This is a genomic window from Symbioplanes lichenis, assembly GCF_030709675.1.
Lineage (GTDB): Bacteria > Actinomycetota > Actinomycetes > Mycobacteriales > Micromonosporaceae > Actinoplanes > Actinoplanes lichenis.
On sequence record NZ_JAUZQD010000004.1, the window covers coordinates 113,430 to 169,080 of the forward strand.

52 protein-coding genes (2 of these 52 only partly in view) are annotated in these 55,651 nt (G+C 74.0%); 23 read left to right on the forward strand and 29 right to left on the reverse strand.

The window, feature by feature from the left end:
* The 4 genes from RAN62_RS10735 to RAN62_RS10750 all read right to left on the reverse strand — a co-directional run.
* Positions 1–69 carry the 5' portion of a hypothetical protein gene (locus tag RAN62_RS10735; RefSeq protein WP_305784403.1) on the reverse strand. The gene continues 444 nt to the left of window position 1, outside the view, so the window shows 69 of its 513 coding nt (coding positions 1–69); the start codon lies at positions 67–69; its stop codon lies beyond the left edge, outside the window.
* Between the two features lie 289 nt (positions 70–358).
* Complete coding sequence (locus RAN62_RS10740; protein WP_305784404.1) at positions 359–1,219, reverse strand: peptidase; 861 nt, start codon at positions 1,217–1,219, stop codon at positions 359–361.
* Positions 1,219–2,553: a VWA domain-containing protein gene (locus RAN62_RS10745; protein WP_438874483.1), complete on the reverse strand. Its 1,335-nt coding sequence runs from the start codon at positions 2,551–2,553 to the stop codon at positions 1,219–1,221. Before RAN62_RS10745 ends, RAN62_RS10740 begins: the two co-directional genes overlap by 1 nt.
* Before the next feature lie 46 nt (positions 2,554–2,599).
* A complete protein-coding gene (locus RAN62_RS10750; RefSeq protein WP_305784405.1) occupies positions 2,600–3,709 on the reverse strand; it encodes an erythromycin esterase family protein in 1,110 nt (369 codons plus the stop codon).
* 39 nt (positions 3,710–3,748) lie between these two features.
* Here RAN62_RS10750 and RAN62_RS10755 point away from each other — a divergent pair, with 39 nt between their 5' ends.
* Complete coding sequence (locus RAN62_RS10755; RefSeq protein WP_305784406.1) at positions 3,749–4,471, forward strand: Type 1 glutamine amidotransferase-like domain-containing protein; 723 nt, start codon at positions 3,749–3,751, stop codon at positions 4,469–4,471.
* A gap of 382 nt (positions 4,472–4,853) precedes the next feature.
* Here RAN62_RS10755 and RAN62_RS10760 read toward each other — a convergent pair whose 3' ends face one another.
* Positions 4,854–5,039, reverse strand: a complete 186-nt coding sequence (locus RAN62_RS10760) for a hypothetical protein (protein ID WP_305784407.1) — start codon at positions 5,037–5,039, stop codon at positions 4,854–4,856.
* A gap of 190 nt (positions 5,040–5,229) precedes the next feature.
* On the opposite strand from RAN62_RS10760, the gene add reads away from it, so the two are divergent.
* Both add and RAN62_RS10770 read left to right on the forward strand, forming a co-directional pair.
* Positions 5,230–6,207, forward strand: coding sequence for an adenosine deaminase (gene add, locus RAN62_RS10765; protein ID WP_305784408.1), 978 nt, complete (start codon positions 5,230–5,232; stop codon positions 6,205–6,207).
* Between the two features lie 91 nt (positions 6,208–6,298).
* On the forward strand, positions 6,299–7,543 hold the full coding sequence (locus RAN62_RS10770) for an MFS transporter (protein WP_305784409.1): 1,245 nt from the start codon (positions 6,299–6,301) through the stop codon (positions 7,541–7,543).
* Positions 7,544–7,663: 120 nt separating this feature from the next.
* Here the strand turns inward: RAN62_RS10770 and RAN62_RS10775 are convergent, their stop codons facing one another.
* The 10 genes from RAN62_RS10775 to RAN62_RS10820 form a co-directional block, all read right to left on the reverse strand.
* Entirely contained in the window at positions 7,664–8,281 is a 618-nt protein-coding gene (locus RAN62_RS10775; RefSeq protein WP_305784410.1) for a flavodoxin family protein, read from the reverse strand.
* Entirely contained in the window at positions 8,274–9,161 is an 888-nt protein-coding gene (locus RAN62_RS10780) for a glycosyltransferase family 9 protein (RefSeq protein WP_305784411.1), read from the reverse strand. Before RAN62_RS10780 ends, RAN62_RS10775 begins: the two co-directional genes overlap by 8 nt.
* Positions 9,158–9,841, reverse strand: a complete 684-nt coding sequence (locus tag RAN62_RS10785) for an SDR family oxidoreductase (protein ID WP_305784412.1) — start codon at positions 9,839–9,841, stop codon at positions 9,158–9,160. The genes RAN62_RS10780 and RAN62_RS10785 overlap by 4 nt, the downstream gene beginning before the upstream one ends.
* Before the next feature lie 5 nt (positions 9,842–9,846).
* Positions 9,847–11,229 (reverse strand): PfkB family carbohydrate kinase, encoded by a 1,383-nt coding sequence (locus RAN62_RS10790; RefSeq protein ID WP_305784413.1) that lies wholly within the window; start codon positions 11,227–11,229, stop codon positions 9,847–9,849.
* Positions 11,226–11,837 (reverse strand): D-sedoheptulose-7-phosphate isomerase, encoded by a 612-nt coding sequence (locus RAN62_RS10795; RefSeq protein ID WP_305784414.1) that lies wholly within the window; start codon positions 11,835–11,837, stop codon positions 11,226–11,228. Before RAN62_RS10795 ends, RAN62_RS10790 begins: the two co-directional genes overlap by 4 nt.
* Positions 11,837–13,069: a glycosyltransferase gene (locus tag RAN62_RS10800; protein WP_305784415.1), complete on the reverse strand. Its 1,233-nt coding sequence runs from the start codon at positions 13,067–13,069 to the stop codon at positions 11,837–11,839. The genes RAN62_RS10795 and RAN62_RS10800 overlap by 1 nt, the downstream gene beginning before the upstream one ends.
* Positions 13,054–13,989, reverse strand: coding sequence for a glycosyltransferase (locus RAN62_RS10805; protein WP_305784416.1), 936 nt, complete (start codon positions 13,987–13,989; stop codon positions 13,054–13,056). Before RAN62_RS10805 ends, RAN62_RS10800 begins: the two co-directional genes overlap by 16 nt.
* 85 nt (positions 13,990–14,074) lie before the next feature.
* Positions 14,075–15,643 carry an HAD-IIIA family hydrolase gene (locus tag RAN62_RS10810; RefSeq protein ID WP_305784417.1) on the reverse strand — a complete coding sequence of 523 codons (1,569 nt, stop codon included), beginning with the start codon at positions 15,641–15,643 and terminating at the stop codon, positions 14,075–14,077.
* Positions 15,640–16,617, reverse strand: a complete 978-nt coding sequence (locus RAN62_RS10815; RefSeq protein WP_305784418.1) for a glycosyltransferase — start codon at positions 16,615–16,617, stop codon at positions 15,640–15,642. The genes RAN62_RS10810 and RAN62_RS10815 overlap by 4 nt, the downstream gene beginning before the upstream one ends.
* Entirely contained in the window at positions 16,614–18,257 is a 1,644-nt protein-coding gene (locus tag RAN62_RS10820; protein ID WP_305784419.1) for a carbamoyltransferase family protein, read from the reverse strand. Before RAN62_RS10820 ends, RAN62_RS10815 begins: the two co-directional genes overlap by 4 nt.
* Before the next feature lie 139 nt (positions 18,258–18,396).
* On the opposite strand from RAN62_RS10820, the gene RAN62_RS10825 reads away from it, so the two are divergent.
* Positions 18,397–19,803, forward strand: a complete 1,407-nt coding sequence (locus RAN62_RS10825; protein ID WP_305784420.1) for an aldehyde dehydrogenase family protein — start codon at positions 18,397–18,399, stop codon at positions 19,801–19,803.
* A 65-nt stretch (positions 19,804–19,868) separates the two neighbouring features.
* Here RAN62_RS10825 and RAN62_RS10830 read toward each other — a convergent pair whose 3' ends face one another.
* A complete protein-coding gene (locus tag RAN62_RS10830) occupies positions 19,869–20,726 on the reverse strand; it encodes a glycosyltransferase family 2 protein (RefSeq protein ID WP_305784421.1) in 858 nt (285 codons plus the stop codon).
* Positions 20,727–20,849: 123 nt separating this feature from the next.
* On the opposite strand from RAN62_RS10830, the gene RAN62_RS10835 reads away from it, so the two are divergent.
* Positions 20,850–21,581, forward strand: coding sequence for an STAS domain-containing protein (locus RAN62_RS10835; protein ID WP_305784422.1), 732 nt, complete (start codon positions 20,850–20,852; stop codon positions 21,579–21,581).
* Between the two features lie 6 nt (positions 21,582–21,587).
* Here the strand turns inward: RAN62_RS10835 and RAN62_RS10840 are convergent, their stop codons facing one another.
* A complete protein-coding gene (locus RAN62_RS10840) occupies positions 21,588–23,429 on the reverse strand; it encodes a CheR family methyltransferase (RefSeq protein WP_305784423.1) in 1,842 nt (613 codons plus the stop codon).
* 54 nt (positions 23,430–23,483) lie between these two features.
* Between RAN62_RS10840 and RAN62_RS10845 the strand changes: the two genes are divergently transcribed.
* A complete protein-coding gene (locus tag RAN62_RS10845; protein ID WP_305784424.1) occupies positions 23,484–24,500 on the forward strand; it encodes a chemotaxis protein CheB in 1,017 nt (338 codons plus the stop codon).
* 9 nt (positions 24,501–24,509) lie between these two features.
* Here RAN62_RS10845 and RAN62_RS10850 read toward each other — a convergent pair whose 3' ends face one another.
* Positions 24,510–24,896 carry a hypothetical protein gene (locus RAN62_RS10850; protein WP_305784425.1) on the reverse strand — a complete coding sequence of 129 codons (387 nt, stop codon included), beginning with the start codon at positions 24,894–24,896 and terminating at the stop codon, positions 24,510–24,512.
* Positions 24,897–25,004: 108 nt separating this feature from the next.
* On the opposite strand from RAN62_RS10850, the gene RAN62_RS10855 reads away from it, so the two are divergent.
* Complete coding sequence (locus RAN62_RS10855) at positions 25,005–26,837, forward strand: CheR family methyltransferase (RefSeq protein WP_305784426.1); 1,833 nt, start codon at positions 25,005–25,007, stop codon at positions 26,835–26,837.
* Positions 26,834–27,556, forward strand: a complete 723-nt coding sequence (locus tag RAN62_RS10860; RefSeq protein WP_305784427.1) for an ATPase — start codon at positions 26,834–26,836, stop codon at positions 27,554–27,556. Before RAN62_RS10855 ends, RAN62_RS10860 begins: the two co-directional genes overlap by 4 nt.
* On the opposite strand, the gene RAN62_RS10865 is transcribed toward RAN62_RS10860, so the two are convergent.
* Positions 27,553–28,674: a SigB/SigF/SigG family RNA polymerase sigma factor gene (locus RAN62_RS10865; protein ID WP_305784428.1), complete on the reverse strand. Its 1,122-nt coding sequence runs from the start codon at positions 28,672–28,674 to the stop codon at positions 27,553–27,555. The genes RAN62_RS10860 and RAN62_RS10865 overlap by 4 nt on opposite strands.
* Positions 28,675–28,812: 138 nt before the next feature.
* Positions 28,813–30,192, reverse strand: coding sequence for a hypothetical protein (locus tag RAN62_RS10870; RefSeq protein ID WP_305784429.1), 1,380 nt, complete (start codon positions 30,190–30,192; stop codon positions 28,813–28,815).
* A 126-nt stretch (positions 30,193–30,318) separates the two neighbouring features.
* Here RAN62_RS10870 and RAN62_RS10875 point away from each other — a divergent pair, with 126 nt between their 5' ends.
* Positions 30,319–31,122, forward strand: coding sequence for an MBL fold metallo-hydrolase (locus RAN62_RS10875; RefSeq protein ID WP_305784430.1), 804 nt, complete (start codon positions 30,319–30,321; stop codon positions 31,120–31,122).
* Here the strand turns inward: RAN62_RS10875 and RAN62_RS10880 are convergent.
* On the reverse strand, positions 31,073–31,267 hold the full coding sequence (locus RAN62_RS10880) for a hypothetical protein (RefSeq protein WP_305784431.1): 195 nt from the start codon (positions 31,265–31,267) through the stop codon (positions 31,073–31,075). The genes RAN62_RS10875 and RAN62_RS10880 overlap by 50 nt on opposite strands.
* Positions 31,268–31,373: 106 nt before the next feature.
* Between RAN62_RS10880 and RAN62_RS10885 the strand changes: the two genes are divergently transcribed.
* A complete protein-coding gene (locus RAN62_RS10885; protein ID WP_305784432.1) occupies positions 31,374–32,012 on the forward strand; it encodes a response regulator in 639 nt (212 codons plus the stop codon).
* Positions 32,013–32,046: 34 nt separating this feature from the next.
* On the opposite strand, the gene RAN62_RS10890 is transcribed toward RAN62_RS10885, so the two are convergent.
* Positions 32,047–33,288 carry an Nramp family divalent metal transporter gene (locus RAN62_RS10890; RefSeq protein ID WP_305784433.1) on the reverse strand — a complete coding sequence of 414 codons (1,242 nt, stop codon included), beginning with the start codon at positions 33,286–33,288 and terminating at the stop codon, positions 32,047–32,049.
* 112 nt (positions 33,289–33,400) lie between these two features.
* Here RAN62_RS10890 and RAN62_RS10895 point away from each other — a divergent pair, with 112 nt between their 5' ends.
* From RAN62_RS10895 to RAN62_RS10905, 3 genes are read left to right on the forward strand one after another with little or no spacing between them, the layout of a single operon-like run.
* Complete coding sequence (locus tag RAN62_RS10895) at positions 33,401–34,318, forward strand: manganese catalase (protein WP_305784434.1); 918 nt, start codon at positions 33,401–33,403, stop codon at positions 34,316–34,318.
* A 33-nt stretch (positions 34,319–34,351) separates the two neighbouring features.
* On the forward strand, positions 34,352–34,666 hold the full coding sequence (locus RAN62_RS10900; RefSeq protein ID WP_305784435.1) for a hypothetical protein: 315 nt from the start codon (positions 34,352–34,354) through the stop codon (positions 34,664–34,666).
* Positions 34,667–34,668: 2 nt separating this feature from the next.
* Complete coding sequence (locus tag RAN62_RS10905; protein ID WP_305784436.1) at positions 34,669–35,730, forward strand: zinc-dependent alcohol dehydrogenase; 1,062 nt, start codon at positions 34,669–34,671, stop codon at positions 35,728–35,730.
* On the opposite strand, the gene RAN62_RS10910 is transcribed toward RAN62_RS10905, so the two are convergent.
* Together RAN62_RS10910 and RAN62_RS10915 are read right to left on the reverse strand one after the other, a co-directional pair.
* Positions 35,661–36,818 (reverse strand): glycosyltransferase, encoded by a 1,158-nt coding sequence (locus tag RAN62_RS10910; protein ID WP_305784437.1) that lies wholly within the window; start codon positions 36,816–36,818, stop codon positions 35,661–35,663. The two genes, RAN62_RS10905 and RAN62_RS10910, sit on opposite strands and share 70 nt — an antisense overlap.
* Complete coding sequence (locus RAN62_RS10915) at positions 36,818–37,819, reverse strand: glucosyl-3-phosphoglycerate synthase (protein WP_305784438.1); 1,002 nt, start codon at positions 37,817–37,819, stop codon at positions 36,818–36,820. Before RAN62_RS10915 ends, RAN62_RS10910 begins: the two co-directional genes overlap by 1 nt.
* A gap of 155 nt (positions 37,820–37,974) precedes the next feature.
* Between RAN62_RS10915 and RAN62_RS10920 the strand changes: the two genes are divergently transcribed.
* Together RAN62_RS10920 and RAN62_RS10925 are read left to right on the forward strand one after the other, a co-directional pair.
* Positions 37,975–38,922, forward strand: coding sequence for a Gfo/Idh/MocA family protein (locus RAN62_RS10920; RefSeq protein WP_305784439.1), 948 nt, complete (start codon positions 37,975–37,977; stop codon positions 38,920–38,922).
* Complete coding sequence (locus RAN62_RS10925; protein ID WP_305784440.1) at positions 38,915–39,982, forward strand: zinc-dependent alcohol dehydrogenase; 1,068 nt, start codon at positions 38,915–38,917, stop codon at positions 39,980–39,982. Before RAN62_RS10920 ends, RAN62_RS10925 begins: the two co-directional genes overlap by 8 nt.
* Here the strand turns inward: RAN62_RS10925 and RAN62_RS10930 are convergent.
* Complete coding sequence (locus RAN62_RS10930; RefSeq protein ID WP_305784441.1) at positions 39,961–40,851, reverse strand: helix-turn-helix domain-containing protein; 891 nt, start codon at positions 40,849–40,851, stop codon at positions 39,961–39,963. The two genes, RAN62_RS10925 and RAN62_RS10930, sit on opposite strands and share 22 nt — an antisense overlap.
* Positions 40,852–40,938: 87 nt before the next feature.
* On the opposite strand from RAN62_RS10930, the gene RAN62_RS10935 reads away from it, so the two are divergent.
* The 7 genes from RAN62_RS10935 (at position 40,939) to RAN62_RS10965 (ending at position 49,969) form a co-directional block, all read left to right on the forward strand.
* The gene (locus RAN62_RS10935) at positions 40,939–41,751 is read left to right on the forward strand and encodes an SDR family oxidoreductase (protein ID WP_305784442.1); all 813 of its coding nucleotides are present in this window, start codon (positions 40,939–40,941) and stop codon (positions 41,749–41,751) included.
* Positions 41,752–42,018: 267 nt separating this feature from the next.
* On the forward strand, positions 42,019–44,667 hold the full coding sequence (locus RAN62_RS10940; protein ID WP_305784443.1) for a helix-turn-helix transcriptional regulator: 2,649 nt from the start codon (positions 42,019–42,021) through the stop codon (positions 44,665–44,667).
* A gap of 151 nt (positions 44,668–44,818) precedes the next feature.
* Positions 44,819–47,389 carry a helix-turn-helix transcriptional regulator gene (locus tag RAN62_RS10945; protein WP_305784444.1) on the forward strand — a complete coding sequence of 857 codons (2,571 nt, stop codon included), beginning with the start codon at positions 44,819–44,821 and terminating at the stop codon, positions 47,387–47,389.
* Positions 47,390–47,433: 44 nt separating this feature from the next.
* A complete protein-coding gene (locus tag RAN62_RS10950; RefSeq protein ID WP_305784445.1) occupies positions 47,434–48,114 on the forward strand; it encodes a Crp/Fnr family transcriptional regulator in 681 nt (226 codons plus the stop codon).
* A gap of 14 nt (positions 48,115–48,128) precedes the next feature.
* Positions 48,129–48,458, forward strand: coding sequence for a hypothetical protein (locus RAN62_RS10955; RefSeq protein WP_305784446.1), 330 nt, complete (start codon positions 48,129–48,131; stop codon positions 48,456–48,458).
* Between the two features lie 32 nt (positions 48,459–48,490).
* Positions 48,491–48,928: a hypothetical protein gene (locus tag RAN62_RS10960; protein WP_305784447.1), complete on the forward strand. Its 438-nt coding sequence runs from the start codon at positions 48,491–48,493 to the stop codon at positions 48,926–48,928.
* Positions 48,929–49,012: 84 nt separating this feature from the next.
* Positions 49,013–49,969: an Acg family FMN-binding oxidoreductase gene (locus tag RAN62_RS10965; protein ID WP_305784448.1), complete on the forward strand. Its 957-nt coding sequence runs from the start codon at positions 49,013–49,015 to the stop codon at positions 49,967–49,969.
* A 115-nt stretch (positions 49,970–50,084) separates the two neighbouring features.
* Here the strand turns inward: RAN62_RS10965 and RAN62_RS10970 are convergent, their stop codons facing one another.
* Complete coding sequence (locus RAN62_RS10970) at positions 50,085–50,978, reverse strand: phosphotransferase family protein (protein ID WP_305784449.1); 894 nt, start codon at positions 50,976–50,978, stop codon at positions 50,085–50,087.
* 34 nt (positions 50,979–51,012) lie between these two features.
* On the reverse strand, positions 51,013–52,785 hold the full coding sequence (locus tag RAN62_RS10975) for a rhamnogalacturonan lyase (RefSeq protein WP_305784450.1): 1,773 nt from the start codon (positions 52,783–52,785) through the stop codon (positions 51,013–51,015).
* 167 nt (positions 52,786–52,952) lie between these two features.
* Between RAN62_RS10975 and RAN62_RS10980 the strand changes: the two genes are divergently transcribed.
* Positions 52,953–53,987, forward strand: coding sequence for a cellulose binding domain-containing protein (locus RAN62_RS10980; RefSeq protein WP_305784451.1), 1,035 nt, complete (start codon positions 52,953–52,955; stop codon positions 53,985–53,987).
* A gap of 106 nt (positions 53,988–54,093) precedes the next feature.
* On the opposite strand, the gene RAN62_RS10985 is transcribed toward RAN62_RS10980, so the two are convergent.
* Together RAN62_RS10985 and RAN62_RS10990 are read right to left on the reverse strand one after the other, a co-directional pair.
* Positions 54,094–55,023 carry a diacylglycerol/lipid kinase family protein gene (locus RAN62_RS10985; protein WP_305784452.1) on the reverse strand — a complete coding sequence of 310 codons (930 nt, stop codon included), beginning with the start codon at positions 55,021–55,023 and terminating at the stop codon, positions 54,094–54,096.
* Between the two features lie 84 nt (positions 55,024–55,107).
* Positions 55,108–55,651, reverse strand: partial view of a PQQ-binding-like beta-propeller repeat protein gene (locus RAN62_RS10990; RefSeq protein ID WP_305784453.1) — the 3' end only. Its footprint extends 584 nt past the window's final position; 544 of the gene's 1,128 nt are visible here — the last part of the coding sequence; its start codon lies beyond the right edge, outside the window; its stop codon occupies positions 55,108–55,110.

Sequence of the window (55,651 nt, forward strand, 5' to 3'; positions counted from 1 at the left end):
CAGCATGGCGCGGATGCCGGGGCCGGCGGGCGACCGGGCGATGATGACGCTGTCGTATCCGGTGACCATGTGGCTGCCTTCGGACGGGTGTCGACCTTCGAGGGAACACAGATACCGCAGCGCGGCGGCGGGTGCATCCGCATTTCGGCGAGCTCGCGGGGCCCCGGCTCGCGCCGGCGCCGCCGACTCGGACCGTCCGCACGCAGAGAGACATGGCGACACGGGAGGGGTGGGCTGGTGCCGGGCGGCGACGCGAGGTGGCCGCCGCCCGGGTGGGGTCAGGGTGGGCGGGGAGGGTCAAGCCGCCGCCCGGGTGGGGTCAAGGTGGGCGGAGGGGCAAGCCGCCGCCCGGGTGGGGTCAGGCCGCGCGGGGTCGGCGGCGGCGGGTCAGGGCGAAGCCGATGATGCCGGTGAGGGCGGCGAGGATGCCGCCGCCTGCGGTCCAGATCCAGCGGGACGAGAATTCGGGGAGCCAGCCGTCGTCGTCTTCTTCGGCCAGGGGTGGGATCGTCCCGTTGACGGTGCCGGGGCTGTTTTCGGGGTTCAGGGGGGCGGCGAGGATGCCTTGGTCGTCGCCCGTGTCGCCCTTGGGGGCGGCCAGGGTGAGGTGGACCTTGATGGGGAGGCCGAGGTCCTGGTCCGGGAGGAGGGAGCTGGACAGCCGCACGTAGTAGGTGCCGGGCAGCGGGTCGCCGTCGGACGGTTCGGCCCACGAGCGGACCTGGCGGAGCTGACAGCGGAGGGCGACGCTCGTGGCTTCCTTGGCGGCGCGGGGGCTCTGGTCGCCGGCTACGCAGGGCTGGCGGCGGCGGAGGCCGTCGAAGACTTCGACGGTCCAGGACTGGGTGCCGTGGCGGTCGGTTGCCGGGGGCAGGGCGACCTCGGCGGTGAGGTCGGGGCGCTGACCGGCTTCGGCGGCGAACGACCAGTAGAGGTAGTCGCCGGTCACGGCCGGGACGTCGACGGGGCGGCCCGGGGTGACGGGCACGGCGGTCAGGAACGAGGTGCCCGCGATGGTGACGGGCGTCGACGGCGCCGGGGACGGGTCGGCGAGGGCGGGCGTCGCCCCCAGCGCGGCCACAGTGATGCCGGCCAGCGCGGCGCCCGCCAGCGCGGCGCGGGTCAGGACGGCCCGGCTCAGCGCAGCGCCGGCGAGTGCGGCGCGGGTCGACCGGGCGGCCAGCGCGGCACGGGTGAGGGGGGTGGTCGGGTGCTTCATCAGTTCCTCCAGGTGGCGACCCACCAGCGGGTGAGCCAGCCGGCCAGGACGCCGGCGATCAGGCCGGCGAGACCGAGGACGAGCAGGAGCAGGAAGCCGCGGCCCAGGCCGGGGGCGTCCGGGGCGTGCGAGGCCGGGGTCAGGCCGATGGTCAGTTCGAGGGGCATGCCGGGCTGGGCCGACGAGGTGCTCGACGCGAAGGAGTTGCTGACGACCAGGCACACCTCGGTCGGGGCGGGCGGGGTCTCGTCATCGTCGTCGCCCCAGCCGAAGAGGCCGCCGGAGTCGGAATCGGAAGTGGGAGCGGAGTTGGCCGTGGAAGTGGACCCCGACGGTTGGGGGCCGGCTTCTTCCGCGGCGGACCAGCGGAGGCCGGTCGAGAGGACGTCGGAGCGGCCGCTGCCCGCGTCGGTGCCGCGGACGAGCTCGCGCGGACCGACGGTGGCGGCGAGGAGGATGCCGTAGTCGCGGGCCACCTGGCGGTCGATCGCGATGCTGACCGAGGCGCGCAGCTCCTGGCCGGCCTGGACGGGGACCCTGTAGAAACGGTGCTCGCCGATGCGCTCGCGGTCGGTGTAGACGCCGGGCGTCAGGGTCGGTGCGCCGTCGCACGAGTCGGTGCCGGTGACGGGGGCCGGGGCCACGGGCGGGGGCACGGCGGCGCGGTCGACGAGTTGCTTGATCCGGTCGGTCAGCTCTTCCTCGCTCTGCGCCGCGGTGTACGTACCCCCGGTGGCAGTGGAAATGCAGACGAGCTGCTTGCGCGTCTTCTCGTCCGGGGTGAGGCCGAGCGTGTCCACGACGAGGCTGGTGCCCTGGGCCGCCAGCTCGCGCGCGACCGTGCACGGATCCGGCGGGGTGCACGTGTCCTCGCCGTCGGTGATCAGCACGATGCGCCGGGAGCCGCCGTCGCCGAGGTCCTCGGCCGCCTTGCGGAGTGCGAGACCCACGGGCGTGAAGCCGGTCGGCTTGAGGTCCGCGATCGCGGCCTTCGCGGCCGACCGGTCGACCTGGCCGACCGGGACGATCTGCTGCGTGTCCTTGCAGCCCTTCTTCTTGTCGTCGCCCGGGTAGGTCGCGCCGAGCACCCGGATGCCGAGCTGGGTGGTCTCCGGCAGCGCGTCGACGGTCGCGTTGAACGCGCGCTTGGCGACGGCGATGCGGGTCTCGCCGTCGATGTCGGCGGCCCGCATGGACCCGCTGACGTCGAGGACCAGCTCGACCCGGGGCGCCTCCGGCTCGCCCGGCTCCGCGAGCGCCGGGCCCGCACCCAGCGTGACGGACAGGCCGACAAGTCCGAGGACGCCCATGAGGGACAGTCTTCTGTGGATCACGCGGCAAGATCATAAGGGGCACCGGCGCCGGCCCCGCGCCCGACCCTTAGACCGGCATGAATACGCTGGTCACCGGCACCACGGCCACGAGATCGTGCGCCGCCGCGACATCCACGGCGAGGGTCTGATCCATGGTCCTCAGCCCGCGGGGCCGGGATTCGGTCGCCCGGAGCGGGCGGAGATCTGCGACCGATTCTGTACGTACGGTGCCGAGCGCCGCCTCCACGCTGCCCGCCTCGGGCTCCCCCAGCGCCACGTCGAGCACCGTGGCACCGCGCGGGTCGTCCCGGTCGGGCACCCGCGTCGACGTGCGCCCGCCCCCACTCGTCACAGCGATGCTGACGTAGTCGTCGCCGAGCTCGGCCGCGAGGTGGGCACCCAGCACCGGCAGCCGCAACCCGCCCGCCTCCACGGGAATGCGCTGGATGTGGTTGTTCGCCGCCCCGATGACGATCTTGGCGCCGGGATCCCGGAGGAGGTGCCGGACGGTGGCGGCCATGGCGGCGTCCCGGACATTGACCTCGTACGCGCCGGTCGCCTGGGCGCGCAGCTGCTGGTCGAGCAGGACGGCGAGGCGCAACTCGTGCCGGAGGGCCGCCGTCACGCCCACCGTCACCTCGGCGCGCGCGGACAGCTCGGCCAGGAGCACGGTCAAGCGGTCGCGGTCGGCTTGCGGCAGGAATGCGTACGCGGCGAAGGCGGGCATGGTGAACGGACCGGCCCACTTCTCCGCCTCCCCGCGCACCCGGTCGACGAGCTCCGGATCCAGCTGCGTGGCGGCGTGCTCCAGCGCCGGGAGCAGCGAAGCCAGATCGGCCGGCAGGTCGAGCCCGGCGTAGCGCAGAGTCGACTCCGATCGCATCCACCGGACCATCTCCCGCAGCGCCGGATCCGGCCCGAACCGGTACGTGAACCCGTCCACGGGATACTCGCCGGGCCCACCCTGGATCCACGCGTCCACGGCCAGGCCCTCGGAGAAGCCGGACTCGTGGGCGTACACGGTGAAGCCGAGCTCCTCGTGCAGCCGCCGCAGCATGCGGTGCCGCAGCGCGTGGTACTCGGGGATGAAGTGGGCGGACTCCCCGATCGCGACCACCCGCGCGGAGCCGATCAGCGTCTTCAGGTCGTCGAGGGGCAGAACGGACAGCGCTGTCATGGCCCGCATCTTGTCGTACCCCGGCGCTACGGTGCCACCGTGAAGCTGCTTCTCACCTCGTCCGGCGTCACGAACGACAGCATCCGCGCCGCGCTCGTCCGGCTGCTGGGCAAGCCGATCGCCGAGGCGAGTGCGCTCTTCGTGCCCACGGGGGTCTATCCGTTCCCCGGCGGCGCCGGCTCCGCCTGGCAGGCGCTGGCCGGTGAGCAGGCCGGGCGGCTGGCCGGGCTGGGGTGGCGGTCGCTGGGGGTCCTGGAGCTGACGGCGCTGCCGCACCTCGGCGAGGCGGCCTGGATGCCCGCCGTCCGGGCGGCCGACGCGCTGCTGGTGTGGGGCGGCGACCCGCTGTTCCTGGCCGGCTGGATGCGGCGCTCCGGGCTGGCCGGGCTGCTGCCGGCGCTGCGCCCCGAGGCCGTCTATGTCGGCGTGAGCGCCGGGGCGATGGCGGCCACCGGCACCTTCGTGGAGACCTACGACGAGGTGCCGGCCGGAAGCGAGGGGGTACGCCTCGAGGGGGACGCCGGCCGGTTCCTGGTCACCGGCCGGGGCGTGGGACTGGTCGACGTGGCGGTCATCCCGCACTTCGGGCATCCGCGCCACCCCGACGCGTCCCCGGCCGGCGCGGAGAGGTGGGCGGCCCACATTCCGGCGCCCACCTACGCGATCGACAACGACACCGCCCTCACCGTGGTCGACGGCGTCGTCGAGGTCGTCTCGGAAGGGCGGTGGCGACTGTTCACTCCGGCGGACCGGCCAGAGTGACCGACGGTTGCTCGTGCCGACGAAGTCCGCGACGAAGCCGGTCGCCGGGTGCAGAGAGACGTCGGTGGTGCGCGGCGAGCTGCTCGACGCGTAGGCGAGCAACCCGCCCAGCACCGCCCCGAGCACCGCGGTCATGGCCGAGAGGGCGATGACCGCGGCCGGACGCGTCGAGGACGTGGCAGTCGCCGAGGGCGCTGAGGCCGTCGTGGCCGGCGGCGTTGATCTCGTCCTGGCTCGAGGCGTCCGGCCGCGCGGAGCCGACCTCCGCCACTGAGCTGGGCGGACCGCTGGGGGGATCATGGTCGCTTCCCGGGCGACCGGGCGCTGACCATTGCGGAACCGGGGCGAGAACTCCCCGCCCCGGTTCCGGACATCCGGGTAGTTAAGCCGGTTCGGGGACCGATCCGGGCTCGTCCGGGACGACGACCGGCTCGTCCGGCGCCGGCTCGTGCGGGGCGGGCGGCAGCGGGTCCGGAGCGCCCGGCTCGAGCTCGCCCGGGTCGTCCGGGATGGGCGCACCCGGGTCCAGCGGCGGGTAGCGGTCGGGATCGGTGTCGATCCGGGGCATCCCTCGTCTCCTCTCCTGGGGCGACGCTCCTCGGCGACGCGCCCGAGGCGGGTCGCGGCTGAGGTGGATCGCGGCTGAGGTGGTGGTTCGCTCTTGAGGTGGTTTCAAGATCCCTACCCCCGGGGGTACGCGCACAAACCGGCCGATGGGAGGAAACGGACACGATCCGGATCGGTGGCATCGTGGGGACATGCTCATTGATCTTCACCGGCACCTCGAGGGCACCCTGCGCGTCGCCACCACGGTCGAGCTGGCCCAGCGGTACGGGCATCCGCTCGCGACCGCCGCCGACCCGGAGTCCCTGCTCGTGGCGCACGGGCCGCTCGGCGGGCTGGTCCCGTACCTGGACAAGGTCGACGCCGCCCCCAGCGCGTTCCGCACCGCGGAGGACTGGCACCGCGCCGGCCGCGAGGCGGTGCTGGACGCGGCGGCGGACGGGCTCGGCTATCTGGAGCTGCGGTTCAGCCCGTGGTTCATCCGGCAGGAGACGGGCCTGGCGCCGGAGGCGGTGATCGACGCGGTCGCCGACGGCGTGGCGGCGGCCTCGCGCGAGACCGAGATGCCCGTGGCGCTGATCGGCATCCTGCTGCGGGACCTCGGGCCCGGCCAGGGCGACGCGCAGGTGTCGACCCTGCTCTCCCGGCGCGACACGTTCTGCGCGGTGGATCTCGCGGGCAACGAGGCCGGGGTGCCCGCGGCCGAGTTCGCGCCCGCGTTCCGGCGCGCCCGCGACGCCGGGCTCCACGTCACCGTGCACGCCGGGGAGGCCGCCGGGCCGGAGAGCGTCCGCGCGGCGATCGAGCATCTGGGCGCCGAGCGCATCGGGCACGGCGTGCGCTCGGTGGAGGACCCGGCGCTGCTGGAGCTGCTGGCCGCGCGGGGCATCACGTGCGAGGTGGCGCTGACCAGCAACCTGCACACCAGCGTCGCGGCGAGCTACGCGACGCATCCGATCAAGCGACTGCTCGCGGCCGGGGTGCCGGTGGCCCTGGCGACCGACGACCCGCGGACGTCGGGGATCACGCTGTCCGGCGAGTACGCGGCCGCCCGCGCCGAGGCCGGCCTGAGCGCGCACGATATCCAGCGGATCGCCGCGTACGCCGCGAAAGCCGCCTTCACCCGGGGATCGCAACCGTCCGGGTTGCCATTGGGTGGCGCGGTGTCCTAGCGCCGAAGCACCCCGGGAACGCTTCCCGAACAGGCACGTGTCGCCGAGAGCCGGCGCACGTGTCTGTGGAGGTGCAGCTGCCGTGGGTCCGATGTTCGCCCCCCTCAAGGAGCGCAACTACCGGCTCTGGGCCGCCGCCGACCTGGTCTCGGTCGCCGGCACCTGGATGCAGGTCCTGGGCCTCAACTGGCTGGTGCTGTCGGCCACCGGCTCGGCCGGCGAGATGGGCCTGACCGTCATGCTGCAGGCGCTGCCGGTCCTGCTGCTCGGCAGCTGGGGCGGCGCCCTGGCCGACCGGCTGCCCGCCCGCACGATGCTCGTCGCGTGCCAGGCGTTGCGCGCGCTGCTGGCCGTCGCGCTGATCGTCCAGGGCGGCACCACGGTCGTCTACGCGATCGCGCTGGCCTCCGGCGTCATCAGCGCCTTCGAGGGCCCGGTGCTCGGCCGTTTCGGCTCGGCCCTGGTGCCGCCGTCGGCCCTCGGCTCGGCGCTGGCCCTCGGCTCGGTGCTCAGCAGCGCCGGCCGGATCGGCGGCATGGCCCTCGGCGGCGTGCTCATCGGCATCACCGGTCCCACCACCCTCTTCGTCATCAACGCGGTCTCGTACGGCGCCGTGATCCTGGCGCTGTGCCTGATGCGTACGGGCGACATGCGCGACCTCCCGCAGGCGAGCGCGGCCGAGGGCGGGGTCCGGGCCGGCTTCCGGTACATCCTGGGCCAGCCCGTCGTGCTGCTCGTGCTGGCGATCTCGTTCGTGCTCGGGTCGCTGGGCCGCAACTACCAGGTGACGATGGCGGCGATGGTGGCCGGCCCGCTGCACGGCGGTTCCGGGTCGTACGGGCTGCTCTCCACGGTCTTCGCCGTCGGCGCCGTGACCGGGGGCCTGGTGCTGGCCGGGACCGGCCGCTCCACCCTGCGGGTCCTGCTGGCCACCGGCTTCATGATCAGCGTGCTGCAGTTCGTGTCCGGTCTCGCCCCGGACGTCCTCGGCTTCGCCGCCCTGCTCCTGCCCATCGCCGCCGGCGCGGTCGTCTTCGACACCGTGGCCGCCACCCGGATCCAGCTGGACACCCGCGAGGACATGCGCGGGCGCGTCCTCGCCACGGCCGGCATCGTCTCGTCCCTGTCCGGCATGGTCGGCGCGCCCGCCCTCGGCTGGCTCTCCGACGCGGCCGGTCCCCGCACCGCCCTCCTCGTCGCGGGCGCGGTGACCACCGTCGCCGTCGTCGCCGGCGGTGTCGTCCTGGCTCGGATCAAGGGCCGCACGCTCAGCCTCCGCCCGCTGCACCTGCGCGACCTGGTGCTGGCCCGCCCGTCGGCCGAGCAGCCCGCCTGACGGCCGCGCCCGCCGGGACGCGGCGGCGTCGTCGGCCGCCGGCCCGACCCGGCGGGCCAGGAACCGCACACGGCGGTGACCACCGAGGTCGTGGCCGGCGCTCCCCCGGGCTGAGCCGGTTCAGGAGGCCGGGTACGGGGTGACGGCGAGGACGCGGGCGAGGTGGGCGGCGTTGGCGGCGAGGGACTTGGTGGTCTTGCCGGTGGTGTCCGGCTTCGGGCCCGCGTCCTTGTAGTCGACGCTGCCCATGGCCTCGCCGACCCAGTAGGTGCCGGCGCCGGGCGCGAGCGAGAAGCCGACGTCGTTCAGGGCCTGGAACACCTCGGCGTGCACGTGGTGGGCGCCGTCCTCGTTGCCCACGACGGCGACGGCCGCGACCTTGTCGTACATGCTGGGGCGGCCGAGGTCGTCGGTCTCGGAGATCTCGGCGTCCAGGCGCTCGAGCACCATCTTGGCGACGCTGGAGGGCTGGCCCATCCAGATCGGGGTGGCGATGACCAGGATGTTCGCGGCGAGGATCTTGTCGCGGACCGCGGGCCAGCCGTCGCCGCCGCCCTCGTCGGTGCTGACGCCGAACTTGACGCCCAGGTCGGCGACGCGCAGCACCTCGCCCTCGACGTCGTGGTCGGCGAGGGCGTCGAGCACCTCGCGGCCGAGCAGCTCGCTGCTGGACTCGGAGTCCGACGAGCGCAGCGAGCAGGCGAGGACGAGGGCGCGCAGGGTGGGTGAGTCAGGCATGAGGGATCCTTTCGAGGACTTCGGAGGGGGTGATGGCCAGGAGGGCGGGATGCACGTCCGGGCCGGGTGCGTCGCCCCGCTCGGCGCGGGTGCCGTGCCAGATGACCTGGTGCTGCGGGCGGTCCGGGGGCGGGCCCCAGCGCGCCGGCGGCATCGGGCCGAAGAGGGTGACGGACGGGGTGCGGTAGGCGGTGGCCAGGTGGGCGATGCCGGTGTCGCCGCTGATCAGCAGGCGCGCGTGGGCGACGAGCCCGGCCAGTTCCGCGAGTCCCGTGTCGAGGACGGCGCTCTCCCCCAGGCCGGCAGCAGCCGCGACGGCCGAGGCGATGTCACGCTCGGCGGCGGATCCCGTCACGACGACTTTGTGCCCCGAGGAAGCCAGCGCGCGGGCGACGGTCGCGTAACGAGAAACCGGCCAGCGGCGCGAGGGGGACTTCGCGCCCGGGTGGATGATCGTGACCCCGTGCGGGACGGCGACGCGCGGAACCGCCAGATCCGTGTCGTCCGGGGAGGCGGCGACACCGTAGTGGGCGAGCATGCGGCACCAGCGGTCGCGTTCGTGCTCCTCGTCGCGCCACGATGGCCCGGCGCCGAAGGCCCACAGCTGTTCCGGCCGGGCGGAGGCGAGCAGTTCGGTGGACTGCGGGCCCGAGCCGTGCAGGTTGATCGCGATCTCGACCGGCGGCAGCGGCGGAAGTGGAACCAGGCCGGACTGGGGCACGACGCGGTCGACGCCGCCGATCAGGTCGATCAGCGGCGTCAGCCACGCGGGGGCGGCCAGCGCCAGGGTCCGGTCCGCGAAATGGGACCGGACCGCCCGGATCGCCGGGACGCCCGCGGCGAGGTCGCCCACGCCGAGGGCCCGCAGGACGAGGATCACGGGTACGACGACTCCTGCTCGGCGGCGATGACAAGCTCGCGGACCGCGCAACCGGCGGGCTGGTTGAGCGCGAAGAGGATCGCGTTCGCGACGTTGGCCGGGTCGTTGAGGATCGCGTCCGGGCCGGGCTTGTACTGCTCGGTGCGGTCGTCGAAGAACTTCGTGCGCATGCCGCCGGGGATGACCAGCGTGACGTTGACCTGCCCGGCCAGCTCGGCCGAGAGTGCCCGGGTGAAGCCGACGACGCCGAACTTCGCGGCGCAGTAGGCGGTGGCGTCGCTGACGGCCTTGATACCGAGCGTGGAGGAGATCGTGACGACCCCGCCGTGCGACTCCTTGAGCGCCGGGAGCGCCGCGCGGATCACGGCGGCCGTGGCGAGCAGGTCGATCATGACGATGCGGTCCCAGGTCTCGCCGGGGATGTCGGCGAGCGCGCCGGGCACGTCCATGCCGGCCGCGGTGACCACGCCGTCGATCCGGCCGCCCGCGCGAGAGATCAGCTCGCGGGTGGCCGCTTCGGCGGCGCGGGTGTCGGCCAGGTCGCATTCGACCCATTCGACATCGGAGGAAGCCGGGGCCTGCCGGTCGATGACGAACGGGCGGCCGCCGGCCTTGCGCACCGCGTCGACGACCGCGGCGCCGAGGCCGCTGGATCCGCCGGTGACGATGACTGCGTCCATGCTTGTTACCTCCTGGTGGCGGCCTGGGCCGCGGCGATGGTGTTGGTGGTGGAACGGCCGTCGAGATAGGGGACGATCACGGTCTGCCCGCCCCAGCGCCGGACGAGCTCGGCCTCGGGCAGCTCGGGCCCGCCGTCGGCGTAGTCGCCGCCCTTGACCCACACGTCGGGGCGGAGCCAGGTGAGCGTGGCCTCGGGGGTGGGCTCGTCGAAGACGACGACCGCGTCGACGCATTCGAGGGCGGCGAGCATCCGCGCCCGGTCGTCCTGCTTGGTCAGCGGGCGGTCGGGGCCCTTGAGCGCCGAGACGCTGCTGTCGGAGTTGAGGCAGACGATCAGGCAGTCGCCGAGCTTGCGGGCGGCCTGCAGGGTGGCCAGGTGCCCGACGTGCAGCAGATCGAAACAGCCGCCGGTCGCGACGACGGTCCCGCCCTTCGCCCGGACGTCGGCGACGATCTTCTCGGCCGGCGACGGGACGGCCGGCAATGCAGCCGGAGCGAGTGCCGCCGTCACTCCCCCGCTCGCCACATAGGAACTCGCGGAGGCAACGGCTTCCTGCACGGCCTCGGAGACCAGCGCGCCCCGGGCGAGGGCAAGCGCGGCGGTCGCGGCGAACCGGTCCCCGGCCCCGCACGTGTCGCCGTCGGAGGAGATCAGCGCCGGCACCACGAGCGGAGTCGAGCCGTTGTGGACCAGCACCGCACCCTTGGCGCCGATGGTGACGACCACGGCGCCGGCCCGCCAGCGCCGGCGGAGAGTCTGGCCCGCGCGCTGCACCATGGCCAGCTGGGATCCGCCCCCGGCGAGATCGGTCAGCTTGCGGGCCTCGGACTCGTTGGGCGTCACGAGGCGCACGTTGGGCACCGGGGCGGGACCGTTGGGGTGCGGGTCCCAGACGATCGGCGCCTTGGCCTGCTCCAGAGCGGTCCGCAGTTCAGGCTGCCGCAGCACGCCGCGGCCGTAGTCGGAGACCAGGATGGCACTCGCCCGCTGCAGCACCTCCAAGGCCGCCGCCGGGGCGGGACCGGGAACGGCGGGCTCCCCGCCGCGGTCGAGGCGGACGAGCACGTGACCGCCGGAGCGGAGGCGGATCTTCTCGGCCGTCGCGCCTTCGAGCGGGAGGGCGTACACATCGATGCCGGCGGTGGAAAGCAGCGAGCTCAAGCGGGCCGCGGCGGCGTCGGAGCCGAGGGCGGTCACCAGCGCGACGTCGTGATCACCCGCGGCGGCGGCCAGCAGCGCCGCGAGACCGGCGCCGCCGGGACGGTCGGAGACCGAGCGCTCGTCGAGCACGGGCGCCGGGGCGTCGGGGGCCACGCGGTGCACGCTGCCCTCGACGTCGCGGTCGAGGAGCGTGTCGCCGACGACGACCAGGAGCGGACGGCTCATCGCGCCAGCACCGCCTCTCGCACCAACGCCGGTTTTCCCAGCACCACGGGCAGGTGCCGGTCCAGGTACTCGCACATCACGTGGACGGAGATCAGGTGCAGCTCCTGGACGACCTGCGAGTCGCCGGAGGGGCAGTGCAGCGTCTCGTCACAGGCGTCGGCGAGCGGATTGGCCCCCTCCCCCGTCATCGCCCACGTCCGGACGCCCATCTCCCGGGCGGCGTGCGCGGCGGCGACCAGGTTGGGGCTGCGGCCGCTGGTCGACATCAGCATCAGCACGTCGCCGGGGCGGCCGTGGGCGCGTACCTGGCGGGCGAAGACCTCGTCGAAGCCGTAGTCGTTGCCGATGGCCGTGACCGCCGACGAGTCCGGGGTGAGCGCGATGGCCGACAGCGGCATCCGCTCGTCGCGCAGCCGGCCGACCAGCTCGGCCGCCAGGTGCTGGGCCTCGGCGGCGCTGCCCCCGTTGCCGGCGACCAGCAGCCGGCCGCCGGTGCCCAGGTGCTCGGCGAGCAGTTCGCCCCAGCGGCAGAGGCGGGTGCCGGCCACGGCGCGGAAAAGGGGAAGCGCGGCGGACATGCCGCGCAGGTGACTGTCCAACGGGTCCATCAGACGACCGCCTCTCGGGACTCGGTGGTGAGGGTGGGGGTCACGGTCAGGCCGGCCACGTCGGCGTAGACCGCGGCCAGGCGGGCGGCGATCCGGGGCCACGCGTAGGAGTGCGTGGCGCGGTCGCTCGCCGCGGCCGCGTACGAGACGCGGCGGATGTCGTCGTGCAGCAGCCGGCGCAGCGCGGTGCCCAGGGCGCCCGGGTCGCGGGCGGGCACGAGGTCGCCGGTGATGCCGTCGACGACGGTGTCGGTCAGGCCGCCGACCGCGGTGCCCACCACGGGGACGCCGCAGGCCATGGCCTCGAGCGGGGTGAGACCGAACGGCTCGTACCAGGGAGCGGCGGCGAGCACGTCGGCCGAGCGGTACCAGTGCGGCATGCGGGCGGCGGCCACGGCCCCGGCGAGCACGACGCGGTCCCCGACGCCGCACTTCCGGGCGAGGGCGCGCAGCTTCCGGGCGTACGGGTGATCGGTCACGTCCCCGTCCGGCGGTCCCCCGGCGACGACCAGCTCGGCCCCGGGGATGGCGGGCAGCGCGCGGATGACGTCCTCGTAGCCCTTGCGCTCGACGAGCCGGCCGACGGTCAGGATCCGGGAGAAGCCGGGGCGGCGGGGCTCGGCCGGGCCCTCGGGCGAGAACACGCCGGTGTTGACGCCCGACGGGACCAGCACCATGTTGGACCGGGACAGGCCCATGCGCAGCAGCTCGCGCACCTCGTCCTGGCACTGCACGACGATGCGGTCCACGACCCGGCCCAGCTGCCGCTCGTACGCGATGCGGTGTTGCGGGCTCGTGTCGGCCGGGCCCTGGTGGCGCCGCTTGACCGTGCCCAGCGCGTGGAAGGTCTGCAGGACGGGCACGTCGCAGCGGCGCGCGGCGGTGACGGCGGCGAGCCCGCTCATCCAGAAGTGCGCGTGCGCGACGTCCGGCAGCCACCCGGCGCGCCACTCGGCGGCGAGCCACTCGGCGAAGGCGCCCATGAACGGCAGCAGGTCGTCCTTGGGCAGCGCGACCGGCGGCCCGGCCGGCACGTGCACCACCTCGAAGCCGTTGACGGTGACCGTGTCCGGCAGCGCGGCGTCGTCGCGGCGGGTGTAGACGCGCACCTCGTGCCCCTGGGCGGCCAGCGCGGCGGCGAGCTCGGCGACGTGGGCGTTCTGGCCGCCGGCGTCCACGCCGCCGAGCGCGGACAGCGGGCTGGCGTGCTCCGAGATCATCGCGATGCGCATGTTTCCTCCTCCAGCAGGCGGTCCCAGTCCGCGAGGAACCGGTCCAGTCCGTAACGGGCCAGGGCGACCTGGCGGGCGCGGTCGCCGAGGCGCCGGGCGGCGTCCGGGTCCTCGATCAGCCAGCGGGCGGCCTCGACGAGCGTGTCGACCCGGGTGGCGATGACCCCGGCGTCGTCCGGGACGGCGGCGACCGCCTCGGTGGTGGCCAGGGCCAGGACGGGCATGCCGATCTGCATCGCCTCGATCAGGCTCAGGCCCAGCGAGGTCCAGCGGCACGTGTGGACGTACGCCCGGCGCCGGGCGATCTCGAGGTGCATGGCGGCCTGCGGCGGGTCGTCGTGCGGGGTCACGCCGGGCAGGTCGAGGCCCGCGACACCCATCCCGTACACGTCGAGGGGGGCGACCGCCGCGAAGCGCGGGAAGAGATCGGTGCCGGTGACCCGCTGCCGCCGGACCGGCTCGTTGGTGACGACCGCGAGCCGGTCGAGCTCGCCGGACCACCGCGCCTGCGGCTCGACGACGCCGTGCTCGATGACGGACGTGCGGGTGCCACCGGTATCCCAGAACAGCTCGTTGAAGTGCGTCACGTGTGCCACGATCAAGTCGTCCCGGTCGGCCATCGGGTGGCGGCTGTCCGGGACGTCGCCCTTGGGCGTGTTGTGCTCCACATAGATCTTCGGCACGTCCAGATGGGCGACGCGCTCCAGCTCCTCGGGGCGCTGCAGCACGATCACGTCGACGTCGTCCGTGGTGAGCGAGGCGAAGTCGACCTCCTCGGCGTTCTCCGGCCACTCGAAGGTGCGGGCCCGGCCGCGGCCCCACTCGTCGCGGGCGGCGTTGACCGGCACGAGGTAGCGGTGCTTGCCCCGGACGAACGCGGTCGCCCAGGAGCCGTGCACGTGCCACAGCAGGATGTTCATGCCGAGTCTCCCTTTCGCATGCCCTCCTGGCCCTCACCGTCACGGCCGCCCGCCGCTTGCGGTGAGTGATGTTCGGTGCAGTCGGTCATGCGGTGACCTCTCTCATTGATCCCGCCCTGACCCCCAGCAGCTTTACTGCGTCGAGGACGTCGGCAGGGGTGATCCCCGTCAGGCATGGGTGGCCCGCGACGGGGCAGACGGTGGCGCGCGTGGCGCGGCAGGGTGCGGCGGCGTCGCCCAGCCGGACGACGGGCACCCGGTAGGGCCCCCACTGCCCGAAGGGGACGGTGGGCGCGAAGAGGCTGACGACCGGGGTGCCGACCGCCGCGGCGAGGTGCGCGGGCCCGGTGTTGGCGACGACGACGCAGGCCGCCCCGGCCAGCAGGGCGGCGAGATCGCCGAAGCTCATCGGGTCCGCGACGGTCGCCACGTCCCCGGCGACGAAGAGAGCCAGCTCCCGCTCGTCCGGCCCGCCGGTCACCACGACCTTGTGCTCGGCCGCGAGCGCCGCCACGATGTCCCGCACGACCGCCGGCGGGCACGAGCGCGCCTCGACCGACGCACCCGGGTGGACGACAACGTAGTCACCCGCTTCCCCGGGTGGGACGGTAACGCGCAACGCCCCGTCGTCGCCCGCCGGAAGCGAGAACCCTGCGGCTGCCGCGATCGAGCGCGCCCGTTCCGCTTCGGGCACCCCCACGGGTACGCCCCGGTGCCGCACGTCGAGCAGCGAGCCCGGATAGTCCTCGCTGATCGCGGTGATCCGCCCGACGCCGGCCGCCCGCAGCAGCAGCGCCAGGGGCAGCGCCGACTGGTGGAACGAGGTGAAGATCACTGCCTCGTCGGCCTGGGCGGACTTCACGAGCTCCGACAGCTCGTCGAGGAGAGCCGCGCTCACTGGTTGTGGCGCCGGGTCGATCCAGGGCAGCCGGAACGACATGATCTCGTCCACGCCCGGCAGCAGGGCAGCGGCGGCCCGGCCCCGCGGCCCGCACAGCATCACGACCCGGTCGGCGCCGGCCGCCACCGCGCGGATCGCCGGCCCGGTGACCAGCACGTCGCCGGCGGAGTCGGAGCGGACGACCAGCACGGTCCCGGCCCGTTCCCGCGCTCCGGCCGGCTCGACGAGCTGTGACCGGGCGAGGACCAGGTCGGCGGCGGCGCCCAGGTCGGTCGCGACGGCGGGCGCGGCGGCGACCTCGGGGGCGAGCGTCACCTCGGTGGGGACCAGGATCCCGGCGGCGCCCGCGGCGAGCGCGGCGGTCATGTCGCGGCCGATGTCGCCGATCATCACGCAACGCCGCGGGACCGTGCCCAGCGCGGCGGCGGCCGCGTGGACCAGGCCGGGCGCGGGCTTGCGGCACGAGCAGCCGGCGGTGTCGTCGTGGGGGCAGATCTGCCAGGTGTCGAACGGGCCGAGCAGCTCCTCGACCCGGGCGTTGACCGCGTCCAGCTGCTCGGCGGTGAAGCAGCCGCGGGCCAGGCCGGACTGGTTGGTCACGATGCCGAGCCGCAGGCCGGCGCCGCGCAGCCGGTCGAGCGCCGCCCGGGCACCCGGCATGGCCTCGACCCGGGCCGGGTCCCCGTTGTAGGGGACGTCCACGATGATCGTGCCGTCCCGGTCCAGCAGGACGGCATCGTAGAGCGACGTCACTGCTGTGATCCCGGCAGCGGCTTCGCCCCGCGCCACCGCCACCAGCCGCGCAGCCAGTGGGCCGTGGCCACGGGCGGGATCGCGGCGCTGGTCAGCAGCATCGTGGTGACCTCCCGGGCGTCGCGCGGGCCCGGGGCGATGCGGGCGGCGGCGAACTCGGCGGTCCCGGCGGCCCAGATCGCGGCGGCCAGCGGCCAAGCGCGGTGCCGGCCGGCGGCGAGGGCGATCGCGAGGACACCGGCAGCGGTCACGGCGACATGCTTGCGGCGGCGGCCCGGGGGCACGCCCAGGTGCGTACGCCAGTCGCGGCCGTAGAGGTGCCGCAGGAGCGCGTCGTCGGCGTTGCCGCGCTGGGTGCGTACGGAGATCCAGGGGTCCTCCGGACGCACCGGGTGGGTGACCGTCCGCGCCCCCTTGACCAGCTCGAAGCCGGCGAGCCGGACCCGGTGCGCGAGCTCGGCGTCCTCCCGGAAGGCCCGGGGCAGCCGCTCGTCGAAGCCGTCCGTGACGATCAGCGCCGAGCGCCGGTAGGCCATGTCGGCGGTGATCCACTCGCCGTCGGCCAGCGCCGCGGTGACCCGCTCCCAGTCGGTCGGGCGGCGGTCCGCCGGCAGCGGGACGCGCAGATTGCCCTGCACACCGCCGGTCGCCACGCCCGCCACCATCACGTCGGCGGCCAGGCGGACCAGCCAGTCGGGGTCGGGCAGCACGTCGTCGTCGAGGAAGGCGACCCACTCGTGGCGCGCGGCCCGCCAGCCCACGTTGCGGGCGGCGGCCGGACCGGCGGCGCGGCCCGGGAGCACCTTGACGTCGATGCCCGGCGGGATCGGCAGCTCCCCCGCCGGCTCCGGGCGATCGTCGACGAGCAGGAACTCGACCTCGCAGGGAGCCGGCTCGGCGGCGGCCAGCGCGACGAGCAGCGCGGTGAGGCTGGGCCGGCCCAGGGTCGGGATCACCACGGAGACGCTGGTCATGCGGCCTGCCCGAACGCGGTGCCGCGGTGCACGGCGAACGGCCCGAGGGCGAGCAGGTCGACCGGCGCGGACCCGAAGAGCTCCATCGCCTCGCGCGGGGTGTCGACCATCGGCCGCCCGGCCGTGTTGAGCGAGGTGTTGACCACCACGGGGATGCCGGTGAGCCGCTCGAACTCGGCGATCATCTCGGCCACGACCGGCTCGGTCTCGGGATGCACGGTCTGCACCCGGGCGGTGCCGTCGACGTGGGTGACCGCCGGGATGCGGCCCTTCCACTCCGGTTTGACCTGGTGCACGAAGAGCATGTACGGGCTCGGGTAGACGCCGGTGAAGATGTCCGCGAACCGAGAGGCGAGGACCATCGGCGCGATCGGACGGAACTGCTCGCGGCCCTTCACGTTGTTCATGCGCGTCTGGGTGTCCTGGTCGCCGGGGTGGGCGATGAGCGAGCGGTGACCCAGGGCGCGCGGGCCGTACTCGCTGCGGCCCTGGTACCACGCGACGATGCCGTTGCCCGCGAGCACCTTGGCCGCCTCGTGGGCGATCGACTCGGGCCGGGTGTAGGGCAGGGCGGCGCGTTGCAGCTCCGCCTCCAGCTCCTCGTCGCTCCAGCCCCGGCCCAGGGCGGCCGTGGTGAACGGGGTCACCGGGCCGGCCTCGCGGGCCACGGTGAGCGCGGCGCCCAGGGCCGTGCCGGAGTCGCCGGCGGCCGGCTGGATCCAGACCCGGTCGAACGGGCCCTCGGCGGCGATCCGGCCGTTGGCGACGCAGTTGAGCGCCGTGCCGCCGGCCATGGTCAGGGTCTTCAGGCCGCCGGACGCCTCGTACGTCCAGCGGGCGAGGTCGAGCAGCACCTCCTCCAGCCGGATCTGCACGCTGGAGGCGAGGTCGGCGTGCGCCTCGGTCAGCTCGCCACCGGGTGCGGCGGCCTTGGCGAGCGCGGACCAGTCGATGCGCTCCACGGTGAAGCCGCCGTCGTCGTTGGCGTGCACGAGCTCGCGGAACACATCCAAGAAGCGAGGCTTCCCGTAGGAGGCGAGCGCCATGACCTTGTACTCGTCGGACGAGTGCATGAAGCCGAGATGGCGGGTCAGGTCCTCGTAGAGCAGGCCGAGCGAGTGCGGCAGTTCCTGGCTCTTGAAGGTCTCCAGCCGCCCGTCCCGGTACGCGCCGGCGAGGTGGCTGGCGACCTCGCCGCGGCCGTCGAGGACGAGCACGGCGCTGTCCTCGGGCACCGACAGGCCGGAGGACGCGGCGTGGGCGACATGGTGCGGCACGAAGCGCACCTGCTCGGGGTCGAGGCCGGGCAGCGCGCCGGCGAGGAACTGCGGGGCGCGGCGGGCGTAGTCGACGCGGACGTGGTCCCACGGGTCCTTGAGGCCGAGCTCGGCGGCGTCACGGGTCATCGACGGGTCGAAGGAGTAGGCGACCGCGTCCAGGTCGCCCGGCTTCAGGCCCGCGGCCTCGAGACACCAGGCGGCGGACAGCTCGGGCAGCTCCCACGCGGAGAAGGGCACCGGCCGCTTGCCGTGTTTGCGGCGGCTGAAGCGCTCCTCCTCCGCCGCCGCCACGACCCGGCCGTCGATGATCAGCGCGGCGGCCGGATCATGGAAGATGGCGTTGATTCCGAGGACTCGCATGCGTCGCCGGATACCCGTTGAACACACGCTTAACCGCATGATCAACGACTTCTCCAAGAATTCTTTTTGGGTCCTGACCTGCACTGATAGCCGTCAAACCCATAAGTTTGCAATCTTTGCCCCAGGGAAAGTGCCTCGCATGTACGACGTGGAGCAATTGATCGGCGGGACGTGGTCCCCCGGCGGCTCGGGCCGCACTCTGACCGTTTTTGATCCCTCCACCGGAGAGCCGGTCACGACCGTGCCGGCCTCGTCCGACGACGACGTCGCCACGGCGGTCCGCACGGCGCGCGAGGCGGCACCGGCCTGGGCCGCCACGGCTCCGGCCGCCCGCGCGTCGGCCCTGCACGCCGCCGCGAACGCCGTCGAGGCGGCCGCGGACGAGCTGGCCGATCTCATGCACGCCGAGATGGGCAAGCCCGCCGCGGACGCCAAGGACTCGATCCTCGCGGGCGTCGGAACCCTCCGGCAGTACGCCGAGCTGGGCCCCGTGCACCGCGGCCGCGCCCTGGCCGGCAACGACGAGGCGATCGACCTGATGGCGTACGGCCCCCGCGGTGTCGTGGCCGTCATCACCCCCTGGAACGACCCGGTCGCCGTCTCCTGCGGACTCCTCGGCGCGGCCCTGGTGACCGGCAACACGGTGGTCCACAAGCCCAGCGAGCGCACGCCCGCCGTGGGCCACCGGCTCGTCCAGCTCGTCGCCGGGCACTTCCCCGCCGGCGTGCTGGCCCTGGTCAACGGCGACGGCGAGGTGGGCGCGGCACTCGCGTCCTCGCCCGTGGACGTGGTCGCGCAGGTCGGCTCGACGGCCACCGGGCGGTCGATCGCGGCGGCGTGCGCGAAGACCGGCGCCAAGGCTCTGCTGGAGAACGGCGGCAGCGACCCGCTGATCGTGGACGCCGACGTGGACCCGATCTGGGCGGCGCAGCAGGCGGCCACCGGCGCCTTCGCCAACTCCGGTCAGATCTGCGTGGCGGTCGAGCGGATCTACGTGCACCGCGACGTGGCCGGGCCGTTCCTGGCCGCCCTGGTCGACGAGGCGCAGGCGTGGGGCGACCGGATCGGCCCACTGGTCGACACCCGGCTCCGCGACGGCGTGCACGCCCAGGTCGGCGCGGCCGTCGCCGGGGGCGCCCAGGTACTCGCGGGCGGCTCGGTGCCCGGCGGCCCCGGCGCCTTCTACCCGCCGACCGTGCTCGCCGAGTGCACCGACGACATGGCCGTCATGCGGGACGAGACCTTCGGGCCGGTGGCGCCCGTGGTGACCGTCGACTCCTTCGAAGAGGCGCTCAAGCGGGCGGCGGACTCCCCGTACGGGCTGGCCGCGACCGTGCTGACCGGCTCGATGAGCCACGCGCAGCAGGCCTGGCGGGAGCTGCCGGCGGGGACGGTCAAGGTCAACGCGGTCTTCGGCGGGGCGCCGGGCGGTGCCGCGCACCCGCGCCGCGGCAGCGGACAGGGCTTCGGGTACGGCCCCGAGCTGCTCGACGAGATGACCGTCACCAAGGCCGTGCACCTCGAGGCCCCGCCCACCGGTTGGTGACAGGCTCCTCGATCAGCCCTCGTTCCCGGGCCGGCTCTCGGAAGGGCGGGGCGGATGCCGGAGGGTCAGCCCTCGTTCGCCAGGCGGACGAGGGCTGACTCGATGTGCGAGGGCAGCGGCTGGCGCTCCCGGAGGGCCCACGGCAGCAGGCGGGCGGCGTCCGCGAGCGACCGGGGGTCGTCGCGCCACGCCGCGGCGGCGGTCCGGGCGACCACGGCCGGCGGGCGGCGCAGCATCGCGGTGAGCAACCGGTTGCGCGCCTCGAGCCGGCGCCGGGCCCGCGGGTCGCGCCCCTCGGACAGCGGCACGTGGCGCACGGTCAACCGGGGGACGTAACTCAGGTGACGGCCGGCGGCGGCCAGGTCCACGGCCAGCAGCGCCTCCTCGCCGTACACGCGCAGTTGCGGGCGGAAGCCCCCGGCCGCGAGGAAGTCGTCCCGCCGGACCGCCACCGAGCAGGCCAGGAAGCCCAGGATCGCCGGACCGGGAGCCCCGGACGGGGTGCCGAGCGGGGCACGGGCCTGGGCGGTGGAGACCGGGTCCTCCCGCTGCTCCGGACCGGCGAGCACCCGGGCGGCGAGCAGACCGGCCCGCGGGTGCGTCCGGAACAGCTCGGCGACCCCGGCGAGGGATCCGGGCTCCCACCACGAGTCGTCGTCGGCGAAGGCCACGTACGGGGTCCGGGCCAGCTCGGCGCCGGCCGTCCGCGCGGCCGCGGCGCGGTTCTCCCCCAGCGGCACCACGGTCACGTGCGGGAACGCCCGGGCGATCGCCTCCGGGCTGCCGTCGTCCGAGCCGTTGTCGACCACGATCACCTCGGCGGCGTGCCGGGGCAGGGTGTCCAGGAGCCGCTCCCGGCGGTTGCGGGTGGCGACCACCACGGTCACGTCGCGGGTCTCGTACGGGATCGGGGGTCGCGTCATGGCGCCCGCCTTACCCCTTCCGCGCCGCTTCCACCCGTCTTCGTACGGGTGACGCCGGTCCCTTCGAGGCCGTCATCTCCCGCGGGATCGCGCCGCCGGTCGCCCGAGGGGGACAATGGAGCCATGTCCGAGGTCCGAGCCGAGGTCGAGCCGATGGGGCGGCACCTGGTGGTCCGCCTCACCGGTGAGCTGACCGTCGCGACCGCGCCGGCGGTGCGCACGGCCCTGACCAAGTGCCTGGCCGAGCAGCCCGACGCGCTGGTGGCCGATCTCTCCGGGCTGACGGTGCCCGAGCCGCACGCGCTGACGGTCTTCCGGGCGGTGACGTATCAGGCGGCCCTGTGGCCGGGCACGCCGATGTTGCTCTGCGTCCCCGACCCGGTCCTGGTCACCCAGCTGCGCAACGGCGGTTACGGCCGGCGGCGGCTCTTCGCGACCGTGGCGGAGGCCCTGGCCGTGCCTTCGGCACCACGTCTGGCTTCGATCAGCGACATCATCCTGCCGGTCTCCGGCGCCTCCCGTCAGGCCCGGCAGGTCGTGACCGCCGCGTGCGAGCGGTGGGAGCTGCCCCATCTCGCCGCCCCGGCCTCCCTGGTGGCCGGGGAGCTGGTGACCAACGCGGCGGTGCACGCACGCACGCTGGCGGACCTGCGCCTGACCCGGGGCCACCGCTATCTCATGATCGCCGTGCGCGACGGCAGCACCGCCCCGCCCCGGGCATCGACCACGCCGTCCCCCGACCCCGCCGCGCCGCGCGGCCTGCTCCTGGTCGAGTCGGTGGCGCACCGCTGGGGCACGCTGCCCGCCCTGGGCGGCAAGGTGGTGTGGGCGACCCTGCAGTACGAGGCGCCCTGACGGCGGTCAGGCCTCGGCGGGGGTCATGACCACGACGGCCCCGGTGGTGCCCGACGTGGGGTCCAGCAGCGGGGTGCACGCGACCGTGACCCGCACGGGACGGCCCCGCCGGTTGACGGCTTCCACGGTGACCTGCTCCTGCACGGAGTCGCCGCTGAGCACCGAGCGCAGCAGCGGGCGCAGGCCGTCGGTGGGCAGGCCCATGTCGAGGTTGAGGAAGTGCTCCCCCAGCGCCTCGTTCTCCCGCAGCCCCCACAGGTCCTCGGCGGTGCGGTTCCAGGCCTGCACCCGCAGGCCCGCGTCGACGACGGCCACGCCGGCCGGCAGGCTGGTGAGCAGGGCCTGCAGGAAGGCCTTGGTGGTGTCCAGCTCCGCCGTGCGGTCGCGCAGGGCGTTGTTGATCGTCTGCAGCTCGTCGTTCGTGGACTGGAGCTCCTCGTTGGTGGTCTCCAGCTCTTCGTTGGTCGACTGGAGCTCCTCGTTCGTGGTCTCCAGCTCCTCGACGCTCGACTGGAGCTCCTCGTTGGTGGTCTCCAGCTCCTCGTTCGTGGACTGCAGCTCCTCGTGGGCCGTCTCGGCCTGCCGGGTCGCCATGTCGAGGTCCGATTTGAGCTGCCGGGCCTCCGTGCGGTCCTGGAAGACCAGCGCGACCCCCAGCAGGCTCGCGTCCGGGCCGGTCAGCGGGTTGACGTCCACCCGCAGGACCACCGCCTCGGTCTCCGAGCGGGAGAACTCGACGTCCGGCACCCGGACCGTGCGCCGCTCCACCTGCGCCTGGTCGATGTAGCCGCGCAGCTCGGCCGGGCGATAGGACAGCTCGAGGTCCCGGAACGGGCGGCCCACGTCGCGGGTGGACACGCCCAGCAGGCTCTCGGCCCGCCGGTTGCTCAGCGCGACCAGGCCGTCGGCGGTCACCACGACCTGCGCCACGGGACAGGTCGCGAACGCCTCGTCGCGCAGCCTGTCCAGGCCGAGCAACTCGGCCCCGGCCGCCGCCACCGCCCGCTGCGCCACCGGGGGTGCCGGGCGCACGACCGCCGCCGGCTTCTTCCGGAAGATCCGTCGCTTGAGGTCCGCCGGCGCGAAGGTGTCGCTGTGGCTGAGCAGCATCTCGGCCTTGCCCAGGAAGAGCACCCCGGCGTCGGCGAGGGCGAAGTGCAGCCGCGACAGGATCCGCGCCTGGGCCTCGGCGTTGAAGTACATCAGCGTGTTGCGGCAGGTGAGCAGGTCCACCCGGGAGATCGGGGCGTCCTGCATGAGGTCGTTGCGACCGAAGATCACCGACCGGCGCAGGTCCTTGCGGAAGACGTAGCGTCCGCCGGTGAACTCGAAGTAGCGCTGCACCAGCTCGTCCGGCATCCCGGCGATCTGCTTGTCGGTGTAGGCGGCGAGCCGCGCCTCGGCCAGCGCCTCCTCGTCGACGTCGGTGGCGTAGATCTTGACCCGGTCCCGGAAGGCCTCGGGGCCGAGCTGCTCGGCCAGCACGATCGCGATCGTGTAGGCCTCCTCGCCCGAGGCGCAGCCCGCGCTCCAGACCCGGATCGGCGCCTGGGGGTCGCGGCCCGCCAGCAGCTGGGGCACCACGTGCTCGCGCAGGTGGTCCCACGCGTCCGGGTCGCGGAAGAAGCCCGTCACATTGATCAGGATGGTGTTGAACAGGGCCGTGAACTCGTCCGGGTGGACCTGCAGGAAGTCCAGGTAGTCGCCGAAGGTCTCGAGGTCGACCTGGGTCATCCGGCGGGTGACCCGGCGCATGAGGCTCGCCCGTTTGTAGCCGCCGAAGTCGAAGCCGCGGGCCTCCTTCAGATAGGCCAGCAGCGCCTCGAACTGCACGTCGTCCGATGTCACCCGATTACCGTACCGGCAGGTTTGGGTTCGGCCGACGAGGGCATGCGCTGATCCGTGCCGCGAACCGGGAACGATCGGCGGGACCTCGTCGTGCTCGGCGCCTCCGCCGGGGGCGTCGAGGCGCTGCGCGAGGTCGTCGCCGGTCTGCCCGCGGCCCTGCCCGCGGCGGTCCTCGTCGTCCTGCACACCCCCGCGGGTTACGAGAGCGCCCTCGCCGCGGTCCTGAACCGCTGCGGGCCCCTGCGCGCCGAGACGGCCCGGCACGGCGCCCCGCTGGTCCCCGGGCGCATCTATGTCGCGGCACCCGATCATCACCTGCTGGTCCGGCACAACCGCATGCTGCTCAGCCGCGCGCCGAAGCAGAACCGGGTGCGCCCGGCCGTCGACGCCCTGTTCCGCAGCGCCGCGCGGTGGCACGGGGACCGTACGGTGGCGGTGGTGTTGTCCGGCACCCTCGACGACGGGGCCGCGGGCCTCGCCGCCGTGGACGCCGCCGGTGGCGCCTGTCTCGTGCAGGACCCGGCCGACGCGATGTTCCCGGGCATGCCCGAAGCCGCGCTCGCGGTCGTGTCCGGCGCCGAGGCCTGCCCGGCGAGCGCTCTCGCCGGGCGCATCGAGGCGCTGGTGGCCGAGCCGCTCACCGAGCCGGCCGGCCCGTTCACCGACCCCGATCTCGTCGTGGAGACCGACATGGCCGAGAACCTCCCGCTCACCCCGCCGCGCGACTCCCCCGGGGTCCCGGTGGCCATCAGCTGCCCGGACTGCACCGGCGGCATGAACCAGGTCCAGATCGGCGCGGCGCTGCACTACACCTGCCACATCGGTCACGTGTGGTCGCCGCAGACCCTGCTGGCCGCTCAGCGCGACAAAGTGGAGCAGGCTCTGTGGACGGCGGTCAGCATGCTGGAGGAGCAGGCGAAGATCCATGACGAACTCGCGGTGCGCGCGGCGGCCGGGGCCCGGGGCGCCCTCGTCGAGAGTCACCAGACGGCCAGCGCGCGGGAGATCCGCACGGCGGCCGGGATCATCCGTAAGCACTTCCCGGAGTTCATGCCCTCCGCCCCGGTCTGACCGGCCCGGTCAGACCTGCTCCTCGGCGGCGAGCCGCCGGGCCTCCGCCGCCCGGTCGCGGTGCCGCCGGGCCTCCCGCTCGTGTTCCGCCGCCCGGCCGGGCACCCGCCGCGCGGCGTCGTCGTGCATCGCGGCGGCGAGGTCATGACTGACGGCGGCGTCCAGATGCGCCCGGGCGGCGCGGGCGGCGCTCTCCCGCGCCCGCTCCCGGGCCAGCGCCAGCGTGCTCGCGTCCGTCACCGGTTCCGGGTCCTCCCCCGCCAGCGCGGAGTCCAAGTAGTCCTGCAGCTCGGCGGCACGCCGGCGCGCCTCGGCCGCCCGGCGCGCCGCCTCCTCCCGGCGTGCCTCGGCCTCGGCGCTCAACCGGTCGAAGCCGGGTCCCTGCTGCTCCACCATGGGGCCATCGTCCCACCGGCGGGAACCGGCGGGCAGTCCCCGGCCCTGGCCGGGCGGGCGCCCCGGTGCCGTAACCTGGCCGGGGCACACCGGGCGGAAAGGCGAGGCATGGGCGAGGCGGACCAGCAGTTCGAGGAGCTCATCGGCCACCTGCACGAGACCCGCGGCTTCGACTTCACCGGCTACAAGCGCTCGAGCCTGATGCGGCGGGTGCAACGACGGATGTCGCAGGTGCGAATCGCCGGATACGGGGAATACCTCGAGTTCCTCCAGGCCCGCCCGGACGAGTTCACGGCATTGTTCAACACCATTCTGATCAATGTCACCTCGTTCTTCCGCGACCCGGAGGCCTGGGACCATCTGCGGCGGGAGGTGCTCGAACCGATGCTGGCGGCCAAGCCGGCGGACGCGCCGCTGCGGGTCTGGACGGCGGGGTGCGCCTCCGGCGAGGAGGCCTACACGGTGGCGATGCTGCTGAGCGAGATCCTCGGCCCCGAGGACCTGCACCGGCGAGTCAAGATCTACGCCACCGACGTGGACGACGAACAGCTGGCCGAGGCGCGGCACGCGGTCTACGACGAGCGCGCCCTCGCCGGGGTGCCACCGGAGCTGGCGGAGCGCTACTTCGAACCCACCGGCCGGCGCTTCCGGGTCCGCCGCGACCTGCGGCGTTCGGTCATCTTCGGCCGCAACGACCTGGTGCAGAACGCCCCCATCCCCCGGATCGACCTGCTGACGTGCCGCAACACCATGATGTACTTCACCGCCGACACGCAGGCCCGCGTCCTCGCCCGCTTCCACTTCGCCCTCGCGCCGCACGGAGCGCTGTTCCTCGGGCGGGCCGAAACCCTGCGCGGCCACGCCGGCACGTTCCAGCCGATCGACAACCGGCACCGGATGTTCCGCAAGTCCACCGGACCGCTGCCGCCCTACCCCGCGCCGCCCGCACCGGGCGCCGCCGCCGCGAGCGGCCCCGCCCGGGCCGCGCTCGCCGAGCTGGCCGACGCCGCGCTGCGAGCCGGTCCCGTCGCGCAGGTCGTCATCACCGCCGACGGCCTCGTGGCCCTGAGCAACAAGCGGGCCGAGAGCCTGCTGGGGGTGTCCCCCCGCGACACCGGGAGGCCCTTCGGCGACCTCGGCCTGGCGCACCGGCCCGTCGAGCTGGGCGCCCCCATCGCCCAGGCCCGCCGGGAGCGGCGCACGGTGCACGTCCCGGACGTGGAGCTGCGGCGGGCGGCGGGCGGCAGCGTCTTCCTCGACGTGCACGTGGCGCCGCTGCTGACGGACGACGGCGGCATCCTCGGTGTCACCCTCGTCTTCCAGGACGTCAGCGCCGCGCGTCGGCTGCGCGAGGAACTGGAGCTGGCCCACGTCACGCTGGAGACCGCGTACGAGGAACTCCGGGCCGGCCACGAGGAGCTGGAGACGACCAACGAGGAGCTCCAGGCCACGATCGAGGAGCTGGAGACCACGAACGAGGAGCTCCAGACCGTCAACGAGGAGCTGGAACTCGCCAACCAGGACCTGCGCAGCAGCAACGACGAGCTGCAGGCCGGCAACGCCCGGCTGCGGGTGGGCGCCGGCGAGCGCGACGCCTCCAGCGCCTTCCTCGCCTCCGTGCTCGCCCATCTGCGGCAGGCCGTCGTGGTCGTCGATCCGGGCCTGCGGGTGCGGGCCTGGAACAACCAGGCGACGGACCTGTGGGGCCTGCGCCCGGACGAGGTGACCGGGCAGCGTCTGCCCGAGCTCGACTGCGGCCTGCCGGTTCACCTGCTCGAGCCGTTGATCTCGCGGGCCCTCACCGGCGACCATGGAGACGGCCCCGCGGTGCTCGAGGCGATCGACCGGCACGGCCGGACGGTCGCCCTGCGGACCGTCTGCACTCCCCTGCCGCCCGGCAGCCTGCCGGGCGGCGCGATCATCGTGATGGAGAGCTCATGACGGCGGAGGATCTGACCTGGAGCGCCGACGACCGCGCCGGCCGCACGGTGATGGCGTTGCGCGGCACGCTCACCCTGCGGGACACCGGCCGGCTCCGCACCGCGCTGCTGAAACGGCTGGCCGAGCAGCCGTCCGCCCTGCTCGTGGATCTGGCCGAGGTCCACGTGCCCGAGGCGAAGGCGCTGGCCGTCTTTACGGCGGTCGTGCAGCAGGCCGCCACCTGGCCCGGAACGCCGGTACTGCTGTGCGCGCCCGGTCCCGGGGTGGCCGAGGCCCTGGCCGGCGGCGGGTACGGGCGGCTCACCGTCTGCGCCAGCGTGGCGGCGGCCCTGGCGGGCCTGGACACCGGGCGGGACGCCCTGCCGATGCTCGCCGATCAGCTGCTGCCCGTCTCGGGGGCGTCCCGGCACGCCCGGGACATGGTGACCGAGGCGTGCGCGCGCTGGTCGCTGCCGCACCTGGCCGGCCCGGCCAGCCTGGTGGTCAGCGAGCTGGTCGCCAACGTCATCGACCATGCCGGCACGATCATGACGCTGCGGATCTCGCACCGCGGCCGCTACCTGCACCTGGCCGTCCGCGACGGCTCACCGGTCGCGCCGGAGAAGACCTCGCGGCCCGGCCCCTCCGGGCTCGGGATGGTCGAGGCCCTCGCCACGCACTGGGGCTGGCTGCCGACCCGCGACGGCAAGGTCGTGTGGGCGACTCTCGCGAAGGACTAGTCCTCGAAGAGGGCGTTGAGGCCGGTCGCCGCGGCCACCCGGGCCACGTAGGGGCGCAGGCCGATCGCCTTGACGCGCACGTCCCGCACCCGGGCCGCCTCGTGCACGGCCAGCAGCACCGCGATGCCCGCGGCGTCGAGGAACGGCACGTCGGCCAGGTCGAGCAGCACCCGGTCGGCCCGGGCGGACCGCACCACGGCGAGCAGCTCCTCGCGCAGGTGCTCGGCGTTGTCCCGGTCGACCTCGCCCGACACGCTGATCCGCAGGACGCCCTCGCCCTCGCGGCGCACCAGCACCCGGACGTGGTGGTCGTCGCGCTCGGTGCCGGTCCAGGCCGGCGGGGTGTCGCTCAGCATGGCCGTGCGCAGCCAGCTCAGCGCCCGGCTGAGCAGCCGCGACACGTGCATCTGGGAGATCCCGAGCTCGTCGGCGATCTCCGCCTGGCTCAAGTTGCCCCAGAAGCGCAGGGCCAGCATCCGGCGCTCCCGGTAGGGCAGGCGGTAGAGCAGCCGCTCCACCGTCGTCCGGTCGTCGACCAGGCCCAGCTCCGGGTCGGCCGCCCCGACCAGGTCGCCGAACTCGGCCCGGTCGTCGTCGCCGGCGGGCGAGTTGAGCGAGGCCGGGCTGTAGCCGGCCAGCGAGGTGCGGGCCTCCTTCACCTCGGCCTCGCTGACCTCGAGGAAGGTGGCGAGCTCGGCGTCGGTGGGTGTGCGCGCGTGCTTGGCGGTGAGCACGGCGTTGGCGTGGTTGAGCTCCAGCACAAGGTCCTGCAGGCGGCGCGGGACGTGCACCCCCCACGTGTGGTCGCGGAAGTGCCGCTTGATCTCGCCGGTGATGGTGATGACCGCGTACGCGGTGAAGGAGCCCCGCTCCGCGTCGTAGCGGTCCACGGCCTTCATCAGCCCGAGCCGCGCGACCTGCTCGAGATCGTCGAGCTGCTCGCCCCGGCCGCGGTAGCGCCGCGCGAGCCGGCCGGCGAAGGGCAGGGCTCCCCGCACGAAATCCTCCCGCAACCGGGCCGCCCGCGCCGCTCCGACCCCCACCTGGGCGCGCACGTAGTCGGCGGCCATGGCGTCGAGGTCTTCCAGGGTGCGGGTCTTGCCGGAGGTGGTCGGCATCTGGATCCCTTCGCGCAGCGCGGAGGACCGGGGCAGGTCCGGAACCCCCCTTCCCGGGGCCGGTCCAGTGCAAACCTAATGCCCCCGGCCGCCTCAGGTCGGCACATTCGCGCGATCGGATGACGTGCCGCGGGCCGATCAGGTGACCAGCAGCCCCAGCGGGCGCCCCGAGCTGCGCAGAGCCCCGAGAACCTGGTCCATCGTGAGGCGTACGGGCGGCGGACCGGGGCGCCCGCCGGCGTCGGCCAGCGCGGTCGCGACGTGGCTCGTGGGCAGCGGGAGCAGCGGGTAGCGGCTGGTGGCGAGCCGGTCCAGCCGGGCCTGGGTGCGGGCGAAGCCGGCGACGGACCGCCACGTGGCCGCGGGGGCGTACGCGTCGCAGCCCACGCCCGGCGGCTGCGGGAGCACGCTGACGGTGTCGAAGGGCAGGCTGCCGGCCAGCCAGGCCTCGGCGGCCTCGACGGCGGGGCGGGCGGCGGACTCGCACCAGTAGGGCACGGCCCCGGCGGCCAGGACGGCGCCCGGGTCGAGCAGGCCGGCGCTTCCGACGACACAGTGCGTGCCGGCGCCGGTGGTCGCGAGCCACGAGCGGTACAGATCGGCGACGAAGGCACTGAGGGCGGCGGGGCGCGGATAGAGCACGCGGTGGCTCGGGATGCCGGAGGCGCGCAGCGCGTTCTCCAGTCCCGGGTCGCCGGCCGGCTCGGCGTAGCGGACGGCAAGGTCGTGGGCCGGGGCCGTCCAGCGGCGGGCGCCCAGGGCCGTGAGCAGCCGCAGAAAGCCCCGGTTGGTCTCGGTGTAGTCCTCCGGGCGCCAGCCGGTGACCGGGCTCCCAGCCTGGAAGGTGTGCCCGGGGACCGGCTCGGCCGTGGGCCAGCTGCGCAGGTCGCGGAGCAGCAGGACCCGGCCGCCCGGGGCGAGCCGATCGCCCAGAAAGGCCCGGTAGGCGTCCGGCACCCGGTGCCACCGGACGTGCAGGGTTAGCGTCGTGCCGCACAGGGGCCCGGTGAGTACGGGATCGTGCACCTGGCGCACGGTGACGCCCGGGTTCGAGGCGATGATCCGCCGCGACAGCTCGGCGCCGTGCTCACATGCCGTCCGGGCGTCCTCCGGCGCGCCTGACGGGTAGGGCACGGAGATGGTGAAACCGGACGGCAACCAGGGGGCACCCAGGGCTGCGGCGAGGTGGACCGCGGAGCCGTGCGGCGAGCCCAGGACGGCCGCCGGGTAGACCGGCTCCGGACAGCGCCCGACGATCCAGGCGGCGACACCCTCGGCGTCCAGCTGGTCCACCGCGTCGGCGGGCAGGGCGTCCGCGCTCGCCTCCGCGGCCAGCGCGTCCCGGCGGCTCTCCGGCTCCAGCGCGGGCCGGCGGCTGAGCCGGGGCATCCGGACCCGGTCGCGGCAGTCCCGGCCGTGCAGCGCCCGCACCGCCGACTCCAGCAGGATCCGGCCGGTGCTGTCGGGGTCGAACACACGCTCCGGTGTCACCGGGGCGGCGGTGCGGAAATCGGTCACGGCGGGGCTCCTCGGGCTACGGGGTGCGGCGGGCATACCCGGTCCGGCCCGCCCCATGACACGCTCCGTGATGTTGTCCCCCAAGAGCCAGGTGAGATCGCCGGTAACCCGGGTAACCGGCGCGCCATGACTTCCGCCAGCGTGACATTCATCGGCAACGCCACGACTCTCCTGCGGCTGGGCGACTTCACGCTGCTGACGGACCCGGCGTTCGGCGCGGCGGGGACCCGCGTGCACCTCGGGTACGGCGCGTGGACCAAGCGACTCAAGGACCCGGCGCTCCGGCTGGCCGACCTGCCGCGGCTCGACGCGGTGCTGCTGTCGCACTTCCACAGTGACCACTTCGACCGTACGGCGTCCCGCGGCCTGCCCCGGGACCTGCGCGTGGTCACCACTCCCCAGGCCCGCCGGGCGCTGCGGCGGCGCGGGTTCGCCGACGTGCGGGCCCTGCCCACCTGGGACGCGTACGAGTGGACCAGCGACCGGCAGCGGCTGCGGGTGACCGCCGTGCCCGCCCAGCACGGGCCGGGCCCGGTCGACCGGCTGCTGCCCGAGACCATGGGTTCGGTGCTGGAGCTGGAGGAGGACGGCCGGCTGCGGCTGCGGCTCTACGTCACCGGCGACACTCTCTACGGCCCGCACCTGAGCGCGATCCCGCGCCGGTGCGGCGAGATCGACGCCATGCTCATCCATCTGGGCGGCACGAAGCTGCTCGGCCTGCTGCTGACCATGGACGACCGGCAGGGCGTGGCGATGACGGAGCTGATCCGGCCCGGGCTGACCGTGCCGATCCACTTCGACGACTACAAGGTCATGAAGTCGCCGCTGGCCGACTATCTGACGCGCGCCCGCGAGCAGGGCCTCACCGGGATCGAGCCGGTCAGCCGCGGGGCGACGCTGCCTCTGCCGCTGCGGCCCGGGCCGGCCTGACCGTGGCTGAGCGCAGCAGCGGCACGGCCCACAGCAGGGCGATGGCGGCGATCAGCAGTACGGTGGTCGCCCCGCGCCCGTGCCAGGCCAGCGCGACGGTCCACGAGAGAGCGATGAGGGTGCGGAAGAACAGTGCGGAGGGCATGGACCGGGTCTGCCCGGTCCCGTGACCCGGGGGTGCCACGAGCTGGCCCGGGCGGGCCACGGAAACAGAAACGCATGAAACCCGCCGGACGGGGGATGCGCGGCAGATGGACCGCACCGTGCGCATCACTGTCGTCGACCACCAGCCCCTGTTCGTCAGCGGACTGGAGTTGCTGCTGCCGAGGGTGAGCCAGGGCCGGGCCACGATCGTGGCCTCCACCCGGGACGCCGCCGCGGCCGCCGCACTGGTCCGGCGCTCGGTCCCGGACCTGGTTCTCGTCGACCTCCGCATGCCCGCCCCGGGCGGGGTCCGGGCGATCGCCACCATCCGGCGGACCGCGCCCCGGGTCCGCGTGGTGGCGATGTCGGGCGACGACGACCCGGCCGGCGCGGTGGCGGCGCTGCGGGCCGGCGCCGAGGGCTTCCTGCCCAAGACCGCCGAGCCCCGCGACGTCGTCCAGCCGCTGCTGGCCATCCTGGACGGGTGGGCCGTCGTGCCCCCGCGCCTGCTCACCCGGCTGGTGGCCCCCGCGCCGGGCAGCCGCCCGGTGCCGGTCGAGCTGGACCACACCGAGCGGCAGCTGCTGCGCCTCATCGCCGCCGGCTCCACGACGACGGCGATCGGCCTGGAGCTGCACGTCTCGGAGCGGACCGTGAAACGCCTGACCGCGGCCCTGCTGCGCAAGCTGCGCGTGCAGAGCCGGACCCAGGCCGCCGCCCTCGCGGGCAGCGCCGGCATGCTCTGACCCGGTTCCCGGGCGACCGCGCGGCTGCCGCGGATCAGCTCAGGGTGCGGATCACCAGGACGGCGTTCAGGGCGATGATGAGCGCCGCGACCAGGGCGGCCGCGACGGTCGTGAGGCGCCGGTTGACATAGGCGCCCATGAGGTCGCGGCGGGTGGTCAGCCAGATCAGCGGGATCAAGGCGAAGGGCACGCCGAAGGACAGCACGACCTGCGACCAGACCAGGGCCTGCGTCGGGTCGGCGCCGATCAGCAGGATCGCCATGGCGGGGGCCATCGTGACCAGCCGGCGCAGGAAGAGCGGGATGCCGCGGCGCAGGAACCCCTGCATGACCACCTGACCGGCGAAGGTCCCGACGCTCGACGAGGCGAACCCGGAGGCCAGCAACGCGAGCGCGAAGGCCAGGGCGGCGTGCTGGTCGAGCTGGACGCCCAGCCCGGCGTGGATGCCCTCCAGGGTGTCGGTGCCGGGGATGCCCTGGCCGAAGAAGAGCTGCGCGGCGATCACGAGCATGGCCAGGTTGACGAGTCCGGCCGCGCCCAGGGCGACCAGGGTGTCGGAGCGCTGGCAGCGCAGGGCGTCGCGCTTGTCCGGCACGTCGCAGCGGGACGTCGTGAGCGCCGAGTGCAGATAGATGACGTGCGGCATCACGGTCGCCCCGAGGATGCCCGTGGCCAGCAGCAGGCTGTCAGCGCCGGAGAACGACGGGACCATGCCGCGGGCCAGGGCGGCGCCGTCGGTGCCGGCGCGCAGGGTGGCGTACAGGAAACCCAGCAGGATGACCGCGAGCAGGCCGCCGATCGCCGCCTCGAACCGGCGCACGCCGCGCCGGTGCAGGCCCAGCAGGGCGAACGCGACCACGCAGGTGATCAGGCCGCCGACCGGCAGCGGCACGCCGAACAGCAGGTAGAGCGCGAGGGCACCGCCCACGATCTCGGCCAGGTCGGTGGCCATGGCGACCAGCTCCGCCTGCGCCCACAGGCCCCGCGTGACCGGCCGGGGCAGCCGCTCGCGGCACAGCTCGGCCAGGTCGCGCCCGGTCACCAGGCCGAGCTTGGCCGAGAGCGACTGGATGAGCATCGCCATCAGGTTCGCGGCGACGATCACCCAGACCAGCTGATAGCCGTACGCGGACCCGGCCGTGAAGTTGGTCGCGAAGTTCCCGGGGTCGGCGTAGGCGATGGCCGCCACGAAGGCCGGGCCGAACAACGGCAGGACGCGCACCACCCTCCGGCGGGACCGGGTGACGAGAGCAGCGGCATTGTCCAGGACGACCATGCGGGCGTGTCTGCCCTCGGCGGCGGCCTCGTGAGGCCACCTCGTGTCCCACATGGGACAGGGGGCCGGGTAGCCAAGGCTTCGTCAACCCCCGATCGCAGTGGAGGCTTCCGTGTTCAAGCACGTCGACTACTTGCAGTTCCAGGCCAAGCCCGAGAAGCCGGACGCGCTGCTGGCCCGCAAGATGCAGGAGCTGGTCGGCGGCCAGTTCGGCGAGATGACCGTGATGATGCAGTACCTGTGGCAGGGCTGGTCGTGCCGCGTGCCCGGCAAGTACAAGGACATGATCATGGACATCGCGACCGAGGAGATCGGTCACGTCGAGATGCTCACCACCATGCTGGCCCGCCTGCTCGAGGGCGCGCCGGGCGAGGCGACCGAGAAGGCCGCCGCCGCCAACCCGCTGCTCGCCGCGGTCCTTGGTGGGCAGAGCCCGCAGCACGCGATCGTCAGTGGTGGCAGCGCGCTCCCCCGTGACAGCGAGGGCACGCCGTGGAACACCGGCTACATCGTGGCCAGCGGCAACCTGCTGTCGGACTTCCGGTCCAACGTGGCCGCCGAGGCGCAGAGCCGGCTCATGACCAGCCGGGTCTACAACATGACCGACGACCGTGGCGTCAAGGACATGCTCCAGTTCAACCTGGCCCGCGACACCTACCACCAGCAGCAGTGGCTGCTCGGCATCGAGCAGCTCATCGAGGACGGCTTCACCGAGACGGGCATCGAGGACTCCAACGCCGAGTTCGAGCACCCCGAGGCCAACCACACCTTCTACAGCTTCGACCCGGCCAGCACGGCGGGCGAGGGCCGGTGGGCGCGCGGCACGACGCTCAACGGCAAGGACGAGATCGTGTACGTCCCGGACGCCCAGCCGCTGACCGACGACAAGCCGCTCGGCCCGGCGCCGGACCCGAAGCTCTACGTCACCTACGACGGCTCGCAGGGCCCGGGCAAGCCCGGCACCGGCGCGGGCGCGCACGCCCAGGGCATGGCGAACGTCGTCAACAAGATCAAGGGCGCCCTCGACTGAGCACCCTTTTTCACCGGAGAGGTGGTTCCTTCCGTGAGACCTTCGACCCGGGCAGCGGTGCTGCTCACCGCGACGGCGGCCACAGCGGTCGCCGCACGGAGACTCGTGGCCGCGCGGAAGGAACCACCGGCCGATCGGATCGGCCGCACGCACGCGGTCACCGTGGAGCGGCCGTACGACGAACTCGACGGACAGGAGCTCCCGGACCCGCTGCGCGAGCTGGGCGACGCCGTCACGGTCGAGCTGCGCGAGGCGCCGGGCGACCGGGGCACCGAGATCCACGTGCGGCGCGTCGACGACCGGGTGCGGGCGGGTGACGTACGCCGGGCTCTGCGCGAAGCGCGCTAACCGTGACGTGCGGGTCGGACCTGCACCTGCTCGGCGGCTACATCCCGTTCATGGAGAAGGGCGACGTGCTCGGCCACGAGTTCGCCGGCGAGATCGTCGAGGTGGGCCCGGACGTCAAGGCGCACCGGGTCGGCGACCGGGTCGTGGTGTCGTTCATCGCCTGCGGCAAGTGTCACTACTGCCACCGCCGCGAGTTCTCGCTCTGCGACAACACCAACACCAATCCGGCGATCACCGAGTCGCTGTGGGGTCACGCGGTCGGCGGGTGCTTCGGCTACAGCCACGCGCTGGGCGGGAACGCCGGCAGCCACGCCGAGTACGTTCGCGTGCCGTTCGCCGACATCGGCGCGTTCACGATCCCCGACGCCGTCAGTGAGGAGCGGGCGCTCTTCGCCTCCGACTCGGCGTCCACCGGCTGGATGGGCGCCGACCTCGGCGGCGTGCGGCCCGGTCACGTCGTCGCCGTGTGGGGCGCCGGCGCGGTCGGCCAGATGGCGGCGCGCGCGGCGATCCTGCTCGGCGCCGAGCGGGTCGTGGTCATCGACCGGCTCGACTACCGGCTGCGGCAGGTGGAGAAGTTCGTCGGCGCGGAAACGCTCGACTTCGAGCGCACGAACATCCACGAGGAGCTGCGCGAACTCAGCGGCGGGCGGGGACCCGACGTCTGCATCGAGGCCGTCGGCATGGAGGCGCAGTCGTCCCCGTACGACAAGGTGAAGCAGCAACTGCGCCTGCAGACCGACCGGCCCACCGCCGTCCGCGAGGCGGTCCACGCCTGCGCGAAGGGCGGCTCGGTCTTCGTCCTCGGCGTCTTCGCCGGCTTCGTCGACAAGTTCCCGCTCGGCGCCATGATGAACAAGGGCCTGACCGTGCGCGGGGCGCAGATGCACGGGCAGCGCTACATCCCGATGCTGCTGGACCGGATGGCGCGTGACGAGCTGACCACCGAGCATCTCGCCACGCACACCATGCCGCTGACCGAGGCGGCCGAGGGCTACCGGCTGTTCAAGGAGAAGGAGGACGACTGCGTCCGCGCGGTTTTCCTCCCCAGCAGCTCTTCGTAGAGACGCAGGTAACCGGCGGCCATGACGGCCGGGGTGAAGCGGCGGGCCGCCTCGGCGCGGCACTCCGCCTCGACGATCGCCCCGGCCGCGTGGACCAGCTCGCCCAGCTCGTCCTCGTCGGTGGTGAGCAGGCCCGTCCGCCCGTGGTCGATCAGCTCCGGCAGGCAGCCACGGGCGATGCCCACCACGGGCGTGCCCAGGGCGAGGGCCTCGACGACCGCGGTGCCGCCGGGCTCGTTCCAGCGCAGCGGGAAGAGGGCGACGCTCGCCCGGGCGACGAGCGCGTCCCGGTCGGCGCCGGCCACCGTGCCGAGCCACTTCACGCGGACGCCGTCGACGTGCGGGGCCACGTGGTCGTACCAGAAGCGCACGTCGGGGTTGGCCCGATCGGCGGCGCGCAGCTGCTCCGGCGTGTGACACGGGCCGACCGGACCGGCCAGGACCAGGTCGAAGCCGTGCTCGTGGGCGAGGCGGGCGGCGAGGTCCTGGCCCTTGCCGGGATTGACGCGGCCCAGCACGACGGCGTACGGCTGCTTCTCGGTCTTCTCCCGGGTGTCGGCGCCGACCGCCAGGGGCGTCGCCAGGTGCACGTGCCCGATCGCGTGGGCCCGCAGTCCCGCCGGGGCGTGGGCGAGCTGGTCGGCCGAGACGCCGTTGACCCGTACGCGGTCCCCGCCGTCGAACTCGCCGTAGAGCTCGGGGTGCTTGGCCAGGTCCCAGTGCAGCGTGTGCAGCCCGGGCGGCGCGCCGGCGCCCATCCCGGCCAGCATGGTGAGACCGGCCGCCTCGACGTGGTCGTGGACGAGGTCGATGCCGCCCGCGGCGACCCGGCGCAGGACGGCGGCCTGGTGCGCGGGCACGACCCCGCAGGCCTGGTTGTACGGGCGCTGGAGCATCTCGAAGCGGCCGGTGGGGAACGTGTCGACCCGCTCGTCGGCGGCCAGGGTGCTCTCCCCGACGGTCGCGAGCACCACCTCCACGCCGAGCTCGCGCAGCTCGGGCACGAGGGTGGCGACGATGTTCTCGATCCCGCCGTAGCCGCGCGGCGGCACGGGCAGCCAGGGCCCGGCGTTCATCAGCACCCGCATCAGGCGGCCGCCAGCTTGACCATCCGGTTGCGGACCTGGGCCAGCGGCGGGCGCTCGGTGATCCCGGTGTCGTGCACCACGATCTCGCGGTCGAGCCGGGGCAACGCCTCGGAGCCGCCCCGGCGGAACTGGGTCATCAGCGTCGACGGCGGGTTCGGGTCGGTGACCAGGCCGCGCCGGTGCAGCCGGCCCCACGCGGTGACCATGATCTGCGCCGCCATCCGGCCGAGCGCCTCGGTGCTCTGGTGCCGGTGGTGCCGCTCCCCCAGGTCGACCTGGGCCAGGGCGTCCAGGCCGACCTCGTCGAGCAGGTCGATCAGCATGGCGATCTCGACGCCGTAGCCGGAGACGAACGGGATCCGCTCGAGCACGCTGCGCCGGCCCGCGTACTCCCCGGCGAGGGGCTGGACGACGCCGGCCAGCTCGGGCCAGAACAGGTTGATCAGCGGGCGGGCGGTGAGCTCGGTGACCCGGCCGCCGCCGTCCGGCTCGGTGCCCGTGGCCCGGTGCAGCGGCCGGTGGTAGAAGCCCTTGACGAAGGCGACGGACTGATCGGTGAGCAGCGGCCCGAGCAGGCCGGTCACGAAGTGCGGGGAGAAGTCGTGCAGGTCGCCGTCGACGAAGGCGACCACGTCGCCCGTGCTCGCGGCCAGCCCGGCCCAGAGCGCGTCGCCCTTGCCCTCCATCCGGGGCAGCCCCCGGGTCACGTCGTCCTGGCTGACGACCCGGGCGCCGGCGGCGCGGGCCACGAGCGCGGTGCCGTCGGTCGAGCGGGAGTCCACGACGATGATCTCGTCGACCAGCGGGACCCGGGTGCGCAGCTGACGGGCGATGGTGCTCACGATCGCACCGACGGTGGCTTCCTCGTTGCGCGCGGGGATGACCACGCTCACCCGGGTGGCGCCCTTGGCCCGCGCGAGGTCGCCCGCGGTCCACTCGGCGGCGTTGCGGGTCCGGGCGGAGGCCCAGGCCTCGATGACCGGCGAAACGTCGTACGTCATGTGCAGACCCCCGAAGTTGATCTCGGACAAAGCCGCTTCTCATTCCCCCGATCGAGTGAGTTTCAACCTGTGACTTCTCACAGACTCGGTGAGGTTTCACCCGGCCTCCCGCCGAGCAGTTCGGACCTGGGAACACCCGTGGAGAAGGAGTCGGAATGCCGGTGACAAGAGTGGGACTGGTCGGGGCCGGGGGCGTCGCCCAGCGCCACGCCCGGGTGCTGTCGGAGCTGCCGGATGTGCAGGTGGCGGCGGTCACGGACGTGGTCGCGGACGCGGCGGCGGCACTCGCCGAGCCCTATGGCGCCCGGGTCGTGCCCGACGTGGACGCGCTGCTCTCCGAGGCGGTGGACGCCGTCTATGTTTGCGTGCCGCCCTTCGCGCACGGACCCGCCGAACGGGCCGTCATCGCCGCTGGACTGCCGCTCTTCGTGGAAAAGCCCATTGCTCTCGATCTCCGCGAAGCCCAGGAAATCGCCGAGCTGGTGGCCAAGCACGACATCCTGACGGGGGTCGGCCACCACTGGCGGTACCTCGCCGTCGTGGAGCAGGCCCGGGAGCTGCTCGGCGACCGGCCCGTGCGGCTGGTCACCGGCAGCTGGCTCGACAAGGTGCCGCCGGTCGGCTGGTGGCCGCACCGGGACAAGTCGGGCGGCCCGGTCGTCGAGCAGGCCGCGCACGTGCTCGACCTCGCCCGGCACCTGGTCGGCGAGGTGACCGCGGTGACGGCGGTGGGCAACGGCACGCCGCCGGTCGAGGGCGCGGACATCGACGGCGCGACCGCGGCCACGCTGCGCTTCGCGGGCGGGGCGGTCGGCACGCTCACGGCCACGTGCGTGCTGGGCTGGAAGGAGCGGGCGGGGCTGGAGATCTATGCCGACCAGCTCGCGCTGTCGATCGGCGAGACCGGTCTGACCGTACGCGACCAGCACGGCACCCGGACCGTCGACAGCGACCCGGACTCGGCGCGGATCGCCGTGGACCGGGCGTTCATCGGCGCGGTCAGGGGCGACCTGCCCCGCGACGCCGTCCGGGTCCCCTATGCGGAGGCGCTCAAGACCCACGAGCTCGCCCTCGCCATCGCCGCGGCGGCGTCCCGTGGCTGATCGCAACGTCGTCGTCACCGGACCGGGCGAGGTCTCCATCGTCGCCACGCCGGTGGAGGACGGGCCGTTCCGCGTGCGGACGCTCTTCAGCGGGGTGTCGGCCGGAACCGAGCTGAGCTTCGTCAAAGGCACCCACCCCGGGCTGCATGTGGGCTTCGACGGGGAGCTGGGGCTGTTCGGAGGTCCCGCGTCGGATGCCTATCCGGTGACGCGGCTCGGGTACATGGAGGTCGGCGTCGTCGAGTCGTCCGCCACGCCCGCCGTGACCGTGGGGTCGACGGTCGCCATGACGTACGGGCACCGCACCGGCTGGACCGGGGATCCCCTGCGCGACCGGATCGTCCCCCTGCCGGCTTCTCTGGATCCGATACTCGGCATCTACGCCGCGCACATGGGCCCGATCTGCGCCAACGGTCTCCTGCACGCCGCCGCCGAGGCCGGTGGATCCACGCTGGCCGACGGTGTGTCCGGGCGGCGCGTGGCGGTCACCGGGGCGGGCGTGGTGGGACTGCTGACAGCGCTGTTCGCGCGGGCGCACGGTGCTCTGTCAGTCGTCGTCATCGACCCCTCCCCCGACCGGCTCGCCGTCGCCGCCGCCCTCGGGCTCGACACACTCGACTCCTCGGCCGGCGACTCGGCCGTCACGCTCAAGACGGCGTGGCGGCACTGGCCCGGCGACCGCGGCGCCGACGTGGTGTTCCAGTGCCGGGGGCAGGCGTCGGCGCTGCAGCTGGCCCTGCGGCTGCTGCGGCCCCAGGGGACCGTGATCGACCTGGCGTTCTATCAGGGCGGGGCGGACGAGGTGCGGCTCGGCGAGGAGTTCCACCACAACGGGCTGGCCCTGCGGTGCGCGCAGATCGGCCGGGTGCCGCGCGGGCTGGCCGGGACGTGGGACCGCGACCGGCTCTCCGCGGCGACGATCGACCTGCTGCGGGCGCACGGGGACGACATCCGGAAGCACATGATCACGGCCGTGGTGCCCTTCGACCAGACCCCGCAGCTGCTGGCCGACCTCGGGGCCCGGCGACGGCAGGAGGTTCAGTCGGTGCTGGCGTTCTGAGGCTCGGCCCGGGCGGCTTCTTTGTGCAGCTCGCCTCGGGCGGCGGCTTTGTGCAGCTCGCCCCGGGCGGCGGCTTTGTGCAGCTCGGCCAGGGCGGCGGCGGCTCGGGTGCCCGGCTCCGCGTGCAGGAGCAGGGCCTCGAGGCCGCCCTCGCCCGCCACGAAGAACTTCTCGACCAGCAGCTCCAGGTCACCGACGCGCGGATGGCGGATCCAGAAGCTGCCGCTACGCAGCGCCCGCACGTCCTGGCGCGCCCACAGCCGGCGGAAGCGGTCGCTCTTCACCGACAGCTCGCCGATCAGCGCGTGCAGCCGCTCGTCGCCGGTGTCGGATCCGATCTGGGCGCGCAGGTGGGCCACCACGCCGGCGGTGTACTGCTCCCAGTGCGGGTGATAGGTCCGGTCGACCGGATCGCAGAACAGCATCCGCAGCCGGTTCACGCCCGGCACCATGCTCGGGGACAGCGCCTGGGCGAGCGGGTTGGCCGCCAGCACGTCGCTGTACTTGTTGAAGACCAGGGCCGGGACATTGATCGTACGCAGCAGCAGGTCCAGGCTCGGCGGCACGTGATCCTGCCGGGCCGGCCGGGTCCGCGGGCGCGGCTGCACCAGCGCCGTCAGGTAGGCGGTGCTCTCGGGGTCCAGCTGGAGCACCCGGGCGAGCGCCTCGATCACCTGCAGTGACGGGCTGCGGTCGCGCCCGCGCTCCAGACGCAGGTAGTACTCGACGCTGATCCCGGCGAGCCGGGCGACCTCCTCGCGGCGCAGCCCGGGCACCCGGCGCAGCCCGGCGCCGGGCGGCAGGCCCACCTCGGCCGGGGTGACCAGCTCACGCCGGGCGCGCAGGAAGTTTCCGAGAGCGTTGTCCATGCCGCCACGGTAGATCGCCCCCGCGCCCGGTGGGGTGTCCCTGCCAGGGGACTCCCTGCCGTTCCCCGCCGTGATCAGGCTGTGGTCATGACAACCTGGTTCATCACCGGCATCAGCAGCGGCTTCGGCCGGGAGCTGGCCACGCAACTCCTCGACGCCGGCCACCGCGTCGCCGGCACGGTCCGCTCCTCGTCTCCCCTCGACGGGTACGGCGACCGGCTCTGGCTCGGCCGGCTCGACGTCACCGACCCGGCGGCCGTCCGCACGACCGTCGACGCCGCGTTCGCCGCTATGGGCCGCATCGACGTGGTCGTCCCCAACGCCGGGTACGGCCTCTTCGGGGCGGCCGAGGAGGTCACGGACGAGCAGGCCGAGCACCAGATCACCACGAACCTGCTGGGCACGATCCGGACCGTGCGGGCCGCGCTCCCCCACCTGCGGGCCCAGGGCAGTGGGCGGGTGATCGCGCTGTCGTCGGTCGCCGGGCTGACGGCACACCCGGGCGCGTCGCTCTACCACGCGAGCAAGTGGGGCGTCGAAGGGTTCATGGAGGCGCTCGCCGCGGAGGTCGCCCCCTTCGGCATCGGCGTGACGATCGTCGAGCCGGGCGGGGCGCGTACCTCCTTCGCCGGGAGCAGCCTGCGGCTGGGGGCGCCGCTGGCCGCGTACGACGGGACGCCCGCCGCCTTCGTCCGCGCCTTCGCCGGCGACGCCGTGCCCCCGCTGCCCGGCGACCCGGCCAAGATCGCGGCCCGGATCGTCGCGAGCGCGGAGGAGGAGCCGGCGCCGTTACGGATGGTGCTCGGCAGCGACTCGTACGCGGCGGTGACGGCGGCGTTGCGCGCCCGGCTGGCCCAGGTCGAGCCGCAGGAGGCGAGCGCCGCCGCGACCGACTTCTGACCGCCGGCCCGTCCTGCGCTTCCGCTCTCCGCACCCGCCCTCCGCTTTCTCGACCCGCTCCCCGCCCTCCGCTTACGTGACCCGCGCCCGCCCCTCTGCTTATGTGATCCGCGCCCGCCCCTCCGCTTGCGTGATCCGCGCCCGCTCTCTGCTTGTGTGATCCGCGCCCGCTCTCTGCTTGTGTGATCCGCGCCCGCTGCTTTGGTGATCCACAACGGGCTGCAGCAGACTGGTACGCCGCGACGGACGGCAGGGGCGGAGGCGGCGGTGGTGGGCGAACCGGACGCTCCCGGGCTGGTCGGGCGGGGCGCGGTCTGGGCGGAGCTCGTGGCGCTGCTGGACCCGGCGCGGCCGGAGAGCACCGCCGCCGTGCTGACCGGGGCGGCCGGCATCGGGAAGACGGCGCTGGTCGACGCGTTCGCGGGCGAGGCGGCCGGGCGGGACCACGTCGTCCTGCGGGTCACCGGGGGCGGCGGGGGTCCGTACGCGGGATTGCGCGCTCTGTTCGCCGACGTCCCGGCCGCGGTGGTCGACGGCCTGCCGGACGGGCAGCGCCGGGCCCTGGGCGCGGCCCTCGCCGGGGAGGAACACGGCGTCGACCTGCTCGCGCTGCGCTCCGCCTTGTGCGCGGCGCTCACCCGGCTGGCCGGCGACCGGGGGCCGGTCGTGCTGGTCGCCGACGACGTGGACCGGGTCGACGCGCCGACCTTCGACCTGCTGCTGACGCTGGCGGCCGTGATCACGTGGCGCCAGGCGCCGGTGGTGGCACTCTTCGCGGCGCGGACCGAGCGGATGCCCGGGGACCTGGGTGAGCTGGTGCGGGCGGTGCCCGTACGCGCGCTGGCCGACACCGACGCCGACCGCCTGCTGGACCGCCTCCCCGCCGCCCCGGCCGGGGCCGACCGGCCGGCGCTGCTGCGCCGAGCCGCGGGCAACCCCCTGGCGTTGCGCGAGTTGAGCGCCACGCCGGAGGTGATCGCCGACCGGGGCGACGAGCTGTTCGACCGGGCGGTGCGGGCGCTGCCCGAGGCGACGCTGCGGGCGCTGACTCTGGCGGCGGCGGGCGAGCGCGACCTGGCCGTGATCGCCCGGGCCGACCCGGCGGCGGACGGGTCCGCGTGGCGGCCGGCCGAGGAGGCGGGGCTGGTCAGCGCGGCCGGGCTCGCCGTGCGGTTCCGGCATCCGCTGGTCGAGCAGGCGGTGCTGGCCGCGGCGGGCCCGGAGGGGCGGCGCCGGGCGCATCTGGATCTCGCCGGCGTCACCGTGGATCCCCGGCAGGCGCTTCTGCACCGGGCCGCCGCCGCCCAGGATCCCGATCCGGCGCTGGCCGCCGAGCTGATCGAGGCCGCCGACCGGCTGGACGGGGCCGGGGCGGTGACCGCGATCGGGCTGCTCGAGCAGGCGGCGGCCCTGCTCGATCCGGAGCAGCGGCCGGCCGTCCTCCTCCGGGCCGCCGACCGGGCCTCGGCCGTGGGCCGGGTGCGCTGGGCGGGCAGCCTCCTCGACCGGGCCTCGGCCGGCGCCGATCCGCAACTCGCCCGGAAGATCGCCATCCTCTCGGCGTGGACCTTGGTCATGCGCGGGCACCCCGGCGCCGCCGCGCACCTGTTCGTCCGGACGCTGACGGAGGCCGGCGGCAGCGCGGCGGATCCCGCGCTCCTGGCCCAGCTGGCCGGCACGGCGGCCTTCCCGATCTTCCTGCTGGGCGACGGCCCGCTGGCCACGGCGTTCGGCGCCGCGGTGCGGGGGCTGGAGACGGACCTGCGGACCCTGTTCCCGATCGCGCTGCTGGATCCCGGCCCGAGGGTCCGGGATGCCGTGCTCGCCGTCGGGGATCCGAAGACGGCCCACGAGGTCTATCCGGCCGCCGCCGCGGGTGCCGCCGCGCTCCTGCTGGACGAGCCCGAGCACGCGCTGCGGCTGCTCGGGCCGGCGGTCACCGCGGTCACCGGCGGGACGGCGATCGGGGCGTTGCTGAGTGCGCCCGGCGCCGCCGGGTGGGCGCTCATCGATCTCGGCCGCTGGACCGAGGCGGACCAGGTGGTCACGCCGCTGCTCGCCGCGCCGATCACGGCCGAGGCGCCGCTGATCCGGGCGGGGGCGCACACGCAGCTGGCCGTCATCGCGTACGGGCGGGGTCGTGCGGTGTCCGACGCCGAGCTCGATGCCGCGCTGCGTCCCCTGCCCGGCATGCTGGAGGTGCCGGTCTTCGCTGTGCGCATGCGGTGGGCGCAGGGGCTCGCCGCGGCGGCGGACGGGGACCACGACCGGGCCTACCAGCTCTTGCGCGAGGCCTGCGGCGCCGACGGCGATCTGCGCCACCCGTGGCAGCTGCTCGTCCTGCCCGACCTGGCCGCGGCGGCCGCGCGTGTCGGGGACCGGGCGACCGCCGCGAGGATCATCGACCAGACCCGGCACCGGTACGCGACCCGCACGCCGACGGCCCGGATCAACGCCCGGCTGGCGGCGGCGACCGCCCTGCTCGACGAGGATCCCGCCGCGGCCGCCACGGCGCTCGCTCCGGTCGTCGCCGGATCCGGACGGTGGCCGTACGAGCGGGCGGTCCTCGCCGTCGAGCTCGCCGACCGGCTCCGCCGCGCCCAGCAGACCCGGCGCGCACGGGAGGTGCTGCTCGACGCGCTGGAGACCTTCGAGCGGCTGGGCGCCGCGGGCTGGGTCGACCGGGTGCGGGGGCTGCTGCGCGCCGAGACGTCGCGGGAGGATCCGTTCGCGGGGCTGACCGCGCAGCAGGTGCAGATCGTGCGGCTGGCGGCGGACGGGCTGACGAACCGGGAGATCGGCGAGCGGCTGGGGCTGTCGCCGCGTACGGTCGGGTCGCACCTCTACCGCATCTTCCCGCTGCTCGGCGTGGCCAACCGGACCCAGCTCGGCGTCATGGCGCGGGAGCAGACGTGATCGCGGGCCGCGCGGCTGTCGTCGGCCGCCCTGTCTTTGCCGGCCGCGCTGCTCTTGCCGGCCGCCCTGTCTTTGCCGGCCGCCCTGTCTTTGCCGGCCGCGCTGTCTTTGCCGGCCGCGCTGCTTTTGCCGGCCGCGCCGTGGTGCGGGCGTGATCGCCGGACGTGCCCGGGAGCTGGCCGGGATCGATGACGCGCTGCGGCACGGCGGCTGGATCCTCGTGCACGGGCCCCGCGGCACCGGGCGGTCCACCGTGCTGGCCGAGGCCGTCCGGCGCAGCGCGGCCGCCGGCCGCACGGTGCTCGCCACGCGCGCGCTGCCGGGGGACGAGGCGTTGCCGGGTGCCGGGTTGCAGCGGTTGCTGATGCCGCTGCCCGCGCTGCCGCCGGCGCTCGCCCGGCTGATGGGTGCCACGAGCGCCGAGCCCGGGCCGCTCGACGACGCCGTGCGGGAGCTGGCCGATCGGCTCGGCGCCGGTTGGCTGTGGTGCGTGGACGACCTGGATCGCCTCGACACCGTGTCGCGGGCGGCGGTGCTCGGTCAGCGCTCGGTGCCTGTCCTGGCGTCAGCCGTGCATCCGGGTGAGCCTGTCTGGCATCCAGTTGCGCCCGGGTCGGATTGGCGGCCCATTGCTCTCGGACCGCTGGGGCGGCGCGATGCCGAGCGGCTCGTGGCGGAGTTGCGGGACCATCCCGGGGGGCGCCTGGTGCTCGCGCAGAGTGCCGGCAACCCGCTCGCCCTCGCCGAGCTTTCCCGCAACCTGCCCCCGCCCGGCGAGCTCCCGCCCACCGCGACCGAGCTGCCGGTCCCGCCCCGGCTGCGGCGCGCGTTGGCGCCGACGGTCGGCACCCTGGATCCCGTACGCCTCCGCGCGGCCGTCCTGGCGGCCTTCGCCACCGAGACACCGGGCCGCGCGACCGCCCGGGTCCTCGCCACGCTGGTGCGGCCCGAGGTGTGGCAGGGGCTCGCCGCGGACGGCGTCCTGCGCCCCGGGCCCGCGCGGCGCTTCACCCATCCGGTCGTCCGGGCCGCCGTGATCGACCGCGCCGGGCTCGACCTGATCCGTGACGCCCGGTTCCAGCTGGCCGCCGCGCTCCCCCGCGGTGCCGCCCGGGCCTGGCACGCCGCGCGGGCCGGATCCGCGCTGGACGACGGCCTGGTCGCGGAGCTGCGCCGGGCCGGCGACCGGCTCACGCGGGCGGGCTGGTTGCGAACCGGCGCGTACGCCCTGGCGGCCGCCGCCGAGCGCAGTCCCGACCCGGACGCCGCGCACCGCGACCGGCTTCACGCCGCGCACAACGCGCACCTGGCCGGCGAGCCCGCGTGGGCGCACGCCCTGACCGCCGGTCCGCAGGCCGCCGTCCTCGCCGCCGGCTCCCCGGCCGTCACGCGCACCGGCCCGATCGAAGCCGCCGAGCTGGCGCCGCTGATGCGCGCCCTGTGGCTACGTGGCGACGGCCCCTCCCTGACGGCGGTGCACGACCTGCTCGCCTCCGGCCGGTCGACGGCTCCCCTGTTGACCGCGTGGGCACGAACGGTGTCCACCACAGACCCTGTCGCATCCAATCCGCCTACCGGTGGCTCCCTCGCGACTTCCCCTGGCGGCTCCCTCGCGCCTTCCCCTGGCGGCTCCCTCGCGCCTTCCCTTGGCGGCTCCCTCGCGCCTGACATGCGGGCCATGATCCTGGGCACGATGGCGCTGTCCCGGCACGACACCGGGCTCGCCGAGGAGCACCTGCGCAGCGCGTACACCCTCGCCCCGCCCGGCGGCATCAACCGCCCGCTCGCCCTCGGCGGCCTGGCCTGGGTGGCGTTCGACGGCGGCCGGTACGACGAAGCACGCACGCTGTCCGAGCAGGCGCTCACCACGGACCGCACCGACACCCGCGCCGGCGCCCTGGCCACGCTCGCCTCGGTAGCCGTCCTGCGCGGCGACCCCGACCAGGAGGAACGGCTGCGCGCGGCCCTCGGCGCCGTCCAGCCCGTCCATCACGCCGCCCACGAGATGCGCCTGCACCGCGCCCGGGGCCTGGCCGCCTGGATCGCGGGCGAGCACGACCTGGCGTACCACCGTCTGCGCCGCCTCTACTCCCCCGCCGGCGACCCGGTCCACCACCGCCTGTCCGACCTGGGCCTGGCCGACCTCGCCCGCGTCGCCGTCGCCCTCAACCGGGGCCCAGCGATCACCCCCCTGGTCGACGCGGCGGCGCCCCGTGTGCACGCCCTCCGCGCGGCCCGCCTGACCGCCCTGTGGCACCGGGCCGTCGCCCTGCTCGCCGAGCAGAACCCGGCCGCCGAGGACCACTACCGCCGCGCGCTCGCCGATCCCGCCACCGCCCGCTGGCCGGTCGAACGCGCCTTGGCCGCCATGGACTACGCCGCCTGGCTCCGCCGCCGCCACCGCCCCGCGGAGTCCCGCCCCCTCCTGGCCGAAGCCCGCGACGCCTTCGCCACCGCCGGCCTCCCCGCCTGGCGCGACCGCGCCGCCGCCGAACTCGCCGCCGCCGCACCCCCGCCCCGCCCCGGCACCGCCCCGGGCGCCCGCCTGACCCCCCAGCAGCGCGAGGTGGTGGCGCTGGCTGCCCAGGGCCTGACCAACCCCCAGATCGCCGCCCGCCTCGGCCTGTCCGCCCGCACGATCGGCATCCACCTGAGCCGCGCCTACCCCGTCCTCGGCGTCACCCGCCGCTCCCAGCTCCCCGGAGTCGTCGACGATATCTAAGCGGATCATTGCCTTCTGCTGCGTGTAGCAATACACTCACCAACATGGAAGAACCTCTTCTCGAAGGCGCCGTGCCCCTCCTTACTGAGGAGGAGCTCGCCGGATTGGAGACCATCGGTTACCGGATCCAGCGGTCGGCCGGCCAACCGTTCTTTCTGGAGGGTGAGGTCGGCGACTTCGCTCTGCTGATCACCAAGGGGCACGTCAAAGCCGTCCGCGGCACCCCGCCACGCATCATCGACATCCGCGGTCCGGGTGCCATCGTGGGCGAGATGGCGGTCATCCGGAAGAAGCCGCGGATGGCGAGCATCCTGGCATTCAGCGATGTCGAGGCCCTGTACCTGCCGGGGCAAAGATGGCTGACGTTCCTCTACGAGCATCCTCGCGCAATGCATGCCCTGCTCATCATGACCGACGACATGACGGACCGGGCCACCATGCGCCATGTCGAGTCCGAGCTGGCCGTCGAACAGCAACTCGCCAAGAGGATCGTGGAGCTCCTCGAGGCTGGACTGGGTGAGACGAGTGCGGACGGCAGCACAACTCTGCGCTTGAGCCAGCACGACCTCGCCGCCCTGATCGGAGCGCGAAAGCTCGACTCGGTCAAGAAGATCATCGCGCGGTTCAAGGCCTCGGAGATCGTCACGACCGGACGCCAGTCGATCTCCGTCGCGCGGCATGCGGCACTGCGTGACATCGCCGACGGCAATCTCACGGTCTCCTGACAGAGGAGGAGGAGATGTCGACACTCAGTGTTCTGCATAGCGCCAATTGGGTGTCTGCGCTCATCCTTCTGCTGATCGCCACAGCTCCTGCTCTCCTGCGTGCCGTGGCGCCGATGTTGTCTGTCTGGATCGCGGAAAGGTATCGCAACCAGCGGCTGGATCGGGCATTCCGGCACCCTGAACCCCTACAGGCGGCCCGGATCCTGGAGGCTTTCGGCCGGCTCGAAGGAGAGATCGCCGGCGCGACCCGCGCGGCGCCGGAGACCGCACCGGCCGAAGAAAACACAGAGCCCGAGCCCGGAAGCACCGCCACCAGGCCGCCCGACGGAAGCGACGAGGGCTGACCATGGACCCGGCAGACTCCACGGTTGGCCTCATGCGCCACAGGCTGGTCCTCCGGTTGAATCACCTCGTCGCGGTCCTGGGTCTGGACCGGCGCGACTTCGTCATCTTCGGCAGCGGGCCACTACTGGCGCACGGCCTGCGCCGGGAGATCCGGGACTTGGACGTCATAGCCCGCCGCGGCGCATGGGACATCGTCTCCCAGCACGGGGTGCCGACCCACGGAGATCTGAACGGCGCGCCCATGGCGGTCTTCTGGGGCGGCAAGATCCAGTTCTCGGCCGGATGGATCTCCGAGGACTGGGACGTCAACGAGCTGATCGAGAACGCCGAAGTGATCGACGAGCTGCCCTTCGCCCGCCTCCGTGACGTGTTGCGCTACAAGGAGGCGCTGGACAGGCCGAAGGATCGCCGGGACGTCCGGGCCATCCGGCGCGCGACGTCCGGGGATGACCTCGGCGCGTGGGGCTGAGGACTTTCCGGGACGTTCGACTCTGCCCGATCAGGGAGGTGGCGGGGAGGGTGGAGGGATCCAGTTCGTCCCCGGGAGGATGCCGTGTTCTCGTTTCGTGACACCGACCTCAGGCTGGCGGCGGCCGCGGCGGTGCGGGCGCCTTCGTTGCACAACAGTCAGCCGTGGCGGGTGCGGTTGCGGGACGGTTCGATCGAGGTGCTGGCGGATCGGTCGCGGCAGCTTGCGGTGGCCGACAGTACGGGGTGGGCGGTGCGGCTGGCGTGCGGGGCGGCCGCCTGCAACGCGCGGCTGGCGCTGGCGGCGGCCGGGAAGCCCGCCGACGTGGTCGTGCATCCGGACCGCTCGGATCGGGATGTGATCGCGCGGCTGGTCGCCGGGGCGCCGCGGCCGGGCACGTACGCGGAGGTGGAGCTGGCGGCGGCGATTCCGCGGCGGCGCAGTCAGCGGGATCCGTTCGCGCCGGCGCCGGTGCCGGCCGGGCCGCGGATGCGGATGCTGGAGGAGGCCCGGGGCGCCGGGGCCTGGCTCGAGTTGCTGGCCGGGATGACCGCACTGGCCGCGTTTGCGGAGATAGCCACCAGCGCCGACCGGGTGCTGCGCCGGGACCTGCACTATCAGGCCGAGCTGTCGGCGTGGGCGCACACGACCACCGCGCCGGACGGGGTGCCGGTGACGGCCGGGGCGCCGTACCCGGAACCGCAGGATCTGCTGCCGCAGCGCGCCTTCGGCAGCCGGCACCGCGCGCCCGGGCGCGACTTCGAGCCTGAGCCGCTGGTGGCGGTGCTGGGCACGGTGGGCGACCAGCCGTACGACCAGGTGGTGGCCGGGCAGGCGTTGCAGCGCGTGCTTCTGGCCGCGACCGCCGAGGGGCTCGCCGCCTCGATGATCTCCCAGCCGATCGAGGTGCCGGCGGCCCGTGAGCAGCTCCGGCGGGCGCTGCGGCGCTCCGGCGTCCCGCAGATGGCGCTGCGCATCGGGTACGGCACCCCGGGGCGCCCGGCCCCGCGCCGCAGCGTCGACGACGTGATCGTGTCCTGAAGGACGGAAGAGGGGCGGCGCGGATCCCGGCGCGCCGCCCGCTCGGGTTCCCCGGAGGGCGTTCGCAACCCAGGTGTGCGCCAAAGGATCTTTCGTTGCGCGGCTGTGAGCGTGATCACCGCCGGGCGCGGGTGCGGCTGGTGATGACGGCGGCGGCCTGATCGGCGACGACGTGGCCGGGCGCCCGGGTCACCAGGTCGCTGAGCGCGAACATGTCCAGCACCCGGCCGATCCGCGCCCAGTCCTCGTGCAGCGGCAGATCCGCGGGCTGGTGGCCGGCGAAACCCGCCTCGAACCCGGCGACGAAGCCGGCCGGATAGTCGCCGCCGAAGCGGACCATGTTGGCGGCGTCGCCGTACGGGCAGCCGGAGTACGCGAACTCCCAGTCCAGCACCGCCGTCACCCGCCAGCCGGTGCCGTCGCCGGCCACGAGGATGTTCTTCGGGTTGACGTCGGCGTGCGCGAGCCGGGCAACCGTATCCACATCGGCCAGCCGGGGCGCCTCCTCGGTGCACAACTGGATCCACTCCCGGCGGGTCCGGTCGTCGAGCCGCCCCTCGGGGACCCGGTCCATGCACCACTGCGCCATCCCGGGCAGTTGCTGCGACCACGGCTCCTCGGGCTTGACGGTCAGCTCCGGGCCGGTGAAGAAGCCGGGGCGGTCGAGCCGGATCGTCCCGACGCGCGCGATCGTGGCGCCGACCACCTCGCCGAGTGCCGCCAGGTCGCCCCGGCCGACGGCCAGCACCTCGCTCAGCGGGTCCCCGGCGACGTACTCGATGACCATGCAGTGCTCCTCGACCAGCAGCACCTCGGGCACCGGGACGACCGCGCGGGCCCGGTCCATCACGGCTGCCTCGATCGCCGGGTCGCCGCCGCCGACACGGGCCACCACCGGGCCGTCGGCCAGCGTGAGCAGCGCCGTCTCGTGCGAGAAGCCGCCGGCGAGCGTACGGGTGCCGATCAGGGTGCTGCCCAGGGCTTCGGCGAGGCGTCCGGCGATCTCCATGGCGCCAGTGTGCCGAAACCCCGGGCAGCGCGCCTCACTGGATGGCGAAGCTCGGGTGCGGCGGCTGGTTGTAGGCGGTGTTCTGCCACGCGAGCGCCAGGCGGTACTGGCTGTCCTGCAGCAGGGTCGTGATCCGCCGGTTGGTGGCGATCGGCGTCGAGTAGATGCGCAGGGCGGTGTTGTCGGTGGTCGGCCAGATGACCTCCTCGCGCCAGTCGCCGAGGATGTCGCCGGAGAGCGACGGTGTGGCCTTGGTGCCGTTGTTGGAGTGCACGCCCGAGGCGGTCAGCAGGCGCGTGTCGGCGCTGGTCCCGTACTTGTCGATGCGGGTCTGATCCAGCAGCTCCCGGACCGGATCCGCGTCCCACCAGACGAGGAAGTTGGTGGAGCTGGGCTTGCGGCTCGCGACCACGGCGCCGGACGGGCTGCGCACGCCGTCGGCCGCGGACGACCAGGACTCGGCGCCGGGGCTGCCGGCCCAGATGTCGCCGGAGACGCCGCGGCCGTTGTCCCCGTTGGCGGGCGTCGACCAGATGATCTGACCGGTACGCGCGTCCGCGAACCACGACGACGGCTTGCTGGAGTCCTCGTCGACCTTGAACACCTCGAGCCCGGCGCGGTTCGGATCCAGATCGCCGACGTGCAGCGCGTCGCCGTGGCCGTACGTGGTGTTCCAGAGCTTGTTGCTGTTGTCGTCGATCGCCAGCGAGCCGTAGATGATCTCGTCGCGCCCGTCGGCGTCCACGTCGGCGATGGACAGCTGGTGGTTGCCCTGCCCCGCCGTGCCGCCGTTGGTCGAGCTGTTGCTGTCGAAGGTCCAGCGCCGGGTCAGCGTGCCGTTGCGGAAGTCCCAGGCCACGACGACCGACCGGGTGTAGTAGCCGCGCGCCATGATCAGGCTCGGCCGGGCGCCGTCGAGGAAGGCGGTGCCGGCGAGGAAGCGGTCGACGCGGTTGCCGTACGAGTCGCCCCAGCTGGACACGGTGCCGCGCGGGGGCACGTAGTCGACCGTGGACAGGGCCGCGCCGGTCCGGCCGTCGAACATCGTGAGGTATTCGGGGCCGGTCAGGACGTAGCCGCTCGAGTTGCGGTAGTCGGCGCCGGAGCTGCCGATGACCTGCCCGGTGCCCGAGACGGTGGCGTCGGCCGTCTTCATGGCCACCTCGGCGTCGCCGTCGCCGTCGTAGTCGTACACCTGGAATTGCGTGTAATGCGCCCCGGCCCGGATGTTGCGGCCGAGATTGATGCGCCACAACCGGGTGCCGTCGAGCTTGTAGCCGTCCACGTAAACGGGATCGGTGACGCCCGACTGGGAGTTGTCCTTGGCGTTCAGCGGCTCCCACTTGAGCACGAGATCGAGCTTGCCGTCACCGTCGAGATCGCCGGTGCTCGCGTCGTTGGCCGCGTACAGGCTGCTGTTGGGATTCTGGATCGGCACGTCCAGATAGCCGTTGGCGAAATTGAGCGACGGACCCTCGGCGGCCTGCTCACTGCCGTTGATGACGGCCCTGACCGTGTACGCGGCCCCGGCCGCCGCCCCGGCGTCGAGGTAGTTGGTCGAACCGGTCACCGGGGTGGCCGTGACCAGCGTCGATCCGCGATAGACGTTGAAGCCGGCGCCGGCCGGATCGCTGCTCAGCGAGCGCCAGCTGACCAGGTTGCCGGAGCCGGAGCGGACGCTGATCAGCCCGCGGTCGAGGCGTTCGGCCTGCCGGGCGGCCTGGGCGGGCAGGGCGTGCACCGCCTGCAGGAGGCCCGCGGCGAGCAGCACCGTGGCCACCGTGGCGAATCGGGCGTGACGAGCCATGGTCAGTCCTCCACATAGACGGTCGTCGTTACATGGGAGCGCTCCCGATACCGTGTCGTCAAGATGCGGAAATGTGCAGGAAATTTGCAGTTGTCAATGCAATGGTGACTCTGGGAGCGCTTCCATGACATGCTGCGGCCGACCGTTCCCCGCCTCGGGAGGATCCGATGAAAACGCTCCCCGCCCTCGCCGCCGTCCTCGCCCTCAGCGCCGCGGCCGTCGCGGTCGCCACCCCGGCCGAGGCCGCCGCCGGATGCAAGGTGGACTATCAGGTGTCCAGCCAGTGGCCCGGCGGATTCGGCGCCTCGGTCGCGATCACCAACCTCGGCGACGCGGTCAGCTCGTGGACCCTCGCCTTCACGTTCCCGGGCGGGCAGACCGTCACCCAGCTGTGGAACGGCGTCCACACCCAGTCGGGTGCCAACGTGACCGTCCGCAACGCCGCCTGGAACGGATCCCTCGCCACCGGCGCCACGACCACGATCGGCTTCAACGGATCCGGCTCAGGCGCGGCGCCCGCGTCCTTCACCGTCAACGGCACACTGTGCACCGGCAGCACGACGCCCACCGACCCCACCACTCCCCCGCCCGGCGGCGCCCCGGTGAAGATCATGCCGCTCGGCGACTCGATCACCGGCTCGCCCGGCTGCTGGCGCGCCCTGCTGTGGCAGCAACTCCCGGCCGACGAGGTCGATTTCGTGGGCACGCTGCCGGGGCAGGGCTGCGGGTTCGCGTACGACGGGGAGAACGAGGGCCACGGCGGCTACCTCGCCACCAACATCGCCAACCAGGACCTGCTCCCCGGCTGGCTGGCCGCCACGGATCCCGACGTCGTCCTCATGCACCTCGGCACCAACGACGTGTGGAGCAACATCCCGCCCGCGACCATCCTCGCCGCCTTCACCAAGCTGGTCGCCCAGATGCGCGCCGCGAACCCGGCCATGAAGATCATCGTCGCCCAGATCATCCCCATGAACCCCGCCACCTGTACGGAATGCGCCCAGCGCGTGGTCGCCCTGAACGCCGCGATCCCGGCGTGGGCCGCGGGCCTGACCACCGCGACGTCCCCGATCACCGTGGTCGACCAGTGGACCGGCTTCAACACCGCCACCGACACCTACGACGGCGTCCACCCGGGCGACGCCGGCAACGTGAAGATCGCCGCCCGCTGGCTCCCGGCCGTCCAGGCCGTCCTGCCCTGACCGGCGGCATCGTTCCGGCCGCGCGGCATGGTTCCGGCCGCGCGGCCTCGCCGGTGTGCGGGATCGGCGCGGACGAAGCGCACGGTCCGGCGCGCCCGGCCGCGGCTCAGTGGTCGGGTGTGCCGGGCGGGGCCATGAGGCGGAGGGCGTTGGCGGCCAGGCCGATGCGGATGGGGGTGTGGCCGCGGGGTTCGCCGTCGACCTCGACGCGGGCGGGGCGGTCGGTTTCGAGCCAGACCTCGCCCGTGGCCAGGAAGGGGTCGGTGCGCAACGTGCGGCGATGGCCGGTTGCCGCGTTGCGCGCCGTCTCGCGGAGCAGGCCGCCGCGAGTCGGGCCGCCCACCGGGTACGCCACCAGCAGCCGATCGTCCGCCCCGGCATCCGCGGTGATGGGGCGCCCGGCGTGGAAGCCGCCGTTGGCCACGTACAGCTGGTGGGTGTCGTAGACGGTCTCGCGGCCGTCGGCGCGCACGGTCGCGCGCATCGGGCGGTGCCGGGCGAGCAGGGCCAGGGCGGTGGCCGGATAGGCGAGGCGCCCCACGACCCGCTTCAGTTTCGGCGGGGCGGAGACCATGATCTCGGCGGACAGCCCGATGCCGACGTGGTTCGTGAACAGCTCGTCCCCGGCGACGCCCAGGTCCACGTCCACCACCGTGCCGTGGGTGAGCGTGGTGATCGCCTCGTCGAGGTCGAGGGGCACGCCGACCGTACGCGCGAAGTTGTTGGTCGTTCCCAGCGGCAGCAGCCCCAGGGCGACGTCGCGGTGGGCGAGCATGCGCCCGGCCGTGCTGATCGTGCCGTCGCCGCCGCCCGCAACGAGCAGGTCGGCCCCCGTGGCGAGCGCGGCGTCGATGGTGCGCTCGAGCTCCCGGGGCTGCTCCAGCGGATGGTCGCCGAGCAGCTCGAACCCGGCCGCCAGCAGCCGCTCCCGGCTCTGGTCGTAGAACTGCCGCCCGCGCCGCGAGTGCGCGTTGACCACGAGCGCGGCCCGCCGGTCGCGGTGGATGGCCTCGGTGAGCTCCCGCTTGGTTCGCATCACGGCCGAGCCTACCGGCCGCGGGAGAACCGCCGGGCCTGCCCGCCGCGGGGAATCCGGCAGGCCTTCCGATCGGCGGGAAGATCACTCGTACGCGCGGACCGTCGCGCCGTTCGTGATGTACATGCGCCCGTCCGCCACGACGGGCGGCCCGCTCATGGGCCGGAACGCAGCCGAGAGCGCCGCCGTGGCCCCCGTGGCGGGATCCAGGATGGCCATCGTCGTACCCGTGGGGACGTACAGGAGGCTGCCGGCGCGCACCGGACGGCCCGGCGCCGTCATCGGGCGCGACCAGCGGAAGCGGCCGCTCGCGGCGTCGTAGGCACGGACCTGGCCGGGAAAGCTGACATAGACCCGCCGGTCGTCGACGGCCACCCCGCCGGCGCGGCCGGCTCCCGTTCTCCAGAGCCGCTTGCCGGTGGCCGCGGCGACGACGCGCAGGCCGTGCGACTCGGCGAGATAGAAGCGCGTGCCACCGGGATCCGCCGCCCGCACGCCCGCGAACGGGATGCGCGTGTGCCAGATTCGACGGCCCGTGGTGATGTCCAGAGCGGTCCACTTCGGATCCGGTACGCCCGGGAAGGGATCCCGACCGGCGGCGGTCACCAGGATCCGGCCGTTCGCCGAG

What these genes read in the sequence shown, in the direction of transcription:
- RAN62_RS10805 (WP_305784416.1), bottom strand. Translation starts at nt 13,989, where the DNA reads ATGAACATCCTGCTGTGGCACGTGCACGGCTCCTGGGCGACCGCGTTC.
- RAN62_RS10880 (WP_305784431.1), bottom strand. Translation starts at nt 31,267, where the DNA reads ATGCCCTCCGCACTGTTCTTCCGCACCCTCATCGCTCTCTCGTGGACC.
- RAN62_RS10960 (WP_305784447.1), top strand. Translation starts at nt 48,491, where the DNA reads ATGCGCCACAGGCTGGTCCTCCGGTTGAATCACCTCGTCGCGGTCCTG.
- RAN62_RS10800 (WP_305784415.1), bottom strand. Translation starts at nt 13,069, where the DNA reads ATGCGCATCGCGATGATCTCGGAGCACGCCAGCCCGCTGTCCGCGCTC.
- RAN62_RS10935 (WP_305784442.1), top strand. Translation starts at nt 40,939, where the DNA reads ATGACAACCTGGTTCATCACCGGCATCAGCAGCGGCTTCGGCCGGGAG.
- RAN62_RS10920 (WP_305784439.1), top strand. Translation starts at nt 37,975, where the DNA reads ATGCCGGTGACAAGAGTGGGACTGGTCGGGGCCGGGGGCGTCGCCCAG.
- RAN62_RS10820 (WP_305784419.1), bottom strand. Translation starts at nt 18,257, where the DNA reads ATGCGAGTCCTCGGAATCAACGCCATCTTCCATGATCCGGCCGCCGCG.
- RAN62_RS10740 (WP_305784404.1), bottom strand. Translation starts at nt 1,219, where the DNA reads ATGAAGCACCCGACCACCCCCCTCACCCGTGCCGCGCTGGCCGCCCGG.
- RAN62_RS10760 (WP_305784407.1), bottom strand. Translation starts at nt 5,039, where the DNA reads ATGCCCCGGATCGACACCGATCCCGACCGCTACCCGCCGCTGGACCCG.
- RAN62_RS10815 (WP_305784418.1), bottom strand. Translation starts at nt 16,617, where the DNA reads ATGACCAGCGTCTCCGTGGTGATCCCGACCCTGGGCCGGCCCAGCCTC.
- RAN62_RS10825 (WP_305784420.1), top strand. Translation starts at nt 18,397, where the DNA reads ATGTACGACGTGGAGCAATTGATCGGCGGGACGTGGTCCCCCGGCGGC.
- RAN62_RS10855 (WP_305784426.1), top strand. Translation starts at nt 25,005, where the DNA reads ATGGGCGAGGCGGACCAGCAGTTCGAGGAGCTCATCGGCCACCTGCAC.
- RAN62_RS10750 (WP_305784405.1), bottom strand. Translation starts at nt 3,709, where the DNA reads ATGACAGCGCTGTCCGTTCTGCCCCTCGACGACCTGAAGACGCTGATC.
- RAN62_RS10785 (WP_305784412.1), bottom strand. Translation starts at nt 9,841, where the DNA reads ATGGACGCAGTCATCGTCACCGGCGGATCCAGCGGCCTCGGCGCCGCG.
- RAN62_RS10775 (WP_305784410.1), bottom strand. Translation starts at nt 8,281, where the DNA reads ATGCCTGACTCACCCACCCTGCGCGCCCTCGTCCTCGCCTGCTCGCTG.
- RAN62_RS10930 (WP_305784441.1), bottom strand. Translation starts at nt 40,851, where the DNA reads ATGGACAACGCTCTCGGAAACTTCCTGCGCGCCCGGCGTGAGCTGGTC.
- RAN62_RS10890 (WP_305784433.1), bottom strand. Translation starts at nt 33,288, where the DNA reads ATGGTCGTCCTGGACAATGCCGCTGCTCTCGTCACCCGGTCCCGCCGG.
- RAN62_RS10865 (WP_305784428.1), bottom strand. Translation starts at nt 28,674, where the DNA reads ATGCCGACCACCTCCGGCAAGACCCGCACCCTGGAAGACCTCGACGCC.
- RAN62_RS10795 (WP_305784414.1), bottom strand. Translation starts at nt 11,837, where the DNA reads ATGGACCCGTTGGACAGTCACCTGCGCGGCATGTCCGCCGCGCTTCCC.
- RAN62_RS10950 (WP_305784445.1), top strand. Translation starts at nt 47,434, where the DNA reads ATGGAAGAACCTCTTCTCGAAGGCGCCGTGCCCCTCCTTACTGAGGAG.
- RAN62_RS10885 (WP_305784432.1), top strand. Translation starts at nt 31,374, where the DNA reads ATGGACCGCACCGTGCGCATCACTGTCGTCGACCACCAGCCCCTGTTC.
- RAN62_RS10790 (WP_305784413.1), bottom strand. Translation starts at nt 11,229, where the DNA reads ATGAGCCGTCCGCTCCTGGTCGTCGTCGGCGACACGCTCCTCGACCGC.
- RAN62_RS10955 (WP_305784446.1), top strand. Translation starts at nt 48,129, where the DNA reads ATGTCGACACTCAGTGTTCTGCATAGCGCCAATTGGGTGTCTGCGCTC.
- RAN62_RS10860 (WP_305784427.1), top strand. Translation starts at nt 26,834, where the DNA reads ATGACGGCGGAGGATCTGACCTGGAGCGCCGACGACCGCGCCGGCCGC.
- RAN62_RS10970 (WP_305784449.1), bottom strand. Translation starts at nt 50,978, where the DNA reads ATGGAGATCGCCGGACGCCTCGCCGAAGCCCTGGGCAGCACCCTGATC.
- RAN62_RS10770 (WP_305784409.1), top strand. Translation starts at nt 6,299, where the DNA reads ATGTTCGCCCCCCTCAAGGAGCGCAACTACCGGCTCTGGGCCGCCGCC.
- RAN62_RS10850 (WP_305784425.1), bottom strand. Translation starts at nt 24,896, where the DNA reads ATGGTGGAGCAGCAGGGACCCGGCTTCGACCGGTTGAGCGCCGAGGCC.
- RAN62_RS10910 (WP_305784437.1), bottom strand. Translation starts at nt 36,818, where the DNA reads ATGCGGGTGCTGATGAACGCCGGGCCCTGGCTGCCCGTGCCGCCGCGC.
- RAN62_RS10985 (WP_305784452.1), bottom strand. Translation starts at nt 55,023, where the DNA reads ATGCGAACCAAGCGGGAGCTCACCGAGGCCATCCACCGCGACCGGCGG.
- RAN62_RS10830 (WP_305784421.1), bottom strand. Translation starts at nt 20,726, where the DNA reads ATGACGCGACCCCCGATCCCGTACGAGACCCGCGACGTGACCGTGGTG.
- add (WP_305784408.1), top strand. Translation starts at nt 5,230, where the DNA reads ATGCTCATTGATCTTCACCGGCACCTCGAGGGCACCCTGCGCGTCGCC.
- RAN62_RS10975 (WP_305784450.1), bottom strand. Translation starts at nt 52,785, where the DNA reads ATGGCTCGTCACGCCCGATTCGCCACGGTGGCCACGGTGCTGCTCGCC.
- RAN62_RS10835 (WP_305784422.1), top strand. Translation starts at nt 20,850, where the DNA reads ATGTCCGAGGTCCGAGCCGAGGTCGAGCCGATGGGGCGGCACCTGGTG.
- RAN62_RS10915 (WP_305784438.1), bottom strand. Translation starts at nt 37,819, where the DNA reads ATGACGTACGACGTTTCGCCGGTCATCGAGGCCTGGGCCTCCGCCCGG.
- RAN62_RS10980 (WP_305784451.1), top strand. Translation starts at nt 52,953, where the DNA reads ATGAAAACGCTCCCCGCCCTCGCCGCCGTCCTCGCCCTCAGCGCCGCG.
- RAN62_RS10875 (WP_305784430.1), top strand. Translation starts at nt 30,319, where the DNA reads ATGACTTCCGCCAGCGTGACATTCATCGGCAACGCCACGACTCTCCTG.